Origin of the sequence: Pseudomonas spirodelae, from assembly GCF_034653255.1 — a bacterium.
Classification (GTDB): Bacteria; Pseudomonadota; Gammaproteobacteria; order Pseudomonadales; family Pseudomonadaceae; genus Aquipseudomonas; species Aquipseudomonas spirodelae.
In genome coordinates this window covers 114,447-169,447 of the sequence record NZ_JAYEET010000013.1, presented here as the reverse complement: position 1 = coordinate 169,447, position 55,001 = coordinate 114,447, and the positions used below count along the sequence as shown (strand labels likewise).

57 protein-coding genes (3 of these 57 running past the window's edge) are annotated in these 55,001 nt (G+C 59.3%); 25 read left to right on the top strand and 32 right to left on the bottom strand.

Features of this window, described 5'->3' with window-relative positions:
- The 3 genes in view from flgD to flgB are tightly spaced (at most 25 nt apart) and all read right to left on the bottom strand, a layout consistent with a single transcriptional unit that may run on beyond the window.
- A protein-coding gene (gene flgD, locus SOP97_RS05785) for a flagellar hook assembly protein FlgD (RefSeq protein ID WP_322948550.1) crosses the window boundary here: on the bottom strand, positions 1-181 show its beginning. 488 nt of this gene lie to the left of the window's left edge; 181 of the gene's 669 nt are visible here — the first part of the coding sequence; it begins with the start codon at positions 179-181; the stop codon falls past the left edge of the window.
- Positions 182-206: 25 nt separating this feature from the next.
- Positions 207-650 (bottom strand): flagellar basal body rod protein FlgC, encoded by a 444-nt coding sequence (flgC, locus tag SOP97_RS05780; RefSeq protein WP_274088294.1) that lies wholly within the window; start codon positions 648-650, stop codon positions 207-209.
- Positions 651-665: 15 nt separating this feature from the next.
- The gene (gene flgB / locus SOP97_RS05775; RefSeq protein WP_322948549.1) at positions 666-1,073 is read right to left on the bottom strand and encodes a flagellar basal body rod protein FlgB; all 408 of its coding nucleotides are present in this window, start codon (positions 1,071-1,073) and stop codon (positions 666-668) included.
- Positions 1,074-1,533: 460 nt separating this feature from the next.
- Between flgB and SOP97_RS05770 the strand changes: the two genes are divergently transcribed.
- Both SOP97_RS05770 and bfr read left to right on the top strand, forming a co-directional pair.
- Positions 1,534-1,752, top strand: a complete 219-nt coding sequence (locus tag SOP97_RS05770; protein WP_322948548.1) for a bacterioferritin-associated ferredoxin — start codon at positions 1,534-1,536, stop codon at positions 1,750-1,752.
- Positions 1,753-1,948: 196 nt separating this feature from the next.
- A complete protein-coding gene (gene bfr / locus SOP97_RS05765) occupies positions 1,949-2,419 on the top strand; it encodes a bacterioferritin (protein ID WP_274088291.1) in 471 nt (156 codons plus the stop codon).
- A 63-nt stretch (positions 2,420-2,482) separates the two neighbouring features.
- Here the strand turns inward: bfr and grxD are convergent, their stop codons facing one another.
- Entirely contained in the window at positions 2,483-2,809 is a 327-nt protein-coding gene (gene grxD / locus SOP97_RS05760) for a Grx4 family monothiol glutaredoxin (RefSeq protein WP_274088290.1), read from the bottom strand.
- A 116-nt stretch (positions 2,810-2,925) separates the two neighbouring features.
- Positions 2,926-5,034, bottom strand: a complete 2,109-nt coding sequence (locus SOP97_RS05755; RefSeq protein ID WP_322948547.1) for a molybdopterin oxidoreductase family protein — start codon at positions 5,032-5,034, stop codon at positions 2,926-2,928.
- A 322-nt stretch (positions 5,035-5,356) separates the two neighbouring features.
- On the opposite strand from SOP97_RS05755, the gene argF reads away from it, so the two are divergent.
- A complete protein-coding gene (gene argF, locus SOP97_RS05750) occupies positions 5,357-6,277 on the top strand; it encodes an ornithine carbamoyltransferase (RefSeq protein ID WP_322948546.1) in 921 nt (306 codons plus the stop codon).
- Positions 6,274-7,380: an ABC transporter ATP-binding protein gene (locus tag SOP97_RS05745; RefSeq protein ID WP_322948545.1), complete on the top strand. Its 1,107-nt coding sequence runs from the start codon at positions 6,274-6,276 to the stop codon at positions 7,378-7,380. Before argF ends, SOP97_RS05745 begins: the two co-directional genes overlap by 4 nt.
- Positions 7,381-7,385: 5 nt before the next feature.
- On the opposite strand, the gene SOP97_RS05740 is transcribed toward SOP97_RS05745, so the two are convergent.
- The 3 genes from SOP97_RS05740 to ybaK form a co-directional block, all read right to left on the bottom strand.
- Positions 7,386-8,186, bottom strand: coding sequence for a PhzF family phenazine biosynthesis protein (locus SOP97_RS05740; RefSeq protein WP_322948544.1), 801 nt, complete (start codon positions 8,184-8,186; stop codon positions 7,386-7,388).
- Between the two features lie 154 nt (positions 8,187-8,340).
- Entirely contained in the window at positions 8,341-9,828 is a 1,488-nt protein-coding gene (gene glpK, locus SOP97_RS05735) for a glycerol kinase GlpK (RefSeq protein ID WP_322948543.1), read from the bottom strand.
- Positions 9,829-9,867: 39 nt separating this feature from the next.
- Positions 9,868-10,338 (bottom strand): Cys-tRNA(Pro) deacylase, encoded by a 471-nt coding sequence (gene ybaK, locus SOP97_RS05730; RefSeq protein ID WP_322948542.1) that lies wholly within the window; start codon positions 10,336-10,338, stop codon positions 9,868-9,870.
- Positions 10,339-10,582: 244 nt separating this feature from the next.
- Between ybaK and SOP97_RS05725 the strand changes: the two genes are divergently transcribed.
- Entirely contained in the window at positions 10,583-11,341 is a 759-nt protein-coding gene (locus SOP97_RS05725; RefSeq protein WP_274088282.1) for a DeoR/GlpR family DNA-binding transcription regulator, read from the top strand.
- A 135-nt stretch (positions 11,342-11,476) separates the two neighbouring features.
- Positions 11,477-13,018 carry a glycerol-3-phosphate dehydrogenase gene (gene glpD / locus SOP97_RS05720; RefSeq protein ID WP_274088281.1) on the top strand — a complete coding sequence of 514 codons (1,542 nt, stop codon included), beginning with the start codon at positions 11,477-11,479 and terminating at the stop codon, positions 13,016-13,018.
- A gap of 95 nt (positions 13,019-13,113) precedes the next feature.
- On the opposite strand, the gene ltrA is transcribed toward glpD, so the two are convergent.
- The 5 genes from ltrA to SOP97_RS05695 all read right to left on the bottom strand — a co-directional run bounded on the left by ltrA (position 13,114) and on the right by SOP97_RS05695 (position 16,395).
- The gene (ltrA, locus tag SOP97_RS05715) at positions 13,114-14,535 is read right to left on the bottom strand and encodes a group II intron reverse transcriptase/maturase (protein WP_322948541.1); all 1,422 of its coding nucleotides are present in this window, start codon (positions 14,533-14,535) and stop codon (positions 13,114-13,116) included.
- Between the two features lie 486 nt (positions 14,536-15,021).
- Complete coding sequence (ccoM, locus tag SOP97_RS05710) at positions 15,022-15,138, bottom strand: cytochrome c oxidase subunit CcoM (RefSeq protein ID WP_276605876.1); 117 nt, start codon at positions 15,136-15,138, stop codon at positions 15,022-15,024.
- A 155-nt stretch (positions 15,139-15,293) separates the two neighbouring features.
- On the bottom strand, positions 15,294-15,455 hold the full coding sequence (locus tag SOP97_RS05705; protein ID WP_322948540.1) for a hypothetical protein: 162 nt from the start codon (positions 15,453-15,455) through the stop codon (positions 15,294-15,296).
- A complete protein-coding gene (locus SOP97_RS05700; RefSeq protein WP_322948539.1) occupies positions 15,452-16,054 on the bottom strand; it encodes an alpha-ketoglutarate-dependent dioxygenase AlkB family protein in 603 nt (200 codons plus the stop codon). The genes SOP97_RS05705 and SOP97_RS05700 overlap by 4 nt, the downstream gene beginning before the upstream one ends.
- Positions 16,055-16,095: 41 nt before the next feature.
- Complete coding sequence (locus tag SOP97_RS05695) at positions 16,096-16,395, bottom strand: aspartate-semialdehyde dehydrogenase (protein WP_274086740.1); 300 nt, start codon at positions 16,393-16,395, stop codon at positions 16,096-16,098.
- Between the two features lie 172 nt (positions 16,396-16,567).
- Between SOP97_RS05695 and rapA the strand changes: the two genes are divergently transcribed.
- On the top strand, positions 16,568-19,411 hold the full coding sequence (gene rapA, locus SOP97_RS05690; RefSeq protein ID WP_322948538.1) for an RNA polymerase-associated protein RapA: 2,844 nt from the start codon (positions 16,568-16,570) through the stop codon (positions 19,409-19,411).
- A gap of 66 nt (positions 19,412-19,477) precedes the next feature.
- Here rapA and SOP97_RS05685 read toward each other — a convergent pair whose 3' ends face one another.
- The 5 genes from SOP97_RS05685 to SOP97_RS05665 all read right to left on the bottom strand — a co-directional run bounded on the left by SOP97_RS05685 (position 19,478) and on the right by SOP97_RS05665 (position 23,667).
- Positions 19,478-20,809, bottom strand: a complete 1,332-nt coding sequence (locus SOP97_RS05685; protein WP_322948537.1) for a spinster family MFS transporter — start codon at positions 20,807-20,809, stop codon at positions 19,478-19,480.
- Between the two features lie 227 nt (positions 20,810-21,036).
- Positions 21,037-21,840 (bottom strand): hydroxypyruvate isomerase family protein, encoded by an 804-nt coding sequence (locus SOP97_RS05680; protein ID WP_274086743.1) that lies wholly within the window; start codon positions 21,838-21,840, stop codon positions 21,037-21,039.
- A complete protein-coding gene (locus SOP97_RS05675; RefSeq protein ID WP_322948536.1) occupies positions 21,837-22,742 on the bottom strand; it encodes an NAD(P)-dependent oxidoreductase in 906 nt (301 codons plus the stop codon). The genes SOP97_RS05680 and SOP97_RS05675 overlap by 4 nt, the downstream gene beginning before the upstream one ends.
- A 164-nt stretch (positions 22,743-22,906) precedes the next feature.
- Entirely contained in the window at positions 22,907-23,275 is a 369-nt protein-coding gene (locus SOP97_RS05670; protein ID WP_322948535.1) for a DUF5064 family protein, read from the bottom strand.
- A gap of 74 nt (positions 23,276-23,349) precedes the next feature.
- Positions 23,350-23,667, bottom strand: coding sequence for a DUF2288 family protein (locus tag SOP97_RS05665; RefSeq protein ID WP_274086746.1), 318 nt, complete (start codon positions 23,665-23,667; stop codon positions 23,350-23,352).
- 312 nt (positions 23,668-23,979) lie between these two features.
- On the opposite strand from SOP97_RS05665, the gene SOP97_RS05660 reads away from it, so the two are divergent.
- From SOP97_RS05660 to SOP97_RS05610, 11 genes are all read left to right on the top strand, one after another.
- Positions 23,980-25,101 carry a branched-chain amino acid ABC transporter substrate-binding protein gene (locus SOP97_RS05660; RefSeq protein ID WP_274086747.1) on the top strand — a complete coding sequence of 374 codons (1,122 nt, stop codon included), beginning with the start codon at positions 23,980-23,982 and terminating at the stop codon, positions 25,099-25,101.
- 117 nt (positions 25,102-25,218) lie between these two features.
- The gene (gene livH / locus SOP97_RS05655) at positions 25,219-26,142 is read left to right on the top strand and encodes a high-affinity branched-chain amino acid ABC transporter permease LivH (protein ID WP_274086748.1); all 924 of its coding nucleotides are present in this window, start codon (positions 25,219-25,221) and stop codon (positions 26,140-26,142) included.
- Positions 26,139-27,407, top strand: a complete 1,269-nt coding sequence (locus SOP97_RS05650; RefSeq protein WP_411912027.1) for a high-affinity branched-chain amino acid ABC transporter permease LivM — start codon at positions 26,139-26,141, stop codon at positions 27,405-27,407. The genes livH and SOP97_RS05650 overlap by 4 nt, the downstream gene beginning before the upstream one ends.
- Positions 27,404-28,171, top strand: a complete 768-nt coding sequence (livG, locus tag SOP97_RS05645) for a high-affinity branched-chain amino acid ABC transporter ATP-binding protein LivG (protein WP_274086749.1) — start codon at positions 27,404-27,406, stop codon at positions 28,169-28,171. Before SOP97_RS05650 ends, livG begins: the two co-directional genes overlap by 4 nt.
- Positions 28,171-28,872: an ABC transporter ATP-binding protein gene (locus SOP97_RS05640; RefSeq protein WP_274086750.1), complete on the top strand. Its 702-nt coding sequence runs from the start codon at positions 28,171-28,173 to the stop codon at positions 28,870-28,872. Before livG ends, SOP97_RS05640 begins: the two co-directional genes overlap by 1 nt.
- A gap of 177 nt (positions 28,873-29,049) precedes the next feature.
- Positions 29,050-29,760 carry an rRNA pseudouridine synthase gene (locus tag SOP97_RS05635; RefSeq protein ID WP_322948534.1) on the top strand — a complete coding sequence of 237 codons (711 nt, stop codon included), beginning with the start codon at positions 29,050-29,052 and terminating at the stop codon, positions 29,758-29,760.
- Between the two features lie 48 nt (positions 29,761-29,808).
- Positions 29,809-30,273: a YehS family protein gene (locus SOP97_RS05630; protein ID WP_274086752.1), complete on the top strand. Its 465-nt coding sequence runs from the start codon at positions 29,809-29,811 to the stop codon at positions 30,271-30,273.
- Positions 30,274-30,386: 113 nt separating this feature from the next.
- Positions 30,387-31,157 carry an SDR family oxidoreductase gene (locus SOP97_RS05625; protein ID WP_322948533.1) on the top strand — a complete coding sequence of 257 codons (771 nt, stop codon included), beginning with the start codon at positions 30,387-30,389 and terminating at the stop codon, positions 31,155-31,157.
- Positions 31,158-31,196: 39 nt separating this feature from the next.
- On the top strand, positions 31,197-31,892 hold the full coding sequence (gene tsaA, locus SOP97_RS05620; protein ID WP_322948532.1) for a tRNA (N6-threonylcarbamoyladenosine(37)-N6)-methyltransferase TrmO: 696 nt from the start codon (positions 31,197-31,199) through the stop codon (positions 31,890-31,892).
- 111 nt (positions 31,893-32,003) lie between these two features.
- Positions 32,004-32,417, top strand: coding sequence for a VOC family protein (locus SOP97_RS05615; RefSeq protein ID WP_322948531.1), 414 nt, complete (start codon positions 32,004-32,006; stop codon positions 32,415-32,417).
- A 200-nt stretch (positions 32,418-32,617) separates the two neighbouring features.
- Positions 32,618-33,976 (top strand): diguanylate cyclase domain-containing protein, encoded by a 1,359-nt coding sequence (locus SOP97_RS05610; RefSeq protein ID WP_322948530.1) that lies wholly within the window; start codon positions 32,618-32,620, stop codon positions 33,974-33,976.
- Positions 33,977-34,001: 25 nt separating this feature from the next.
- Here the strand turns inward: SOP97_RS05610 and fpr are convergent, their stop codons facing one another.
- A complete protein-coding gene (gene fpr, locus SOP97_RS05605) occupies positions 34,002-34,781 on the bottom strand; it encodes a ferredoxin-NADP reductase (RefSeq protein ID WP_322948529.1) in 780 nt (259 codons plus the stop codon).
- A 122-nt stretch (positions 34,782-34,903) separates the two neighbouring features.
- Here fpr and SOP97_RS05600 point away from each other — a divergent pair, with 122 nt between their 5' ends.
- A complete protein-coding gene (locus SOP97_RS05600) occupies positions 34,904-35,830 on the top strand; it encodes a LysR family transcriptional regulator (RefSeq protein WP_274086758.1) in 927 nt (308 codons plus the stop codon).
- 8 nt (positions 35,831-35,838) lie between these two features.
- Here SOP97_RS05600 and SOP97_RS05595 read toward each other — a convergent pair whose 3' ends face one another.
- Both SOP97_RS05595 and erdR read right to left on the bottom strand, forming a co-directional pair.
- Positions 35,839-36,210, bottom strand: a complete 372-nt coding sequence (locus SOP97_RS05595; protein WP_322948620.1) for a diacylglycerol kinase — start codon at positions 36,208-36,210, stop codon at positions 35,839-35,841.
- A 53-nt stretch (positions 36,211-36,263) separates the two neighbouring features.
- Entirely contained in the window at positions 36,264-36,914 is a 651-nt protein-coding gene (gene erdR / locus SOP97_RS05590) for a response regulator transcription factor ErdR (RefSeq protein ID WP_322948528.1), read from the bottom strand.
- 197 nt (positions 36,915-37,111) lie between these two features.
- Here erdR and SOP97_RS05585 point away from each other — a divergent pair, with 197 nt between their 5' ends.
- Entirely contained in the window at positions 37,112-38,014 is a 903-nt protein-coding gene (locus tag SOP97_RS05585) for a DMT family transporter (RefSeq protein WP_322948527.1), read from the top strand.
- Between the two features lie 63 nt (positions 38,015-38,077).
- On the opposite strand, the gene SOP97_RS05580 is transcribed toward SOP97_RS05585, so the two are convergent.
- On the bottom strand, positions 38,078-38,788 hold the full coding sequence (locus tag SOP97_RS05580) for a tRNA-uridine aminocarboxypropyltransferase (protein WP_322948526.1): 711 nt from the start codon (positions 38,786-38,788) through the stop codon (positions 38,078-38,080).
- Between the two features lie 217 nt (positions 38,789-39,005).
- Between SOP97_RS05580 and SOP97_RS05575 the strand changes: the two genes are divergently transcribed.
- A complete protein-coding gene (locus SOP97_RS05575; RefSeq protein ID WP_274086762.1) occupies positions 39,006-39,404 on the top strand; it encodes a quorum-sensing-regulated virulence factor family protein in 399 nt (132 codons plus the stop codon).
- 60 nt (positions 39,405-39,464) lie between these two features.
- On the opposite strand, the gene SOP97_RS05570 is transcribed toward SOP97_RS05575, so the two are convergent.
- Positions 39,465-41,867, bottom strand: a complete 2,403-nt coding sequence (locus tag SOP97_RS05570; RefSeq protein ID WP_322948525.1) for a phosphoketolase family protein — start codon at positions 41,865-41,867, stop codon at positions 39,465-39,467.
- A gap of 202 nt (positions 41,868-42,069) precedes the next feature.
- Between SOP97_RS05570 and SOP97_RS05565 the strand changes: the two genes are divergently transcribed.
- Positions 42,070-43,473, top strand: coding sequence for an MBL fold metallo-hydrolase (locus SOP97_RS05565; RefSeq protein ID WP_322948524.1), 1,404 nt, complete (start codon positions 42,070-42,072; stop codon positions 43,471-43,473).
- 122 nt (positions 43,474-43,595) lie between these two features.
- Positions 43,596-44,675 (top strand): LOG family protein, encoded by a 1,080-nt coding sequence (locus tag SOP97_RS05560; protein WP_322948523.1) that lies wholly within the window; start codon positions 43,596-43,598, stop codon positions 44,673-44,675.
- Between the two features lie 196 nt (positions 44,676-44,871).
- On the opposite strand, the gene recX is transcribed toward SOP97_RS05560, so the two are convergent.
- From recX to SOP97_RS05545, 3 genes are all read right to left on the bottom strand, one after another.
- Positions 44,872-45,336, bottom strand: coding sequence for a recombination regulator RecX (gene recX, locus SOP97_RS05555; RefSeq protein ID WP_322948522.1), 465 nt, complete (start codon positions 45,334-45,336; stop codon positions 44,872-44,874).
- A gap of 11 nt (positions 45,337-45,347) precedes the next feature.
- On the bottom strand, positions 45,348-46,391 hold the full coding sequence (gene recA, locus SOP97_RS05550; protein ID WP_322948521.1) for a recombinase RecA: 1,044 nt from the start codon (positions 46,389-46,391) through the stop codon (positions 45,348-45,350).
- A gap of 90 nt (positions 46,392-46,481) precedes the next feature.
- Positions 46,482-46,994 (bottom strand): CinA family protein, encoded by a 513-nt coding sequence (locus SOP97_RS05545; RefSeq protein WP_322948520.1) that lies wholly within the window; start codon positions 46,992-46,994, stop codon positions 46,482-46,484.
- A 78-nt stretch (positions 46,995-47,072) separates the two neighbouring features.
- Between SOP97_RS05545 and mutS the strand changes: the two genes are divergently transcribed.
- Positions 47,073-49,646, top strand: coding sequence for a DNA mismatch repair protein MutS (mutS, locus tag SOP97_RS05540; protein WP_274086770.1), 2,574 nt, complete (start codon positions 47,073-47,075; stop codon positions 49,644-49,646).
- Positions 49,647-49,784: 138 nt separating this feature from the next.
- Positions 49,785-50,108, top strand: a complete 324-nt coding sequence (gene fdxA / locus SOP97_RS05535) for a ferredoxin FdxA (protein ID WP_274086771.1) — start codon at positions 49,785-49,787, stop codon at positions 50,106-50,108.
- 499 nt (positions 50,109-50,607) lie between these two features.
- Here fdxA and rpoS read toward each other — a convergent pair whose 3' ends face one another.
- Entirely contained in the window at positions 50,608-51,615 is a 1,008-nt protein-coding gene (gene rpoS / locus SOP97_RS05530; RefSeq protein ID WP_322948519.1) for an RNA polymerase sigma factor RpoS, read from the bottom strand.
- 101 nt (positions 51,616-51,716) lie between these two features.
- Complete coding sequence (locus SOP97_RS05525; protein ID WP_322948518.1) at positions 51,717-52,568, bottom strand: peptidoglycan DD-metalloendopeptidase family protein; 852 nt, start codon at positions 52,566-52,568, stop codon at positions 51,717-51,719.
- A gap of 50 nt (positions 52,569-52,618) precedes the next feature.
- Positions 52,619-53,557, bottom strand: a complete 939-nt coding sequence (locus SOP97_RS05520) for a polyprenyl-phosphate transporter (protein ID WP_322948517.1) — start codon at positions 53,555-53,557, stop codon at positions 52,619-52,621.
- A 24-nt stretch (positions 53,558-53,581) separates the two neighbouring features.
- Positions 53,582-54,217: a protein-L-isoaspartate(D-aspartate) O-methyltransferase gene (locus SOP97_RS05515; RefSeq protein ID WP_274086992.1), complete on the bottom strand. Its 636-nt coding sequence runs from the start codon at positions 54,215-54,217 to the stop codon at positions 53,582-53,584.
- Between the two features lie 38 nt (positions 54,218-54,255).
- Positions 54,256-55,001, bottom strand: the 3' portion of a protein-coding gene (gene surE, locus SOP97_RS05510; RefSeq protein ID WP_274086775.1) for a 5'/3'-nucleotidase SurE. It continues 4 nt past the right edge of the window; the window shows 746 of its 750 coding nt (coding positions 5-750); its start codon lies beyond the right edge, outside the window; the stop codon is at positions 54,256-54,258.
- Positions 54,993-55,001, bottom strand: partial view of a tRNA pseudouridine(13) synthase TruD gene (gene truD, locus SOP97_RS05505; RefSeq protein ID WP_322948516.1) — the 3' portion only. The gene runs 1,050 nt beyond the window's last position; 9 of the gene's 1,059 nt are visible here — the last part of the coding sequence; the start codon falls outside the window, past its right edge — the gene reads right to left on this strand; the stop codon is at positions 54,993-54,995. Before truD ends, surE begins: the two co-directional genes overlap by 13 nt.

The window sequence follows — 55,001 nt, the reverse complement described above, 5'->3', positions numbered from 1 at the left end:
ACTGCGCCAGCTGGGCGATAAACTCGCCGTTACCTTGCGGCTCCAGCGGGTTCTGGTTGTTCAATTGCGCAACGAGCAAATTGAGGAACTCATTTTTACCAAGTTCTTTTTTGCCGCCCGTTTCAGGTTTGATCTGGTACTGATCCAGCCCACTCGCGCTAACGCCACCAACAGTACTCATAAGTTCGTGCTCCTAATCCGGTGGCTTACTGACCCAGGGTCAATACGCGCTGCATCATCTGCTTGGCGGTGTTCATCATTTCAGTGTTGGTCTGAAAGGCCCGGCTGGCGGAAATCATGTCGGCCATCTCTTCCACCACGTTGACGTTGGGGTAGTAAACGTAGCCGCCCTCATCGGCCGCCGGATGGTTCGGCTCATAGCGCGGCATCAGGCTGCTTTGATCCTCGACTACGCCCAATACCTGTACGCCGGCACCGGCATTGTCCTGCTCGGCAAACAACGAACCACGGTCACCGCCCTGCGCCGACTGGTACACGGTGGCGAACACCGGATGCCGTGCGCGATACGTCTGATCAATGCTCGAGGAGACCGTCTCGGCGTTGGCGATGTTGCTGGAAATGGTGTTCAGGCGAGTGCTCTGAGCACTCATACCCATTCCGGCGATGTTGAAAACACTGGTAAGTGACATAGCTTCAGGCTCCTATTAATCGCCGCGCAGGGCGCTGACCAGCCCTTTGAATTTGCTGTTGAGCAGAGTGAAACTGGCTTGGAACTGCACCGAGTTCTCTGCGTAGTTGGATTGCTCGATTTGCAGGTCAACGGTGTTCTGATCAATCGATGCCTGCATCGGCATGCGGTACGCCAGGCTGGCATCGCTGAGCGTCACACCGTCAGCCGGGATATGCTGACTATTGGTTCGATTCAGGCTGGTCGCGCCGCGCTGGCTCTGGGCACTTTGTTCCGCCAACACGCTGGCGAATTGCAGATCACGCGCCTTGAAGTTAGGCGTGTCGGCGTTGGCGATGTTATTGGCCAGCACCTCGGCACGCTGGGTGCGAAAGCCGAGTGCCTTTTCGTGTATGCCGAGTGCCCGATCGAAACTGATGCTCATGGTCAGAAACCTTTGCCAATTGGCGTAGTTGTTTTCCGTGCATGACCATATGCAAAGGCTGTGCCACTTAACCTTTCACTTATTTATCAATGATTTAATCAATAAACCGGTCGTTATAGGCGGCAAAGCGGCAAAGGCTTTCCGCCCATAGGCATGCCAGCGGCAATCACGCCCCGCCCTTTGCCCCCACCCGGCAAATACAAACGGCGCGGGCCGATAAACGTCAGGAACGATGTTTGATCGTTAGATCTCGGGCAGCGCTTTCTCCCAGACCAATGCCACGATGCAGCGATATGAAGGGCTCAGAACCCTCAGCCCAGCAAGGTCCGTACAGCGCGAGAAGAGAAGCAGGCCTGTCGACGACCACCGTTTGTCAGTCAACTACACACACTTTTGACAAGCATTCTCATTATCATTAGTATCCTTCACACGAACCACTGCCCCACCACGAGCCTTAACTATGTACGTCTGTCTCTGCGAAGGTGTAACTGACGGTCAGATCCGTGAAGCCATCTATGAGGGCTGCTGCAGCTACCGTGATGTCCGTGCGGCACTCGGCGTTGCCAGCCAGTGTGGCAAGTGCGCCTGCCTTGCCAAGCAAGTGGTACGCGAAACGTTAAGCGACGTGCAAAGCAGCCAGGCAGTCATGGCCTATACAGCCAGCTTTAGTGCCGCCTGATCGACCGCGCGAAAAAGAACCGGACCTTGCGTCCGGTTTTTTTATGACTGTAATTCAATGCCTTAGCAGCAAGATGCAGAACTTAAGCATTCTTACTCAGATTGGATTTAACTTTGAATTCAGGCACTTAGGTTTGACAGCCTAAAACCCTCAGCCCAGAATCAAACGCTAACTCCCCTGCAAGGCAGACGCAGACATGAAAGGCGACAAGAAAGTCATTCAGCATCTGAACAAGATCCTCGGCAACGAGCTGGTCGCGATCAATCAGTACTTCCTGCATGCACGCATGTATGAGGACTGGGGCCTGAAGAAACTCGGTGAGCATGAGTACCACGAGTCTATCGACGAGATGAAGCATGCGGACAAGCTGATCAAGCGCATCCTCTTCCTCGAAGGCCTGCCTAATCTGCAAGACCTCGGCAAAATCCTGATCGGTGAGAACACTCAGGAAATGCTCGAGTGTGACCTGAAGATCGAACACAAGGCACACGTCGACCTGAAAGCGGCGATTGCCTACTGCGAAAGCATCGGCGACTACGCCAGCCGCGAATTACTGGAAGACATCCTCTGCTCCGAAGAAGAGCACATCGACTGGCTAGAAACTCAACTCAGCCTGATCCAGTCGGTAGGCCTGCAGAATTATCTGCAGTCGCAAATGGACGAATAAACATCCGCGCAATAAACAACAAACCCCGCCAAGTGCGGGGTTTGTTGTTTATGCAATGCCGGCTTACGCGTCGGCTTTTTGCACAGCGTCTTTGATCAGGGTCTGCAGCTCACCCTTGTCGAACATTTCCGCCATGATGTCGCTACCGCCGACCAGCTCACCGCCGACCCACAGTTGCGGGAAAGTTGGCCAGTTAGCGTATTTCGGCAGGTTGGCGCGAATTTCCGGGTTTTGCAGGATGTCGACATAGGCGAATTTTTCACCACACGCCATTACAGCCTGTGCAGCCTTGGAGGAAAAGCCGCACTGCGGAGCGTTCGGCGAGCCTTTCATGTACAGCAGAACGGTATTGGCGGCGATCTGCTCTTTGATGGTTTCGATGATATCCATTGGGCACCTCAGGACTTAACTTTCCGACTCTCGGGTCGGCGCGGTGGCGCATTGTAGCGAAAAGCCGAGCGCAATGCTCGGCCTTCCCTACCGCGCCCATGGCCAACTAAACCCTATCAGGCGGCTTCCACCTGCACCGGAACACCGTTGAGCGCGGCATTACCGGATAGGCTGTCGAGCTGCCGTTCATCGGTCAGGTCGTTGGCACTGGCGCCCGGTTGTGCACTGGCAATTGCCATCTGCACGCCAGGCCGCGCATGCCCCCAGCCATGTGGCAGGCTGACTACACCAGCCATCATTTCGTCGCTGGCGGCGACTTCGACCTCAATCTCTCCAACCCGCGAGCGCACCCGCACTCGCTGGCCATCGCTTAGCCCGCGCTGTTGCAAGTCCGCGGGGTGCATCAACAGCTGATGGCGCGGCTTACCTTTCACCAACCGGTGGTAGTTGTGCATCCAGGAGTTATTGCTGCGTACATGACGACGGCCTATCAACAGCAACTCGTCAGTCTTGGCCACCGGCTGCGCGGCAAAACGTAGCAGGTCGGCCATGATCACCGCCGGCGCGGCCTGCACCTGCTGATTAACGGTTTTCAGCCGTGCGCCCAGGTTTGGCTTGAGTGCACCCAAGTCGAGGCCATGCGGGTGCTCACGCAATCTCGCCAGGGACAGCTTATGGGCTGACTGGTCACCGTAAGCCCCCATACGCAGGCCCATGTCGATCATCTGCTCAGGCGCCATGGTCGGCTTGAGTTCCAGGCCATTCTTGCCGGCAAACGCCTTAGCCAGGCCAATGAAAATTTCCCAGTCGTGCAATGCATTGGCGGGTTTGGCCAGAACAGCCTCGTTAAACCGGGTGACGTTGCGCACGGCGAACATATTAAAGGTGGTGTCGTAGTGGTCGTGCTCCAACGGCCCGGTCGGCGGTAGGATCAAGTCGGCATAGCGGGTGGTTTCGTTGATATAGAAGTCGATGCTGAGCATAAACTCCAACCCCTCCAGCGCTTGCTCCAACTGACGACCATTGGGCGTGGACAGCACCGGATTACCGGCTACCGTCACCAGTGCGCGGACCTGCCCTTCGCCGGCGGTAAGCATTTCCTCAGCGAGGGCAGACACCGGTAATTCACCGCCGTACTCCGGCAAACCAGATACCCGGCTCTGCCAGCGATTGAAATGCCCGCCCGAAGTCGAGGCCACCAGGTCCACAGCCGGTTCAGTGCAGAGCACCCCGCCCACCCGGTCGACGTTGCCTGTCACCAAGTTAATCAGTTGCACCAGCCACTGGCACAAGGTGCCAAAGGCTTGGGTCGATAAGCCCATACGGCCGTAGCACACCGCCGACTCAGCGGCGGCAAAGTCGCGGGCTAACTGGCGAATCGTCGCCGCAGGGACGCCGCAGCGTGCGCTCATGGCTTCGGCGCTAAAACCGGCAATGGCCTGGCGCACCTCTTCCAGCCCTTGCACCACCAAGTGGCTACTGCGCCCCAGATTTTCTTCGAACAAGGTATTGAGCAGGCCGAACAACAGCGCGGCATCCTGCCCCGGGCGCACGAATACGTGCTGATCGGCAATCGCGGCAGTTTCACTGCGTCGCGGATCGACCACAACCAATTTGCCACCCCGCGTCTGGATGGCTTTCAGGCGCTTTTCCACATCGGGCACGGTCATGATGCTGCCGTTAGAGGCCAGCGGGTTACCGCCCAGGATCAGCATAAAATCGGTGTGATCGATGTCCGGAATCGGAATCAGCAAGCCATGGCCATACATCAAATGACTGGTCAGGTGATGCGGCAGTTGATCAACCGAGGTGGCAGAGTAGCGGTTGCGGGTTTTCAACAAGCCGAGGAAATAATTGCTGTGGGTCATCAGGCCGTAGTTATGCACGCTCGGGTTGCCCTGATACACCGCTACGGCGTTTTTCCCGTGTGCGGCCTGGACCGCGCTGAAGCGCTCGGCTACCAGCTCGAAGGCTGCGTCCCAGTCAATTGCCTGCCACTCGCTACCCACGCGACGCATCGGCTGACGCAGGCGGTCGGGATCACTCTGGATATCTTGTAGGGCCACCGCTTTGGGGCAGATATGACCGCGACTGAAGGTGTCTTGAGGGTCACCCTTGATCGAGCGGATCAGCGTGGAGCCATCAAGCTGGGTTTCAGTTTCAATGGTCAGGCCGCAAATAGCCTCGCAGAGATGACATGCACGGTGGTGGAGGGACTTGCTCATGGCCTGGCCTCTTGTTCTGATTCGATACCGCAAGGCATCGGTAAGCCAAGACTATGACAATAGGTCGTAGCCTGTGCCAGCAGGGTTCGCCGCATGAATTGCCCTGCATCAGGTCAGCCGATAGACGCTCACTCGCCCAAATTAACGGCTGCGCACCTTAGCTGCAGGGCCAGTTGGCTATTTGCGCCTGCTCGCCATTTGCTTATAAGATCGCGCCTTCCCCGTTTCGTCGCATGGTGCGGCCCTAAGCCGTAGGTTCTGCCGTTTCTTCTATTTCACTCGGCCCTTGAACCTGCGCCTCGCTGTCAAAAGGTAGTTAACGATGAGCGCAAGACACTTTCTCTCGCTGATGGATTGCACCCCCGATGAGCTGGTGGGGCTGATCCGCCGAGGCATGGAGCTCAAGGACTTGCGTAACCGCGGCGTGCTGTTCGAGCCGCTGAAAAATCGCGTGCTGGGTATGATTTTTGAGAAAGCCTCGACCCGTACCCGCCTATCGTTCGAAGCCGGGATGATTCAGCTCGGTGGCCAAGCGATTTTTCTGTCGCCGCGCGACACCCAACTGGGCCGCGGTGAGCCGATTGGCGACGCGGCTATTGTCATGTCGCGCATGCTCGATGCGGTGATGATCCGCACCTTTGCCCACAGCACCCTGACCGAATTTGCGGCCAACTCGCGGGTACCCGTGATCAACGGCCTGTCCGATGACCTGCACCCCTGCCAGTTGCTGGCCGACATGCAAACCTACCAGGAGCAGCGCGGCAGCATCAAAGGCAAAAGCGTGGTGTGGATCGGCGACGGCAACAACATGTGCAACTCCTATATAGAAGCGGCCATCCAATTCGATTTCCAATTGCGCGTAGCGTGTCCTGCAGGTTACGAGCCGAGCGCCCGCTTGTTGGCACTGGCTGGCGAGCGCGTACAGGTGCTGCGTGACCCTGCGCAGGCTGTTGTCGGCGCCCACTTGGTCAGCACCGATGTCTGGGCCTCCATGGGCCAGGAAGAAGAAGCCGCCGAACGCATGCGCCAGTTCAAACCCTACCAGGTCACACGCGCCCTGCTCGATGCTGCGGCCGATGACGTGCTGTTCCTGCACTGCCTGCCGGCGCACCGCGGCGAAGAAATCAGCGAAGATTTGCTCGATGACCCACGCTCAGCGGCCTGGGATCAGGCAGAGAACCGCCTGCATGCGCAAAAAGCGCTGCTCGAATTTTTGGTTGAACCGGCGTACCACCACGCATGAATCCAGCCCTGCTAACCCTGCGCGAACTGAGCTGCGGCTACCCTGAACATAAAGTGGTGCAGCACCTTAATCTGCACCTGAATGCGGGTGATATCGGTTGCCTGCTCGGCCCTTCGGGCTGCGGCAAGACCACGACGCTGCGCGCTATTGCCGGCTTCGAGCCCGTGCTGGAAGGCGAGATTCAGCTGGCCGATCAAATCATCTCCAAAACGGGCTACACCCTAGCGCCGGAAAAACGTCGGATCGGCATGGTCTTTCAGGATTACGCCTTGTTCCCGCACCTCAGCGTGGCGGAGAACATCACCTTCGGCATCCGTAAGCAGCCGAACTGTGAGCGCATTACCGGTGAGCTGCTGGAGATGGTCAAGCTCAGTCATCTGGCGAAACGCTACCCACATGAACTCTCCGGCGGCCAGCAACAGCGCGTCGCCCTGGCCCGTGCACTGGCACCGGAGCCGCAGCTACTGCTGCTCGACGAGCCCTTCTCCAACCTTGACGGTGAATTGCGTCGGCGCTTGAGCCATGAAGTGCGCGACATCCTCAAGGCCCGCGGCACCAGCGCGATTCTGGTCACCCATGACCAGGAAGAGGCCTTTGCCGTCAGCGATCAGGTCGGCGTATTCAAGGAAGGCAAACTGGAGCAGTGGGACACCCCGTTCAACCTTTACCACGAACCGCTCACCCCCTTCGTCGCCAGCTTCATCGGCCAGGGCTATTTCATTCGCGGGCAGATGCTCAGCCCAGAAGCCGTGCAAACGGAAATGGGGTTAATTCGTGGTAACCGCGCCTACACCTGGCCCGTCGGCAGCGCCGTGGATGTTTTGCTGCGCCCGGATGACATCATTTACGACCCAGATAGCACGCAAAAAGCGTTAATTGTCGGCAAAACCTTCCTCGGCGCAGCCACCCTGTATCGCCTGCAACTGCCAACAGGCAGCCAGCTGGAAGCGATTTTCCCCAGCCACGCCGACCACCAACCGGGGCAGCAGGTTGGTATTCGCGTGGAAGCTGATCACCTGGTGGCGTTTGCGGTGCCCGGCAGTATTGCCACGCAGGCCAGCCTGGGCGAATCGGGTGTACGCCGCTACAGCAGCGACAGCTAATCAGCTCACGGCAACAAGAGCCGGCCACTGGCGACCATCACCGCCTGGCCGGCAATCTTTACCCGCTCCCCCGCCAGCTCACAATGCAACTCGCCACCGCGCGCAGAACATTGGTAAGCACTCAGGGCATTCTTGCCGAGGTGCTCGGCCCAATAAGGCGTGAGGATGCAGTGGGTCGAGCCGGTGACCGGGTCCTCATTAATGCCGATGGCAGGCGCAAAGTAGCGCGAGACGAAATCGTGCTGCTCACCGGGCGCGCTGATCAACAGGCCCAGCCCCGGCAATTTCGCCAGCACGGCCATGTCGGGCTGACAGGCCCGCACAGCCGCCTCACTGGGCAATATCGCCAGGAGCTCCTGAATACCCGGCCCTTCGTGCAACGCCAGCACACGCTGCACAGGCAGACCCAGGGCCTGCTCCACCTCTGCGCGCAGCTCACATGGCTGGGCCCGCCGCACGGGGAAATCCAGCACCAGCCTGGCGCCTGCGCGACTGACCCGCAACGCGCCGGACAAGCAGGTGAAGTTGATCACCTCACCCGGCTCGTCATATTGCTCAAACAGCACATGGGCCGCCGCCAGGGTGGCATGACCGCACAGCGGCACTTCAGCAGATGGGGTAAACCAGCGGATATGCCAGACCGCGCCCTCCTTCACCACAAAAGCGGTTTCCGCCAGGTTATGCTCGGCGGCAATCTGCTGCATCAGGGCATCATCAAGCCAACTGTCTAAGCGATAGACCATCGCCGGGTTGCCGCTGAAGGCGTGCTGGGCGAAGGCATCAATCTGGTAAAAGTCGAGCTGCATAAAACCACCCTCATCATTTAGTCATGCCCAAGCATGCCGCAAACCGGCACGCGAACGCCGCTACAGCCGAGCAGGAAATGGGCCGTACAGCACAACCAAGGGGTCAATCGTTTCGACACAGGCCCGGCGGCGAACCGCGCCTGCATAAGGGGAGTTAGCTCTCGCTGCGCACCCGGGTCACTGCATCCAGCCAACCGTCATACAGCTTGCTGCGATGGCTATCGGCCATGCGCGGTTCGAAACGCTGCTGACGGTGCCAGTGACGGGCGATGCTTGCCAGGTCCGTATAAATCCCGGCCTGCAGGCCGGCCAAATAGGCGACGCCCAGCGCGGTGGTTTCAGTGACTTCAGGGCGCTCAACTGGCACACCCAGGATGTCGGCCAAGAACTGCATAACCCAATTGTTCTCCACCATGCCGCCATCCACCCGCAGTGCGCTGGGCTCTACAGCGCCGTCCTGGCGCATGGCTTCGAGCAGATCACGGGTCTGGTAGCACACCGATTGCAGCCCAGCAGTGACGATCTCCTTAATCCCGGTGTCGCGGGTCAGGCCGAATATCGCGCCACGGGCTTTCGGGTCCCAGTACGGCGCACCGAGGCCGGTAAAGGCCGGCACCAAATAGACCCCACAGGCATCGCCAGTCTGCTCGGCCAGCGCTTCAGTATCGCGGGCGTGACTAATTAGCTTGATGCCGTCACGCAGCCACTGCACGGCGGCACCGGCGACGAAGATACTGCCCTCCACCGCATAGGTGACCTGGCCATTCAAGCGATAGCCAACCGTGGTGAGCAGGCGATTCTTCGAGGTCACCGGCGTGCTGCCTGTGTTCTGGATCATGAAACAACCCGTGCCATAGGTGCTTTTCACCATGCCTGGCTCAAAGCACGCCTGACCGATCAGCGCGGCCTGCTGATCACCGGCCATGCCTAACACCGGAATAGAGGCGCCGAGCAGGCTGGCGTCGGTAGTGCCGAAATCAGCGGCGCAGTCGAGCACTTCAGGCAACAGACTGGCGGGGATTTCAAACAGCTTGAGCAGCTCTTCATCCCACTGTTGGGTATGGATGTTGAACAGCAAGGTGCGCGAGGCGTTGCTGGCATCGGTCTTGTGCGACTTGCCACCAGTCAAACGCCACAGCAGGAAAGAATCCACAGTGCCAAAGCGCAACTCACCGCGCTCGGCCCGCTCACGGGCACCCGGAACTTTGTGCAGTATCCAGCGCAGCTTGGTGGCTGAGAAATATGGGTCGATCAACAGGCCGGTTTTGGCCGACACCGCCGCTTCATGACCGGCGTCCTTAAGCTCAGCGCAGTAATCAGCAGTGCGTCGATCCTGCCAGACAATCGCCGGGTGGATCGGCGTGCCGGTCTGCGCATCCCACACCAACGTAGTTTCACGCTGGTTGGTGATACCGATCGCGGCCACATCACTGGCGCATAAACCACTCTGGTTGAGCGCCTCGCGGCAAACCTTAAGGGTGCTCAGCCACAGCTCTTCACCGTCATGTTCAACCCAGCCATCCTGAGGAAAATACTGTTTGAACTCCTGCTGCGCGCGCGCCACGGGTAGCCCCTGGGCACTGAACACAATGGCACGACTGCTGGTAGTGCCTTGGTCGATAGCAAGCAGGTAATGAGACATGCGAATTTCCTTGTTCTTATTAGGTGGTAGAGCGGGATGCTAGGCGCGGCCAATGGGCGCAAACAGCGCCTGCGTCAGTTGCGCCAGCACGGCGGGCTCCAGCTGCACTTCCAGTCCGCGTCGCCCGGCACTGACGTAAAGGCTGGGCAGCTGTTGAGCAGACTCATCGATAAAGGTACGCAGCCGCTTCTTCTGCCCCAGCGGACTGATACCGCCGAGTAAGTAACCGGTGGCCCGCTGCGCCGCAACCGGGTCCGCCATATCGGCTTTCTTCACGCCTGCGGCCTGGGCCAGCGCTTTCAAGTCTAGCGTGCCCACTACGGGCACCACCGCGACCAACAACTCACCCTTCTCGCTGGCGGCCAGCAAGGTTTTGAACACCTGAGCAGGTGGCAGGTTGAGCTTTTCCGCCGCTTCCAACCCGTAGGAAGCGGCCTTGGGGTCGTGGTGATAGCTGTGCACCTGATGCACCGCTTTAGCTTTTTTCAGCAGATCAATGGCTGGAGTCATGTTCGAATGTGAAAACAATCTGAAAAATTTGGCGTACCTTAGCCGAAAAAGCGGTCTATGGCAGTTATTAACGTCGCACAGCAAAGGCCTGCAAGGTAACCGCTGTGGATGCATGGCCATAAAAAAGGATCGGGAATCATTTTTAACGTCGCGCAGCGACGGCCCGTAGGGTGGCCGCCATGGATGGTGGCCATAACATTCACCCGAGCCAGTCTATAATGCTGCGCACTCTCAAGGAGCCCTTATGACCCTGCCGCCCCGCCAACACGATATTCTCGAGCTTGCCCGCGAGCGCGGCTATGTCAGCATTGACGAGTTGGCTCAGGCCTTTGCCGTGACGCCACAAACCATTCGTCGCGACATCAACCAGCTCGCCGAACAGGGTTTACTGCGCCGTACCCACGGCGGCGCCGCGAGTGAAAGCTCAAGCATCCAAAACACCGCTTACAGCATGCGGGCCGGCCTGATGCGCGATGAGAAGCAACGCATCGCCGCCGCCGTCGCCGCACAGATCCCCGACCACGCCTCGCTGTTTATCAACATCGGCACTACTACAGAGGCAATTGCCCGTGAGTTGCTGGGGCACAAAGGCCTGAAAATCATCACCAACAACCTGCACGTAGCGGCTCAACTCAGCACCAAGGCCGACTTCGAAGTGCTGCTGGCCGGCGGCACAGTGCGCAGCGATGGCGGTGTGGTGGGTCAGGCGGCGGTGGATTTTATCCAGCAGTTCAAAGTCGATTTCGCCCTGGTCGGCATCAGCGGCATCGATGAAGACGGTAGCCTGCTCGACTTCGACTATCAGGAGGTGAGGGTCTCCCAGGCCATCATCAGTAACGCCCGCCAGGTGTTTTTAGCCGTCGACTCGAGCAAGTTCGGCCGTAATGCTGTGGTGCGTTTAGGCTCAATCGCGCTGGTCGATCGGCTGTTCACCGATGCAGCCCCCTCTATTGCAGTCAACCGTCTGCTGGCCGAACACAAGGTGCAGCTCGACCTGGTGTAAGCCAACACTCCTACGTTGAACATCGACGACCACTGGGCGCGAAAGCGCATTGCGGGGTGGCGAAGCTGTGCATATTCGACTAGCATATTTTCGAAAGTGAACATTAAAAGTTCAATACTGACTTTCGGTGCCCTTATGCCTACTCGTCTCGCCAGCCACACGCCACTCGCTGAAGTCTATGACCTTGCCGTGATCGGCGGAGGCATCAATGGTGTCGGGATCGCCGCCGATGCAGCTGGGCGCGGTTTGTCCGTGTTCCTTTGTGAAAAAGACGACCTGGCGCAGCACACCTCATCGGCCAGCAGCAAGCTGATCCATGGCGGCCTGCGCTACCTTGAACACTACGAGTTTCGCCTGGTACGCGAAGCATTGGCCGAGCGCGAAGTACTGCTGAACATGGCGCCACACATCGTCAAACCCATGCGCTTTATCCTGCCGCATCGCCCCCACTTGCGGCCGGCCTGGATGATCCGTGCAGGGCTGTTCCTCTACGACCACCTGGGCAAACGCGAGCAACTGGCAGGATCACGTAGCTTGCGCTTCGGCGCGGGCAGCCCACTGAAAGCTGAGATTAGCCGCGGTTTTGAATATTCCGACTGCTGGGTCGACGATGCCCGCCTGGTGGTACTCAATGCCATGGCCGCCCGCGAAAAAGGCGCGCATGTGCATAGCCGTACCCGTTGCGTTAGCGCCCGACGCAGCAAAGGCCTGTGGCATATCCACCTGGAGCGCAGCGACGGCAGCCTGTTTTCGATTCGCGCACGCGCACTGGTCAACGCCGCCGGCCCTTGGGTGGCGCGCTTTATCCGTGAAGACCTCAAGCAGGAATCGCCGTACGGCATTCGCCTGATCCAGGGCAGCCATATCGTCGTGCCGCGCCTGTTCGAGGGCGAGCAGGCGTACATCCTGCAGAACGAAGACCGCCGTATTGTCTTCGCCATTCCGTATCAGGAGCGCTTCACCCTGATCGGCACCACGGACCGCGAATACCAAGGCGACCCAGCCAAGGTGGCGATCAGCACAGAAGAAACCGATTACCTGTTGAACGTGGTCAACGCCCACTTCAAAAAGCAGTTAACCCACGACGACATCCTGCACACCTATGCTGGCGTGCGCCCATTGTGTGACGACGAATCAGATGACCCGTCGGCGGTCACCCGCGACTACACCTTGTCACTCTCCGGCCACCCTGGCGAAGCGCCGCTGCTGTCAGTGTTCGGCGGCAAGCTCACCACCTACCGCAAGCTGGCTGAGTCGGCACTGGCGCAACTGGCGCCCTTCTTCCCGAAGATGGGCCCACGCTGGACGGCCAGCAGCCTGCTGCCTGGAGCCGAACAACTGGACAGCCAAAGCGGTTTGATCGAAGCGCTGTGCGCCCGTTTTGACTGGCTGCCCACCTCGCTGGCGCGGCGCTGGGCCAGCAGCTACGGCAGCCGCAGCTGGATAATGCTCAAGGGCGTGAGCAGCCTCGACGATCTAGGTGAGCACCTCGGCGGCAGCCTCTACACCCGTGAAGTCGATTATTTGTGCCAAGAAGAATGGGCCGTGCAGGCCGAGGATATTCTCTGGCGACGCAGCAAGCTGGGCCTGTTCACCACGGCGTCGCAGCAAGCCAAACTCGACAGCTACCTGCAGGTCGAGTCCGCCCGCAGCCCCCAAGCGGCACCCGTGCTCTGAGCCGTTTGAGGGATAAATTACAGCATCGAGTAGGAGGCAGATTCACATCTGCCGTCCTCTCACACCACCGTACGTACGGTTCCGTATACGGCGGTTCAGGTTATACGGCTAAGCCGATTAATCGTATCCAGTATTGAGACCAGTCCAAGGCCATCCCAAAGCTTCTTCGGTAGCGCATGATTTACATGTGGCGCTCCCGAGTTCCACCAAGCGCCCATACCATTGGTTGCTGATTTCCAGGCACGAGCCTCGTCAAGCCCCAGAAGTATCAGGTTGCGAGCCCTCGTAAGAGGTCTCTTCCATTGCCGCCACAAGACACAACGAAGCTTATGGCGCACCCAACCATCAATCGTTTCCAAGGCCCGCTTGCCTTGGGTGAGCTTGAAGTAACCCGCCCAGCCACGCAGAACTGGGTTTATTCGCTCGATAACATTACTAATCTTGCGACCCCGCGCTCCGCGTAACAACTCTTTGAGTCGGTCACGCAGGCGACGCAGGCTCAGCGTGGCTATCCGAAGCCTCGGTTGTTGATGCCAGCTCATCCCATACCCCAAGTAGTCACAGATCCACGCCCCTGCTACTCGACTCTTTCCCCGGTTCAACGTCAGTTTCAAACGTTGATTCAGGAAGCGCTCAACGCTGTTCATCGTTCGCGTGCCCGCACGGGGACTGCGCACATAAATGTTCGCATCGTCGGCGTAGCGCACGAAATGATGGCCCCGTCGTTCCAATTCGCGATCGAGTTCGTTGAGCAGGATGTTCGACAGCAACGGGGAGAGAGGACCGCCTTGCGGCGTCCCCTCCCGATTTTGGCTGACGACACCGCCCGACATCACGCCCGCTTCGAGGTAGCGGCGAATCAGTTTGAGTACACGCTTATCTTCAACATGACGCTGCACATGGGCCATCAGAATGTCGTGATTAACTCGATCAAAGAATTTCTCCAAATCAAGCTCCACGCACCAACGGTGCCCCGCCGCTACATGAGCGCGGGCCATTTCAACAGCTTGGTGAGCACTGCGGCCCGGACGAAAGCCGTAGCTGTAGTCCGAGAACAGAGGGTCAAAGATCGGCGTGAGCTGTTGCAGCAAAGCCTGCTGGATCAGGCGATCAACGACACTGGGGATACCCAGCTGCCTTGTTCCGCCTTGCGGTTTAGGAATTACAACTGCACGCACCGCTTGGGGATGGTACTCGCCGGTCAGCAATCTGGCTTTGAGAGTCGGCCAATACTGTTTCACGTAGCCTGCCAAGTCGTCGACCGTCATGCCATCGGCACCCGGCGCCCCCTTGTTGCTGACTACACGCTGATACGCACGCTTGAGATTGAGCGGCGCAAGCACCCGCTCCATCAGCGTGTCCGGCTCCGCTTTCGTCCACGCCACAGACGCCGCCAATACCTCTGCGCTATCAGCCGTCATCCTCGGATACCGTCCGGGACCTGGGGTGACAGTTTCTCTTCGAGAAATTTCTGCATTTTCGGTATTCAACGAGACTCTGACGCCTACTGACGGCATAACCTGTTCGGCCCTTGGTGGCACGGTTATTCACCACTTACTACGGCCTCGGCTGACTTCTGCACACTCATCCCGTCGCCTCTCGACGCCCAGTAGCACAATGGCAAACGTGCAGATCTCCCAGGGTAATTCGCGTGACCTTCCTGCTTATGCCTGTCGGATCTACGTCATAGCGTTCCGTGCAAGTATCGGGCTTTGACGATAATGGCCGTCTTGCCCCGCTACGCCGCCTCATCCGTTTCCTGTTCGTCAGGCCAGCATTTTGCCTTCGGCTTCCTTCAGATCCGCAGTCACCCGCGACACCCTTGCCGTTCAGCTAACACTTCCCCTTGCCGGGCGTGTAGAGGACTTTCACCTCCAAGTCACCAGCGTGGCCACCACAGCCAGCTGGTTGCGCTTACGCGCAACGCGCCATGCCTGGCGCACCATAAAAAAGGGCGACCGAAGTCGCCCAAATTGCCTTGCGTGCCCTTTGCTCTAACGGATTCAGCCCTGCTTGCGCTTGTGCGAATCCTGCCAGATGAAATAACCAACACCGACGAAGAAGGCGACCATCAGACCGACGGTGCCGATACCCGCGAGAACTACGACATCGATAAACATGGTTGCCTCCTGCTTGAAGCCTGTGTGGGAATGGCTTCAAGGTAACAGGGGGACGTTGGCTGCAATTGATCCAGATCAACAATGGGCCGGCGCTGTCCGCATGGCCTCGTGATTAACTGACCCAGATCAACGAATCAGCCTGCCGCCGAGTCAAATCAACGCTTTTTCGGTTTGCTGCCCGGCTTCTTCTTGCCCTTGGGCAATGGCAGGGCCTGCTCGAATGCGTCGCGCATTTCATTGAGCTTTTTATCCCGCAGGTCGTGGATGCGCTTATCGCGTTCGGCCGCGAAATCAATCAGCTTGTCGTCTTGGCTCATGGGCTCGGCTTGATCAAACGAAAGGTCAGGTTCAGGCGTGGCGCACAGACACTGCGCGTTTTCGCCACTTGGTGCTGCCAATGATGCTGGGTTGGCCCGCGCATGACCAGCAGTGATCCATGCGACAACGGCAAGGAGTGCTCAATACGCCCCTGCCCCTTGCGGCGCAGATCAAAACGCCGGGTGCCGCCCAGATTAAGCGAGGCGATCAGCGGATTAACGCCTAGCTCGGCTTCATCATCACTGTGCCAGCCCATGGAGTCCTGGCCGTCGCGGTAATAGTTGAGCAGCACACCATTGAGTGGCTGCCCTACCGCGGCGATTACCTGGGCGCGAATCTGCTCCAGCAAGGGTGTCCAGGGCAACGGTTGATGGCTCAAGCCCGAGTAGCGATAAGCGGCCTCGGCATCGCCATACCAAGCCACCAGCCTTGGCACCGGCAGATGCCGTCCGTAAATCTGCACCTGCGGTTGCTGCCAGGGGGTTTGTGCACTCAGCTCGGCCAGCCAATGGTCGGCGGTTGAGCGGTCCAACCACTGCGCGTGCAGCTCCAGCTCAGCATCGGGTAGCGTTAAGGGGTTGTCGTCAAATAGATCCACTGGACCACACTCGCTGGACGTGACAACCCAGTGTGCACACCTCAGACCTCCACATCCACCCATAGCCCCTGGCGCGGCAGCTCCTCAATGGCAGCTTCATCCTCGGCGTCCACCTCGCCTTCGGCCAGTTCCTCGGGCGTATAGCCATGGCGACGCTGGCGCCGGCGCTGTTCTTCGCGCAGCAGCATCTCGGCCTCCTGAGGATGCCGTTTGTCCAGGCTCACAGCACTTTCCTTGGCGCTTTCGGCGGCAGCCGTAACCGGCGGGATTTCCGGGCGCGGTTTGACCACATCGTTCTGCACGGTCACGGGAGCAAGGCTATGGGGGATCGGTGGCAGCATTTTTCAGCCCTCCTTTGGTCAGACTGTCGGCCAGCGAGGCCGCGACTTGAGCGCGGCCTCGCTACACTTTTGAGCAACCAAACCACACAAAGTGCCCGACGTGCAGTATTGCGCCTTTGGTCAGGCCCGACGCTGCGTTAACATAGTCGGCTTTTTTACGCGGGAGACAAGCATGGCGCAGTATGAACCGGGGCAACGCTGGATTAGTGACAGCGAAGCGGAGCTGGGTTTGGGAACCGTTCTGATGCAGGACGGCCGCATGCTCACCGTGCTCTACCCGGCCACCGGCGAAACCCGCCAGTACGCCATGCGCAGTGCGCCGTTGACCCGCGTACGCTTCTCGCCGGGCGATGAAATCACCCACTTCGAAGGCTGGAAGCTGACCGTACAGGAAGTCGACGACATCGATGGCCTGCTGGTCTATCACGGCCTGAATGCGCAACACGAAAGCGTCACCCTGCCGGAAACCCAGCTGTCGAACTTTATCCAGTTCCGACTGGCCAGTGACCGCCTGTTTGCCGGGCAAATCGACCCGCTGCCGTGGTTCGCCCTGCGCTATCACACCCTGGATTACACCAGCCGCCAGTTGCAGTCCAGCCTTTGGGGCCTGGGCGGCGTGCGTGCGCAACCGATTGCGCACCAGCTGCATATAGCCCGCGAAGTCGCCGACCGTATCGCCCCGCGCGTATTGCTGGCCGACGAAGTGGGCCTGGGTAAAACCATCGAAGCCGGCCTGGTAATCCATCGCCAGCTGCTCTCCGGACGCGCCAATCGTGTACTGATCTTGGTGCCGGAAAACCTCCAGCACCAGTGGCTGGTCGAAATGCGCCGGCGCTTCAACCTGGATGTCGCGCTGTTCGACGAAGAGCGCTTTATCGAGAGCGATGCCAGCAATCCGTTCGAAGACTGCCAACTGGCGCTGGTCGCACTGGAATGGCTGTGTGAAGACGAAAAGGCCCAGGACGCGCTGTTTGCTGCCGGCTGGGACCTGCTGGTGGTCGACGAAGCCCACCACCTGGTCTGGCACCCAGAGCACGCCAGCGCCGAGTACGCGCTGGTCGAACAACTCGCCGAGATAATCCCCGGCGTGCTGCTGCTCACCGCTACCCCCGAGCAACTGGGCCAGGACAGCCACTTCGCGCGCCTGCGCCTGCTCGACCCGAATCGCTTCCATGACCTCGAAGCCTTCCGCGCTGAGAGCGAGCATTACAAGCCAATTGCCGAAGCCGTACAGGAGCTGCTGGATAAAGGGCACTTGTCCGACGCCGCGCACAAAACCATCCACGACTTCCTCGGTGACAGCGGTGAAGAACTGCTCAACGCGGTGAATGCCGGCGACAGCGACGCGTCGGCGCGCCTGGTACGTGAGCTGCTCGATCGCCACGGCACCGGCCGCCTGCTGTTCCGCAACACCCGCGCCGCCGTGCAGGGCTTCCCGGACCGCGAACTGCACCCCTACCCGCTGGCCAGCCCTGACGAGTACATGGAGCTGCCGATTGGCGAGCATGCGGACCTCTATCCAGAAGTCAGCTACCAGGCGCAGACCGATGTCGATGAAGACCAGCGCTGGTGGAAGTTTGACCCGCGCGTCGAATGGTTGATCGACACGCTGAAGATGCTCAAAAAATTCAAAGTCCTGGTGATCTGCGCCCACGCCGAAACCGCCATGGACCTGGAAGACGCCCTGCGCGTGCGCAAAGGCATTCCCGCCACCGTGTTCCACGAAGGCATGAGCATCCTTGAGCGTGACCGCGCCGCGGCCTACTTCGCCGATGAAGAATTTGGCGCCCAGGTGCTGATCTGCTCTGAAATCGGCTCCGAGGGTCGCAACTTCCAGTTCGCTCATCACCTGGTACTGTTCGATCTGCCGGCACACCCAGACCTGCTCGAACAGCGTATCGGCCGCCTCGACCGGATCGGCCAGAAGCACCGCATCCAGCTGCACTTGCCGTACATGGAAAATAGCCCGCAAGAGCGTCTTTTCCAGTGGTATCACCAGGCACTGAATGCCTTCCTCGCCACCTGCCCGACCGGTAATGCTCTGCAGCACCAGTTTGGTAGCCGCCTGCTGCCCATGTTGGAAAGCGGCGACGATGGCGAATGGCAAGCACTGGTTGATGAAGCCACAGCCGAGCGCCTGCGCCTGGAAGACGAACTGCATGCCGGCCGTGACCGCCTGTTGGAACTCAATTCCGGCGGTGCCGGTGAGGGCGAGGCGCTGGTCGAAGCGATTCTTGAGCAAGACGACCAATTCGCCCTGCCGATCTATATGGAGCAGCTGTTCGACGCCTTTGGCATCGACAGCGAAGACCATTCCGATAACGCCCTGATCCTGCGCCCTAGCGAAAAAATGCTGGACGCCAGCTTCCCGCTCGGCGATGACGAAGGCGTAACAATCACCTACGACCGCGACATGGCACTGGTACGTGAAGACATGCAGTTCCTCACCTGGGAGCACCCCATGGTCCAGGGCGGCATGGACCTGGTGCGCTCCGGTTCGATGGGCAACACCGGCGTTGCGCTGATCAAAAACAAGGCGCTGAAACCCGGCACTGTGCTGCTGGAAATGCTCTACGTCAGTGAAGTGGTGGCGCCGCGCGCGCTGCAACTGGGCCGTTATCTGCCGCCAATTGCCCTGCGCTGCCTGCTCGATGCCAATGGCAACGACCTGGCGCACAAGGTGGCCTTTGAAACCCTCAACGATCAGTTGGAAAGCGTGCCGCGCGCCAGCGCCAACAAGTTCGTCCAAGCCCAACGCGACAGCCTCAACCCGCTGATTAATGCGGGCGAAAGCAAGGTCGCGCCGCGCCATAACGAACGCGTGGAAGAAGCCAAACGGCGCCTGGCTGCCGAGACTGACGAGGAACTGGCCCGTCTGATCGCCCTGCAAGCGGTCAACCCCAGCGTGCGTGACAGTGAACTCGACGCCCTGCGCCAGCTGCGTGAGCAAGGCCTGGCCATGCTCGACAAAGCCGCCCTGCGCCTGGAAGCCATCCGCGTGTTGGTCGCCGGATAAGCCCAAGGGTTACCCCAGGCAGCAAAAGGCCCGCAATTGCGGGCCTTTTGCTGCCTGGATCAAGCGTCAGGCTGGTACAGCTTCAGCCATGCCTCGCTGCATCTGCGCAGCATCGCTGACAAAGCACCGCGAGGCCTGCACCAGCGCCAGCATGGTCATAAACAAGGCCACCGGAATCAGGAACATAGCGTTGTGCAGACCCACAGCTTTAAAGGACTCATTCATCTCACTCGCCCCCGCTGCGAGCATCGCCGCTTGCGAATAATGATCCGACAGCACCCCAACTGCCACGGGCCCCAGGCCACCGCCGAGCAGATACAGGCCGGCAAAGAACAGCGCCATGGCCGTCGCACGCAGGCGCGGTTCGATCACATCCTGAATCGCGGTGTAGACACAGGTGTAAAAATTGTAGGAAAACAACCAGCCGATGCTGAACAACGCCACAAAGACGGCGACCTCAACCCGCCCAGCAAACAGAGCGCAGCCCGTCGCCACAGCGGCAATCAACATACTCAGCGCAGCAAACAGCAGACGCCCGGTTTGCCAGCGCTGGTGAATCTTATCGGCTAGCCAGCCGCCCAAGGTCAGCCCCAACAAGCCCGTCAAACCGACAATAACGCCGGTAGCCATCGCCGCTTGCTCCAACGGCAGCAGGAAATAGCGCTGCAGCATCGGCACCATAAATGAGTTGCACGCATAGGTGGCGAAGTTGAACGTCAGCCCGGCGACCACCAGCCACCAGAAGGTGCGAATCGCCAGCACCTTGCGTACCGGCTTATCCACCGGCGTTGTCAGTGACTTCACCTGTTCAGCCGCGCCGCGCGTAGGCTCTTTAATGAAGAACATAAACAGCGCCAGGATCAGCCCCGGTACTGCCGCAATAAAGAACGGCGCACGCCAGCTGTCGAAGGCCGCCACCATCGCCCCGATGGTGAAAAACGCCAACAGCAAACCAAGTGGCAACCCGAGCATAAAGATGCCCATGGCGCGAGCGCGCTTGTGTGCCGGGAACAAATCACCGATCAGCGAGTTCGCAGCCGGCGCATAGCTGGCCTCGCCAATCCCAACCCCCATGCGGATCAGCAGAAAACTCCAGAAATTCCAGGCCAGCCCATTGAGGGCGGTCAGGCCACTCCAGGCAGCTAAGCCCCAGCCCATGATCTTGCGCCGCGCACCCGTATCAGCCATGCGCCCCAGCGGTACACCGGCAATCGCATAGACGATGGTAAAGGCAGTGCCTATCAACCCCAGCTGCAGGTCGCTGAGGTCCCACTCCATGCGGATTGGCTCGATGATGATCGCCGGAATGGTGCGGTCGAAGAAGTTGAACAGGTTGGCAAGAAAAAGCAGGCACAAAATGCGCCAGGCATTCGTCGCTTGAAGGGACTGCTGCTGCATGGGATCCATCTCTAATTATTGTTATCGAAGCACGTCAGCCGCGTTTAGCCAGCTGCCGTGTCCAGCACCTACAAGGCCAATCTAGAGCCTTGCACCTAGGCTGTCTGTGACTATTTGCGCTGTGTATGCCGGGTAATGACCGCCCCGGCAAACAGCTCACGCATGGCATGTTTCAGCTAGCCCGATACGCGAAGCGCGACGGCGACCTGAAGAGCCATTGAGCGCAATTACGACAACCTTTCATCACGCAACAGCTCGCGCCACTCGCTAAGCCAGCCCAAGCCGGCACCAGTACCCGCTTCACCCGGCCGATACTCAGCCGCTAGCCAACCCCGATACCCCTGCTCACGCAAGGCTGCTAGCACTGGCACGAATTGCAGCTCACCCGTGCCCGGCGCGCCGCGCCCTGGATAATCGGCAAACTGCACATGGCCAATACGCCCGGCCAGCAGAGCAAGCCCCGCGGCGATATCCAAGCCCTGACGGGCCATGTGATAAAGGTCGTACTGCGCGCTCAGATTAGAGTGCGCAACGGCTTTGAGCAGCGCATCGAGCTGCTCCGGGGTATTGATCAGAAACCCTGGCATATCCAGTGGGTTGATTGCCTCGACCACCACAGCAATGCCCAATAACTGAAAGGCCTCGGCGGTCTTGCGCAGGTTGCTGACCAGGCAGGCCAGCGCCTGCTCAGGCTCAAGCCCCGCGGCCAGGCGCCCGGGCAACACGTTGACCAGCGCCGGGCGGACCATAGCGGCATAGCTCAGCGCCTCCTGCAACGCCGCCTCAAACTCGGCCTGACGTGCAGGCACCGCCGCCAAGCCCGCACCGCCGCTCATCAGATCACCCACCGGCAGGTTGATCAGCCGCAACGGCATACCTGCGGCCTCCAGCGCCTCCTTCAAAAGAATGGCCGGCAGCTCGTAAGGAAACTGAATTTCCACGCCATCAAAGCCGGCCGCCGCCGCAGCCACTACCCGCTCGATCAGCGGTAATTCCGTAAACAGCAGCGACAGGTTAGCGGCGATTTTCATGACTGAGACTCTTGATGCTTTGGCGCCCGGTACAGCTGCACCAGAGTTGCGGGGTCGCGTTCCAGATTGCCCTGGCTGCCGTGCTGACGCATCAGTTGCGCGGCTAAACCACTGAGCGGCGTGGCCGAGCCGATTTGCTGCGACAGCTTCACCGCTGTATCCAGGTCCTTCAGCAGGGTGCGCACATGCCATTTGACGGGCTCGAACTGACTCTCGGCCATTTGCGGCGCGAGAATCTGCAGCGGTTTGGAGTCGGCAAAACCGCCGGCCAGCGCCGGGGCGATCAGGCTGGCATCGACACCTGCTTGCTCGGCCAGGGCCACCACTTCGGCGATCACCAGCGCATTACAGGCGACAATCATCTGGTTGCACACCTTGGTGACCTGGCCTGCGCCTACATCGCCCATGCGCGTCAGGCGTTGCCCAAGATGCGCAAGAATCGGCCGCACGCGCTCAACATCCTCGACCCGGCCACCGGCCATGATCGCCAAGGTGCCATTGGCCGCCCCTGGGGTACCGCCGGACACCGGCGCATCGACCCAATGCATGCCACAGCGAGCATGCAGCTCGGCAGCCATCGCACGGGTGGCTGCCGGCTCCAGGCTGGAAAAGTCCACCAGCAGCTGCCCTGGTTTGGCCGTTTCAACAATGCCCCCCGGGCCGAACACCACCTCGCGCACCACCTCAGTGTTGGCCAAGCAAAGCATCACGATATCGGCTTGGGCGCAGAGCTGCGCCGGGCTCGCCACCGCGTGCGCGCCCAGCGCCTGCAGAGGGGCGCACTTCTCACTCGAACGGTTCCAGACCGTCAGCGCAAAACCAGCGGCCAGCAGGCGCTGGGTCATGGGCAGGCCCATCAGGCCAATACCCGCAAAGGCCAAAGCAGGAAGGGCTGTAGACATAAGCAGACTCCAATTCAATCAAGGCCGCTATCTTAGCCTAGGTTGCACCGGCATCCGCCTTGCTCCGTCAACGCCCGCATAATGGCGTACGGTTTTGCACGCCAACACAGAATTGACTGAAAACCGGTTGGCACAGACCTGCTGCACTGGCCGACATGAGCGGCTTACAAGCCGTCCTTTTGCAGGTGATCGAGATTAACCGGCTCGCCACTGTGCGCGCCGAGCTTGGCACGAATGTCCTCGAACATCTGATCGAACTCGCTATGGCTACGCATAATCAGGCTGCTGTTGGTGGGCAAACCATGTTTATGCGCCAGACGGCTGGCCACACTGGCGAAGTTGTAGGCGGTGTCACGGTGCAACTCGAAGACTTCTTCAAAAGCCTTGCCGTCCACCTGCCCTTGCATACGCATGTGTAGCATCGGACCTTCACTCGGGTCCTGGCGCACCTCGTAATAGAGGTCGACGCTGAAGAGCGGCATTTCAGCCGTAGCAATGCTGTTGGCGCGATGCAAATGACCGGGTTCAAACATGCTGATGGTTCCCCTTATCAGTCCGTGGTGCTGCCAGCATAGTTGCTCAGCTTGTGCATGGCGTACGCGCCAACTCAGTGCAGCGGTGCGCGCGCGAGTCGTTCTTGCGCCAGCACCCAGGGCGCGACGACCACCGCCCACAGCTCTGGATCGCGCTTTTGCAGGTCTTCAGCCTGGCTGTCATCAACCCGGCTCAGCTGCCCTGCCGCCAGCCAGGCGGAAACCTTGGCCTGGTCGTTCTGCGCCACCGCCTGCGCGACATCGATCAGGTCCAGCGCAGCGTCTACCAGCAACAACGCACCGCGGGCGAAGGTCGGTTGCAGCTCCTGCCAGGTAATCGGCGCCGTTTCGCCAAGCAGCTTGGCATAGAGGGTGCTAGGTTGTTCTGTCATGGGTAGCTCAGACATGGGGTGCCCTGTTAGTGATGGCTGTATTAGAAATCGGCCGCCATGATAGCGTCGACCCGCCTGCTGGCAAATTCGCGACGTCGCCAGCGACGAGAAAGACACGCCGTTTTTCTATACATTTGTTGTGTTAAAGCGACACCCCAAGGTTTTGCCCCCAGCAAGCTGCTTTCCAAGCCGCGAAGCCGCGCTCTACACTGCACCGGTACAGTTGCCGGGGGGATGGCCGGGGAAACAACCCGGTTCTGCAGCTTTGGCCGCCAGAACTACAACAATCAAAACCAATAAGAGTGGAGCACTATGAACAAGGCTACTAAGCAGATTTCCAAACTGTTTGCCGCCATGGCCATGGCTGGCGTTGCCAGCTACTCGGTAGCAGCAGACACCATCAAAATTGGCCTGGCAGGCCCCGTCACCGGCGCCGTCGCGCAATACGGTGAGATGCAGTTCATCGGTGCCAAAATGGCCATCGAGCAGATCAACAAAGCCGGCGGCGTAAACGGTGCCATGCTCGAAGGCGTGGTTTATGACGACGCCTGCGACCCGAAACAAGCGGTTGCCGTGGCCAACAAGATCGTCAACGACGAAGTTAAATTCGTGGTTGGCCACCTGTGCTCCAGCTCTACTCAGCCCGCGTCCGATATTTACGAAGACGAAGGCATCCTGATGATTACCGCGGCCTCCACCAGCCCGGACATCACCTCGCGCGGTTATGAACTGATTTTCCGCACCATCGGCCTGGACAGCCTGCAGGGCCCAACCGCGGGTAACTTCATCGCTGACCACGTTAAGCCCAAAGCTGTTGCCGTGATCCATGACAAGCAGCAGTACGGCGAAGGCATTGCCACCGCGGTCAAGCAGACACTGGAAAGCAAAGGCACCAAGGTTGTTCTGTTCGAAGGCATCAACGCCGGCGACAAGGACTTCTCCTCGATGATCTCCAAGCTTAAGCAAGCCGGTGTCGACTTCGTTTACTACGGTGGCTACCACCCAGAGCTGGGTCTGCTGCTGCGCCAAGCGTCCGAGAAAGGCCTGAGCGTCAAGTTCATGGGTCCTGAAGGCGTGGGCAACAAGGAAATCTCGGCCATCGCAGGCCCGGCTTCCGAAGGCATGCTAGTCACCCTGCCGAAGTCGTTCGACCAGGACCCACGCAACCAGGCGCTGGTTGATGCGTTCAAAGCCAAGAACGAAGACCCAAGCGGCCCGTTCGTATTCCCTGCCTATGCCGCTGTTCAGGTAATCGCTGAAGGCATCACTAAAGCAGGTGGTACCGACACCGCGAAAGTGGCCGCAGCCCTGCGCGCCAACAGCTTTGATACCCCGACTGGCAGCCTGAGCTTCGATGAGAAGGGTGACCTGAAGGACTTCAGCTTCGTGGTGTACGAGTGGCACCAGGACGGCACCAAGTCCGAAGCCAAGTAAGCCTCCCCGCCTGAACCCAAAGCCCACTGCACATGCCGTGGGCTTTGCTTATTAGAAGAATTCCGGTTGCATGCTGCGCCTTAAGCGCTGCCTTGCGTGCCACCCAGGAGTTAGGCAATGCCTGATCTGTATCACTACCTGCAACAGCTGGTTAACGGCCTGACCGTTGGCAGCACCTACGCCCTGATAGCCATCGGCTACACCATGGTTTACGGCATCATCGGCATGATCAACTTCGCCCACGGCGAGGTGTACATGATTGGCTCGTATGTCGCGTTTATCGCGATTGCCGGCCTGACCATGCTGGGGCTCGACAGCCTGCCACTGCTGATGATCGCCGCCTTTGCCGGCAGCATTATTATTGCCAGTGCTTACGGCTATAGCATCGAACGGGTCGCCTACCGGCCACTGCGCGGCGGTAACCGTCTCATCCCGCTGATTTCCGCCATCGGCATGTCGATTTTCCTGCAAAACGAAGTGCTGCTGGCCCAGGATTCAAAAGACAAAGCCATCCCTAACCTGCTGCCCGGCAACTTCGTGTTTGGTGAAAGCGCGATGAATGGCGTGGTGATTTCCTACATGCAGGTGCTGGTTTTCGTCGTCACCTTCTTCGTGATGCTCGGCCTGACCCTGTTCATCTCACGCTCCCGCCTGGGCCGCGCCTGCCGCGCCTGTGCAGAAGACCTGAAGATGGCCAACCTGCTGGGCATCAACACCAACAACATCATTGCCCTGACCTTCGTCATCGGCGCAGCCCTGGCCGGTGTCGCCGCGGTGCTGCTGGGCATGCAATACGGCGTGATCAACCCCCACTTGGGCTTCCTCGCCGGGATCAAGGCCTTCACCGCCGCGGTACTGGGCGGCATCGGCAGCATTCCGGGCGCGGTTCTCGGCGGCCTGTTACTCGGTCTGGCCGAGGCGTTTGGTGCCGACATTTTCGGCGACCAATACAAGGATGTGGTGGCCTTCAGCCTATTGGTGCTGGTGTTGCTGTTCCGTCCTACGGGCATCCTCGGTCGTCCGGAGGTTGAAAAAGTATGAGTACTGCCATCACCAAAAACCTCAAGACCGCGATTTTCAGCGCCCTGCTGGTGCTGGCCGTGGCCTATCCGGTACTCGGCCTGAAGCTGACGACTGTCGGCATCAAGCTCGAAGTGCAAGGCGCCAGCCCGGCGATTATCTGGACCATCGCCGGCTGCGCCATCGCCATGTTCTTTTGGCAATTGTTCCGTAGCCAACTGAGTGCGGCCTGGAACCAGGTACCGAGCCTGCCGAGCGTGCCGAGCAAGGCGAGCAACTTCCTCACCCTGCCCTCGACCCAGCGCTGGATCATCCTTGGCCTGATCATGGTCGCCCTGGCCTGGCCGTTCTTTGGTTCGCGCGGCGCGGTGGATATCGCCACCCTGATCCTGATCTACGTAATGCTCGGCCTCGGCTTGAACATCGTGGTGGGTTTGGCCGGCTTGCTCGACCTGGGTTACGTCGGGTTCTACGCGGTCGGTGCCTACAGCTATGCACTGCTGTCGCACTACTACGGCTTGGGCTTCTGGGTGTGCCTGCCGATTGCCGGCCTGATGGCGGCATTCTTCGGCTTTATCCTCGGCTTCCCGGTGCTGCGTCTGCGCGGTGACTATTTGGCCATCGTCACCCTCGGTTTCGGCGAGATCATCCGCATCCTGCTGCGTAACATGACCGAGCTGACCGGCGGCCCCAACGGCATCAGCAACATCGACAAACCGACGCTGTTCGGCCTGTCGTTCGAGCGCCGCGCGGCCGAAGGGATGCAAACCTTCCACGAGTATTTCGGCGTCGCCTACAACTCGATCAACAAGGTGATCTTCCTCTACCTGATCGCTCTGCTGCTGGTGTTGCTGACCCTGTTCGTGATCAATCGCCTGCTGCGTATGCCGATTGGCCGGGCCTGGGAAGCCCTGCGTGAGGACGAAATCGCCTGCCGCGCGCTGGGCATGAACCCGACCATCATCAAGCTCTCGGCGTTCACCCTGGGCGCGACCTTCGCTGGTTTCGCCGGCAGTTTCTTCGCCGCGCGCCAAGGGCTGGTGACTCCGGAATCGTTCACCTTTATCGAGTCGGCGATCATTCTGGCCATCGTCGTGCTGGGCGGCATGGGATCGCAACTCGGCATCATCCTCGCTGCCGTGGTGATGATTCTGCTGCCCGAACTGATGCGTGAGTTCAGCGAGTACCGCATGCTGATGTTCGGTGCGCTGATGGTATTCATGATGATCTGGCGTCCGCAGGGCTTGCTGCCCATGCAACGTCCACACCTGGAGCTGAAACGATGAGCCGCCCGATTCTAGAAGTAAGCGGCCTGTCCATGCGCTTCGGCGGCCTGCTGGCCGTCAACGGCGTCGGTTTGTCCGTGAAAGAGAAGCAAGTGGTGTCGATGATCGGCCCCAATGGTGCCGGCAAGACCACCGTGTTCAACTGCCTGACCGGCTTCTACCAGCCCACCGCGGGCAGCATCAGCCTGGATGGCGAGCGCATCGAGGGCCTACCGGGCCACAAGATCGCCCGCAAAGGTGTAGTCCGCACCTTCCAAAACGTGCGCCTGTTCAAAGACATGACCGCAGTGGAAAACCTGCTGGTGGCGCAACATCGCCACCTCAACACCAACTTCCTCTCCGGACTGTTCAAGACCCCGGCGTTTCGCAAAAGCGAGCGCGAGGCTATGGATTACGCCGCGCATTGGCTGGATCAGGTCAACCTGACCGAGTTCGCCAACCGCCCGGCAGGCACCCTGGCCTACGGTCAGCAACGCCGCCTGGAAATCGCCCGCTGCATGATGACCCGCCCGCGCATCCTGATGCTCGACGAACCCGCTGCAGGCCTCAACCCGCGCGAAACCGACGACCTCAAAGCGCTGATTGGCATGCTGCGCGATAAGCACAACGTGACCGTGCTGCTGATTGAGCACGACATGAAACTGGTCATGAGCATTTCCGACCACATCTATGTGATCAACCAGGGCACGCCCCTGGCGGACGGTACGCCGGAGCAAATCCGCGAGAACCCGGACGTGATCAAAGCCTACCTGGGGGAAGCGTGATGCTGTATTTCGAGAACGTTTCCACCTTCTACGGCAAGATCCAGGCACTGCACGACGTCAACGTTGAAGTCCGTCAAGGTGAGATCGTCACCCTGATCGGCGCCAACGGGGCGGGCAAGTCGACCCTGCTGATGACCCTGTGCGGCAACCCACAGGCCAGCAGCGGCAGTATTCGCTACCAAGGCGAAGAACTGATCGGCATGGACACCCCCGAGATCATGCGCAAGAGCATTGCCGTGGTCCCAGAAGGTCGCCGCGTGTTCGCCCGCCTGACCGTGGAGGAAAACCTGGAAATGGGCGGGTTCTTCGGCAGCAAAGCCGATAACCAGGAGCAGATGGACAAGGTCTTGCTGCTCTTCCCGCGCCTGAAGGAACGCTTTGCCCAGCGCGCTGGCACCATGTCCGGTGGTGAACAGCAAATGCTCGCCATCGGCCGTGCGCTGATGAGCAAGCCAACCCTGCTGCTGCTCGATGAGCCGTCGCTGGGCTTGGCACCGATCATCATCCAGCAGATTTTCGACATCATCGAACAGCTGCGCAAAGATGGCGTGACGGTGTTCCTGGTCGAGCAAAACGCCAACCAGGCGCTCAAGCTCGCGGACCGTGGCTACGTGCTGGAAAACGGCCGAATCGTTATGCAGGGCAGCGGTGAAGAATTGCTAACCAACCCTAAAGTACGCGATGCGTACCTAGGCGGCTAACCACCCGCGCAATAAAAAACCGCCCCCTCGGGCGGTTTTTTATTGCCGCGTAAAAAGTCAGACCCGGAGCATTTCCACTAGGCAGCAGATTTATCGTCGCCATCCGCCTGATCTTCCGTGCATAGCCGCTACGGACAGTTACAATAGCGACCCTTTGTTTTTTGATGACTGCTTTTTATGACCGAGCCTGTTCGCCTGTCCAAACGCCTGATTGAAGTGATCGGCTGTTCGCGCCGCGAGGCCGAGCTGTATATCGAGGGCGGCTGGGTCACGGTGGACGGCGTGGTCGTCGAAGAGCCGCAATTCAAAGTCAGCGAGCAACGCGTCGAGTTACTCGCCGATGCCGTGCTCACCCCCAGCGAGCCGGTTACCCTGCTGCTCAACGTACCTGCCGGGCACTACCCCGATCGCGCCATCGAGAGCATCGGCGCAGCTAACCATTGGGCAGACGACGCCAGCGGCATCCGCCCACTGAAAAGTCATTTCGCCCGCCTGAATAGCTGCGCGCCGCTGCAAGCCGGTGCTGATGGCCTGCACGTGCTGACTCAGGACTGGCGCATCGAGCGCAAGCTCAAAGAAGACCTGAACAAGCTTGAGCAGGAATATGTGGTCGAGGTCATCGGCACCTTGAGCGCCAGCCAACTCAAGCGCCTGGCTCAGGGCCTGATTTTTAACGGCGTGGCCTTGCCGCCGTGCAAAGTCAGCTGGCAGAACGAAACGCGCCTACGCTTCGCCTTGAAGAATCCACTGCCCGGCCAGCTTGTCTTTATGTGCAACAGTGTCGACCTCAAGGTACTGAGCATGAAGCGCATCCGCATCGGCGGCGTGTCGATGGGCAAGGTGCCGCCTGGGCAGTGGCGCTACCTGGCCGGCAAAGAACGTTTCTAATTTTTTAGCTGATGCGTCTTGTGCATCAGCCCTTTTCAGGATCACCCCATGCTTAATAACGACATACTGCGCAGCCTGCGCTACACCCTCAACATCAGCGATGCGCAGATGGCCGAAATCTTCCAGCTGAGCGGCAAAAAAATCAGCGTAGCCGAGCTCAGCCCGCTGCTGAAAAAGGATGATGAAGAGGGTTTTACCGTTTGCGACGATGAGTTGATGGCGCACTTTCTCGATGGCCTGGTGTACTTCAAACGTGGCAAAGATGACAGCCGTCCGGGCCAACCTTTCGAGCTGCCAATCACCAACAACATCGTGCTGAAAAAATTGCGCGTGGCGTTCGAGTTGAAAGAAGACGACATGCATGCGGTCATGAACAGCGTCGACTGCCCGGTTTCCAAGCCGGAAATGAGCGCACTGTTCCGCAAAGTCGGCCATAGCAACTACCGCGCCTGCGGTGATCAATTCCTGCGTAACTTCCTCAAGGGCCTTACCCTGCGCGTACGCGGCGAATAACTCAGTCTTGTGCCATGCGCCCTGCATGGCCGAGTATTTCCAAGAGCAATAGTGCCTGCCGCACGGCAGGCGCACGATTAGGCTGGTGGCATTCATCCCCCTGAGGAATTGCCATGCACCCCTATTTCGATCTGCAAGGTCGCACCGCCCTGGTTACTGGCGGCACCCGCGGCATCGGCAAGATGATCGCCAAAGCCTTTGTTGAAGCGGGCGCAACCGTTTACGTGTGCGCCCGTGACGGCGAAGCCTGCGCACAAACCGCCACCGAGTTGTCAGCCTTTGGCACCTGCCATGGCATCGCCGCCAACCTGGCCAGCGAAATAGGCGTGCAGGTCTTGGCCGAGCAACTGGCAGAGAAGATCGCCAGCCTGGATATTCTGGTCAACAACGCTGGCACCACCTGGGGCGCGCCACTGGAGAGCTACCCAGCCAAGGGCTGGGAAAAGGTCATGCAACTCAACGTCACGTCGGTGTTCAGCTGCATACAGCAATTACTGCCCCTGCTGCGCAAGGCCGGTAGCGCGGCTAATCCGGCGCGGGTGATTAACATCGGTTCGGTCGCCGGTATCACCTCGCACGGCGAAAACGCTTACGCCTACGGCCCGAGCAAAGCCGCACTCCACCAGTTGTCACGGATGCTGGCACGCGAACTGGTGAGCGATCACATCAACGTGAACGTCATCGCGCCGGGACGCTTCCCCAGCAAGATGACCCAACACATTGCTGGCGATGAGGCGGCCATGGCTGAAGACACGGCATTAATTCCAATGCAGCGCTGGGGCCGTGAAGAAGAAATGGCCGCCCTGGCGATCAGCCTGGCCAGTACCGCTGGCGCCTATATGACTGGCGCAATCATCCCCATCGACGGTGGTTTTAGCCTCTAGTCGGGTACTATGGCGGCGTTTTCACTCGATCACGCCGCCATGTCTTATTCTGTTTCACCCATCGGTTTTGTCCGCTCCTGCTTCAAGGAGAAGTTCGCCATCCCGCGTCAGCCTCAGCTCGCCCCCGCCGCCCGCGGCGTGCTGGAACTGTGTGCACCTTTCGATAATGGCGATGCAGTACAAGGCCTGGAACAAGTCAGCCATGTCTGGCTGCTGTTCCTGTTTCACCAAGCCCTGGAAGATAAACCACGGCTCAAGGTGCGCCCGCCACGACTGGGCGGTAACCAATCGGTCGGGGTATTCAGCACCCGCGCCACCCATCGCCCTAACGGCATTGGCCAGTCCGTGGTCAAGCTGGACAAGGTCGAACCGGGCAAGCTCTGGCTCTCCGGTATTGATTTGCTCGACGGCACCCCGGTATTGGATATCAAACCCTACGTGCCCTATGCCGATAGCGTCGCTGGCGCCTACAACCGCATTGCCGACAGCGCACCAGCATTGATCGACGTCAGCTGGCAGGACAGTGCACTCACCCAGGCCCACACGCACGCCCAACGCCTGGCTGAGCCCCTGGTCGAGCTGATCGAACAATGCCTGGCCCAGGACCCGCGTCCGGCCTATCAGCAGCCTTCCCCCGAGCGCCGTTACGGCGTGCGCTTCTGGGATGTCGACGTGCACTGGCATTACCCGCAGCCTGGCTGCATCCGCGTGCTGGATGTGATGTTGGCCGGCTGACGGCGACAGAGAAGGCCTCACCTCTTTGCATCTGGAGGCGGAAGACTCGCAGCAGAAGCTTATTTTGTCTTATATTTTAAAGCTAAATGTATACAAAAAAAGGATTCCCAGATGCTCGAACGTCCCGGTCGCCTCAACGGCTTACGCCATATCGCCCTGCTCGTACCCAACCTGGAAGCCTGCGAACGCTTTTACGTGGACATCCTCGGCATGCAGGTGCTGCATCGCGCCAATCCGGACTTGGTTTACCTGACCTGCGGCAATGACAACCTCTCCCTTGGCCGCGCCTTTGTTCCCAGCAATGGCGAACAAGCTGTCGATCATTACGGTTTTATCGTCGACAGCATCGAGGAGCTCCATGCCTGGTACCACTACTTCAACGAACAGGGCGTGACCTTGCTCGACCGGCCATTCGCCCACGGTGATGGCGCGCACAGCTTCCACCTGCTCGATCCTGCCGGCAATAAGGTACAGCCGATCTACCATCCAGCCATCTCCGGGCAGCGTTTCAGCAACGCGCATTAACGCCGTAGTCGGTTGCTTGAACGATGCGCCCTTAGTTGAGTTGATGCTCAGCTAAGGGCAGACGGGCCAATGTGTAGCGACATTGCACTCCCGGATAAAAAAGCGTTTCCTGTTATGCAGTTGGACATGCCGGCTATACTGCCAAAAGGCCACTAGTCGACTTACCCCGCCTATACCACGCACCGACTTATTGTGAACGTATGCCACTCAGCCGCTACGCCCCCACCGAAAACCTTATAGACCTGCTCCTCGATGCCATCTGCGTCGTGGACAAAAGCGGGCGCTTTGTTTTCGTCAGCGCGGCCTGTCAGCGTATTTTTGGCTACCACGCAGACGAAATGATCGGCAAGCCCATGATCGACATGGTGCACCCTGATGATCGGGTAAAAACGTTGCAAGCCGCCGCGGAAATTATGCAGGGGGTACACAAACCGCATTTCGAGAATCGCTACCTGCGCAAGGATGGGCAAACGGTACACATTCTCTGGTCAGCACGCTGGTCGGAAGATGATCAGGTGCGCGTTGCAGTCGCCCATGACATCACGGCCCGAAAGCGCAGCGAAGCGATTCAGGCGGCGCTGTATGGCATCGCGGAGGTCGCGCACTCGGCAAAAGACTTACTTGCACTGTTTCAGCAGGTGCACTTAATCATCGACGAGCTACTGCCTGCCATTAACTTCTCAGTTGCACTCTACGATAAACAGCACGACGCTCTAACCTTTCCCTACCCCGCCCTCTCCCCTGAACAGCACCACGACGCCGCTCACGTGCATATCGCCACGCTGAGTGCTGACGTCATTCAGGCAGGTAAAACCCTGTTGCACACATCAGCCAGCGAAGCGCCTGCAAGCGACTCAGCGAGGCAATACTGGCTAGGCGTGCCGCTGCAATCGCATAAAGGCGTGATCGGCGCGTTAATCGTGCGCAATACTGCTCAAAACGACGACGAGCAAGAACTCCTGCAGTTCGTCTCGACTCAGGTTGCAACGGCCATAGAGCGCCAGCAAATGCTTAACCGCTTGCAGTTTATGGCGCAGTACGACGCGCTGACTCAGTTGCCTAATCGCGAACTGCTGCGCGACCGTTTACAGATCGCCCTGGCGCGTGCGCGCCGCGAGCAGTCGCAGGTGGCGGTGTTGTTTCTTGATCTGGACAAGTTCAAGCAGGTCAACGACACCCTCGGTCATGCTGCCGGTGACCTCTTGCTGCAAGGCGTGGCGCAGCGCATCCAGCAATGCCTGCGTGAGGTCGATACCGTGGCGCGTTTTGCCGGCGATGAATTTGTCATATTGCTTGAGGACTTTTCTTCAGCCGAGCATGCCAATGCGGTGGCCGAGAAAATTCGCCAGAGCCTCAACCAACCCTTCACGCTGCATGAGCAAAGCATGACCATCCTGCCGAGCATCGGCATTGCCCTGTACCCGCAGCACGCGTTGGATGAGCAGCAATTGCTGCAGCATGCCGACAACGCCATGTATATGGCCAAGCAGAACGGCGGCAACCGCTCTCAGAGCGCCCAGCAGATGAGTGGAACACACACTAAAAAGCCCGCTGATTAGCGGGCTTTTTAGTGTGGTTAAGCGCTTACTTTTCGACGAACGCCCGCTCAATCAAATAGTCGCCGGGCTCGCGCATGCGCGCAGAAACCTGCAAGCCGAACTCGTTCAGCACCTCGCTGGTTTCGTCGAGCATGCTCGGGCTGCCGCAGATCATCGCGCGGTCATCCTGCGGGTTGATCGGTGGCAGGCCGATGTCCTGAAACAGCTTACCGCTGCGCATCAGGTCAGTCAGACGGCCCTGATTCTCGAACGGCTCGCGGGTCACCGTTGGGTAGTAAATCAATTTATCTTTCAGCGCCTCACCAAAGAACTCGTTTTGCGGCAAGTGCTCGGTGATGAACTCACGGTAGGCCACTTCATTCACATAGCGTACGCCGTGAACCAGGATGACCTTTTCGAAGCGCTCGTAGGTTTCCGGGTCCTGAATCACGCTCATAAAAGGCGCCAGACCCGTGCCGGTGCTGAGCAGATACAGGTGCTTACCCGGCTTGAGGTCATCCAGCACCAGGGTGCCGGTGGGTTTCTTGCTGATGACGATCTCGTCGCCTTCCTTCAGATGCTGCAGCTGCGAGGTCAGCGGACCGTCCGGCACCTTGATGCTGAAAAACTCCAGATGCTCTTCCCAATTCGGGCTGGCAATCGAGTAAGCGCGCATTAGCGGGCGACCATTATCCTGCTGCAAGCCAATCATCACAAACTGACCATTCTCGAAACGCAGACCCGGATCGCGGGTGCACTTGAAGCTGAACAACGTATCGTTCCAGTGATGAACACTCAGAATACGCTCAGCGTTAAGGTTGCTCATGCTCGGGGCTCCGCAGAAGGTAATGTAGCCAGCGCGCTTTGGCGCAATTGCGGGGCATTGTAATGAGCGACTCAATATCTGTTAACTTGATTATCAAGATATAGGTTATCGGTTATATAGATATGCGATTTACGATCAGGCAACTGCAAATTTTCGTCGCCGTAGCCCAACAGGAAAGCGTCTCGCGAGCGGCGGATTCATTGGCCCTGTCGCAATCGGCGACCAGCACCTCACTGAGTGAACTGGAGCGTCAATCCGACTGCCAACTGTTCGACCGCGCTGGCAAACGTTTGCGCCTTAATGCCCTTGGTCTGCAGTTACTGCCCCAGGCCGTCGCCCTGCTCGACCAGGCCAAGGAGATCGAACGCCTGCTGGGCGGCAAGAGCGGCTTTGGCTCGCTAAATGTCGGCGCCACCCTGACCGTCGGTAACTATCTAGCCACGCTGCTGATCGGTAACTTCATGCAACGCCACCCCGAGTGCCGGGTCACGCTGCAGGTGCACAATACGGCTTATGTGGTGCAGCAGATTGCCCACTACGAGCTGGACATGGGCATGATCGAAGGGGATTGCCAGCACCCGGACATTGAGGTGCAGCCTTGGGTTGAAGACGAGCTGGTGGTGTTCTGTGCGCCGCAGCATGCGCTGGCACAACGCCGCGAGGCGAGTTTGGAAGAGCTGACCCACGAGGCATGGATACTGCGTGAGCAGGGCTCTGGCACCCGCCTGACCTTTGACCAGGCCATGCGTCATCACCGCAGCGGCCTGAATATCCGCCTGGAGCTGGAGCACACTGAAGCGATCAAACGGGCGGTGGAATCGGGCTTGGGGATTGGCTGTATTTCCCGCCTGGCGCTGCGTGATGCGTTTCGCCGCGGCAGCCTGGTGGCGGTGGAAACACCTGAGCTGGACCTGCGCCGGCAGTTCTACTTTATCTGGCACAAACAGAAGTACCAAACCGCCGCCATGCGTGAATTTATCGAGCTGTGCCGTGCCCTGACTGCCGGAGTCACGCGCAGTGATCAGATTGTTCTGCCAACCATCGCCTGAGCTGAGAATTAACCGAGCAGGATAATCGCCCACACCAGGGCAATCAGGCTGAGGGCAATAAACTGGGCGGCGCTGCCCATGTCCTTGGCGTTCTTCGACAGCGGGTGCAGTTCCAGCGAGATGCGATCAATCGCCGCTTCTACCGCCGAGTTGAGCAACTCAACGATCAGCGCCAGCAGGCACACAGCAACCATTAACGCGCGCTCGACGCGGCTGACATCCAGTAAAAACGCCACAGGCACCAGCGCTAGGTTGATCAACAGCAGCTGGCGGAATGCGGCTTCGCCAGTGAATGCAGCACGCAGGCCAGCCAACGAATAACCGGTGGCATTAAGAATACGTTTAAGGCCCGTTTGGCCTTTGAATGGCGACATCATCACGACCATGTGCAGAGAAGCCCGGCAGGCTACGCCAAGCCGTGGATAAAAGCACTTCAGTTAGAGGGTATCGATTCCAACTGCTGCAACAGCAACGCCGCCTGCGTGCGAGTTCGCACACCCAGCTTGCGGAAAATCGCCGTGACATGGGCTTTCACCGTGGCTTCAGACACGCTCAGCTCATAAGCGATCTGCTTGTTCAGCAAACCGTCGCACACCATGGTCAGCACGCGGAACTGCTGTGGCGTGAGGCTGGCCAAACCGGCACTGGCGGCCTTCGCCTCGGCCGACAAGGCAATCGCTTCCGGGCTCTGCTGCGGCCACCACACTTCACCGTCGAGTACCAGGCGCACAGCTTGCTGAATGGTTTCCAGCGGGCTGGACTTGGGAATAAAGCCGCTGGCCCCAAACTCCCGCGAACGCGCAACGATGGTCGGCTCTTCCTGGGCAGAAATCATCACCACCGGGATATGCGGGTATTGCCCACGCAGCAAGACCAAACCCGAAAACCCGTAGGCACCCGGCATATTGAGATCTAGCAGGACCAGATCCCAATCGGTTTTCTCTGCCAGGCAGGCCTCAAGCTCGGCAATGCTGGCCGCTTCAACCAGCTTTACATCCGGGCCCAGCCCCAGCGTCAGGGCCTGCTGCAAGGCGCTGCGGAACAAAGGGTGATCATCGGCAATAAGGATTTCAAATGCGGCCATGGTGAATCCTGTTTTTGTTATGTGGATACCCGCCAGGGGTAATGTCCAAGGCTCGGAACAGTACGTGCAGGGCGCAGGGTTGCCGCGCAAGCAAACCTGATATCGCAGAAAAGCGCACCAGCATGCCGAGCGCTGACGGGGTGGTCAAGCACGATGCTTTGCGGCACAGTTCGCAACTTTGCCGACGAGAGCCTGAAATGCGAAGCCACGCCCTGCGCGCTGACCTGTTGATGCTAGTGACCGCCATGATTTGGGGCTCATCCTTTGTCGCCCAGCGCTTGGGCATGGATTCGATCGGACCGTTCCTTTATACCGGCCTGCGCTTTGCGCTGGCCGCGGTGATTCTGCTGCCCGTGCTGCGCCTGCTGGAGAGCCGTACCCGCAGCACTGCTGCGGTCGTACCGTTAAACCGTCAGCTGCTGCGCGGCGGCGTACTCATGGGCCTGGCCCTGGCGCTGGGGATCAACCTGCAGCAGGTTGGCCTGCTGTTCACCAGCGTGACTAACTCCGGCTTTATCACCGGGCTGTACGTGATTGTCGTGCCGCTACTCGGACTGTTTATCGGCCACAAGACCGGCCTGGGTATCTGGCTGGGAGCTTGCCTGGCGGTAGTCGGGATGTTCTTGCTGAGCGTCGGTGAGGGTTTTCATGTGGCCTCCGGCGATTGGCTGCAACTGGCCGGCGCCTTCGTTTGGGGCGTGCATGTGCTGCTGGTGGGGTTCTTTGCCGGCCGTCATGATCCACTGCGCCTGGCCTTGGTGCAGTTCATCACGTGCGCAGTAATCAGCCTGGTGCTGGCGCTGATCTTTGAAGAAATTCAGCTGCACGCGATCATCGCAGCAGGCCCTGCACTTCTCTATGGCGGAGTGATTGGCGTGGCCGTCGGCTTTACCCTGCAAGTGGTGGCGCAGAAAGACGCCATCGCCTCCCACGCCGCCATTATTCTCTCGCTGGAGGCGGTATTCGCCGCCATCGCCGGGGCCTGGCTGCTAGGCGAATCACTGGAGCTGCGCGGCTACTTCGGCTGTGCATTGATGTTCGCCGGCATGCTATTGGCGCAGCTGTGGCCAAGAAAACTGGCCCCACATCAGGCCGCTTAAACCCTGCGCTGCCGAGCCTGTGGTTATCCGGGCTCGGCAAGACCGCTTGATGACGCCGGGCGACTAGAGAAACTCGCGCAGGCGATCGTGCAGAGGATCATCCAGCGTTACCGCCCGCGGCGCCTTGGCGGCCAGGTAGTGCTGGCTGAAAACATCCAGATAGGCATTCAAACCATCAGCGGCGCGCTGGTCACCCGCCAGTTCCAAGCACAGGGCCGCGACTTCCGCAGTACAGAAGTGATCGTCACGTTTGGAGCGGCGCAGCTTGTAGCGTGACAGCTGCTCGGCCTGCAGGCTCAGCACCGGCAGGCTATCGAGGTAAGGGCTTTTGCGAAACATCTTGCGCGCCTCGCTCCAGGTGGCATCCAGCAGCACAAACAGCGGCCGCTTGCCGCTCTCCGGGCGCACCTCGCTGACCACCCGCTCGGCGGCCACATATTCACCCGGAAACACCAGATAAGGCTGCCACTGCGGGTCGCGCAGCAATGCTGGCAGGTCAGCATCGACCTCCACCCGTGACCAGCCAAACGCCGAGGTATCGGCCAACACATCGGCAATCAGCCAACCGGTATTGCTCGGCTTGAGCGCTTCGACATCATGCATCAACAAGCACACCGCAGAGCGGGCTGCGATACGTGGCCGCCAGGCGCACAGACAATGGGTCACCGCCAAGCGGCAATTATCACAGCGCACCGAGCGGCTGCCACGGGCGAGAAAAGGTTTGGCACTGCGGGCAATCCGCGCAGCCCGCAAACGCGCGACAGCGTGGCTCATCAGGCATTCACCTGACAGAAGAAAAAGGACGGCATGGGTGATCCTGGGTCGACAAGCGCGGCAGTCTAACAAAGCCCGCCACGGCGTATTCAACCATACATCTTTCGCCGCCAGCGCCGGCAACAGCGCAAGAGCCTGCGGACGAGTAAGATAGGCGCCACTGAACCTCTACCGGCGACTGCCGGTCAGAGGAGTCGAGACGACTTTGGAGAATCCCATGCTGCGTTTGACCAGCCTGACCCTGGCCTTGAGCCTGCCGCTGTTTGCACAGGCGGCCACCCTTAAAGACTTTGAACTGAGTAAAGCCTTGGAACAAGTCGCGCGCGAAAGCAGCGTGGGTACACCACGGGCAATCAATGAAGACATTCTCGATCAAGGCTATACCGTTGACGGCAGTGAGCTGGTCAACCACCTCAGCGTGCGCAGCGAACATGCCGCCAAGATGCGCGGCAACCCCGATGTAGTGCGCGCGCAACTGGCCAACAGCGTGTGCCGCAATAACGGTTATCGCCAGCTGCTGGCACGCGGTGCGGTGCTGCGTTATGAGTTCAGCGAGTACAAAAGCAACCGCCCGGTGACCACCGAGCGCTTCAGTAAAGCCGACTGCGGCCTCTAAGTCGCAACCACTGGCTTCGCGCGACACGGCTTAATCGCCAGCGTCGCGCACGCCCCAGGGCTAAAGCAGGCAGCGCGGGTCACCATGCCCCTGCACCGCCGCGAGCTCCTCAGCATTGAGCAACTCGCCCAGTGGTTTATCCAGTAACCCTGCAGCAACCTCCAGCACATGCCCCCAGCTGGCCTGATTGGCGAACAACATGCCTGGCTCATCCAACGTGCCGCCGCGATTGCGGTAGCCCAACACGCGACTCTGACGACCCTCACCCAGCAGCGGCCAGAGATGCCCGCGCGCCACTTCCGGGCGCATATGGGTGAGCAGCACGCGCCGTGAACAGGCGGCGGGGAATAACTGCTCAACCCGCTCGGCAGCGGTCATCCCAGCCGCTTCCCAATGGTCACGCGGCTCACGGAAACGCCCGGGCTCCTGCAGATAAACCAAACGCCAGGCGCAACCGGCCTCACTGAGACGAACAGCCGCACGCTGCATTTCCGCCAGCTGATAACTGCCGGTGGCGATCAAGAGCACAGGTTGCGCGCCGGGTTTCTCGGCCACGAGTAGAGCGCCGTCTTGCGCCAACTGTTCGGCTTGCTCAGGGCTGAAGACATAAGGCCGCTCGCGTTTAGCAATCACCATGCATGCCAGCTGCCCCCGTGCCTGATAGATGCCCGGCAACAACGCCAATACCGAGTTATGGTCAGCCGGAAACACCACCCGGACCATGTCGCTCATTTCACCCAGTAAGGCCTCGCAGAAGGTGGTGTCCTGATGCGACTGCTGATTCTTACCGTTCTCCCAGGTGTGTGAGGTGGCCACCAGCGGCCAGCCCAGCCAACCGGCCGGACGCCCAGCTTCTTTCTGCTGCCGAGCAAAGATGATGCGCTGACGCACCGCGCCGAGCATCTTCACGCAGAAGGCCTCATAGCTCGCCACCAGGTTCAGGCCACCCTGATTGGCCAGGCAGGCAGATACCACCGCCTCTTCGTTGAGCGCAGTGATGATCGCGCCATCGAGCGCTTCCAGCGGGCTTTCCGGCGCGATAACACGATGCTTGAGCGCCTCGAGCACACCACCAAGACGGTTGCTGGCCAGCTCATCCGGGTTGCCGACCCGTGGGCGCAGCTGCGGGTTAGCACGCACCAGATCGACAAAGAATCGGTCCAGGGCCAGCATCGGCGAGCAGGCGCGCTGCTGATACTGCAGCGCAGGCAGCTGCGCCAATGACGGCTGGCGCTGCGCCAAGGGGTTGTCCCGCTCCAGCGCCCGCGTGCCTCGCGCCGCAAAAATCGCGCAGGCGGCACGCAGCTCATCTAGGGCGACCCACAGCGGCGCGGCATGTTGATTGAATAGCGCACGCGCGGCCTCATCGCTATGCGGGCTGGCGGGTAACGGCAGGTTATGCGCGGCATTGCTGCCGGCCCCATAGAAGCCGAAGCCTTTCAGCGTTTCAGCAATGCCATAGGGCATCGGCAGCGGGTAATTCAGCACACCGTCACGCAGTTCCTGCACCCGGTGGCTCGTGCGCTGCTCCATTTCCCACAGAGCGCACACAAAAGCCGCCGGGTCGCGCCCATCGAAGCTCACGGGGTCAAAGCTGCAATGACGCAGGTGCTCGCGGAAATTATCCAGCCCGGCAGGTGTCGCCAGCTCAGTGCGTTGTTCAATACGCCGGCCATTGGCGATCATCACTGGCAGCGCTAAGCCACAATCTTCAGCACGCCACCAACGTGGCATCCAATCACTGCCGCGCTGCTCCTCGGCCGCGCCATCGGAGAGAAACGCCACCAGCGTCTCGCCCGGCAATGGCAGATGAGCATATTGCAGCTCGGCAAAGCCCAGATAGCCGCCCTCGGCGATACCACCCGCCGTGTGCGGATTAACGTGACTGCCCAGCGGCGCGCTGACCTGACCGGCGGCGTTCTGCGCATAACTGTAGAAATCCGCTACCAGCTGGCTCATGCCGGCCTCATCACAGGGGTAACGTTCGGCCTGTTCTGGATGCTGATTAGCCGTCAGCAGATTGAGCGCCTCAATGGCCGCGACACAATGGCCCTGCCCCATCAACCAGCCGCGGGTTTCCCCGGTGAGATTATTCAGCGCCAGGTAGCCGGCATAGGCCGGCACCATATTCAGCGCTCCCCCGGTATGGCCCTCGGGTGAGGCCTTGAAGTCCTCTGCAACAAGCGCCACACCGTCGAGGCGTACGCGCTGGGCATAGGTCATATGCACCACCAACCACATCCCCGCCGCGCTCAGCCGATCCAGCGCGTGAAAGTGTCGGTAGACACTCGCCAGGTCCACCTGCAGCCCCGCCTGCACCAATTGGTGGGCCATGCGGTACACCGCCGCACACGTCTGCGGACTATGCTGTAACGGGCCATAACCGCGCTGCCAAGCGGCAAAGTCCGGCTCAAGGCGGGCATGCTCGGCCAACTCGCTGGCGCTGGGGAATAGCTGGGTCATAGAGGGCTCCAATGGTTTGACAACGTTCAGGCTTTTTTCCGTGACAGTCGCGGTCGGGCTGGAGCTGCAACGTGTTTCGCGATGAAACGGCAACAGACCCTAGCGCAAGGGATTTAGGCAGATGCTGACCTGTATCAACACCCTCGTCCGCTTATTAGGACAGCTTTAAGCACGACCCATTCAACTCCTTCAAGGATTAGCCATGGCCCTGCTCAACTTCCTCGGCGCGATTCAACAAGTCACCGGTTCCTGCTACCTGATTGAAAGCCGTGACGGTGCACGGGTTTTGCTCGATTGCGGCATGCGCCAGGGACGCCGCGAAGAGGAAGACGGCAACCGCGCGCCGTTTGCCTTTGACCCGCACACGCTAGACGCCGTGGTAATTTCCCACGCGCACATTGACCATACCGGCTTACTGCCCAAGCTGGCGGCAGAAGGTTACCGCGGACCGATCTTCGCGACGGATGCGACCTGCGAGCTGATGGAATTGATGCTGCTCGACGCCGCGTTTATCCAGGAGAAAGACGCTGAGTGGGAAAACAAGTGGCGGGCGCGCATGGGCAAACCTCCGATCCACCCGCTGTACACCACCGCTGACGCTGAGCAAGTCCTGAGCCAGCGCCGCCCGATGATCTGCGGCGAAAACCGCGAAGTGGCCAAGGGGGTCAATGTGACCTTCCACGATGCCGGGCATATTCTCGGCTCGGCGATTGTCGAAATAGAAGTGCAAGACCATCACCTGACTCGCCGCCTGGTGTTCTCTGGCGACTTGGGCAACACCTGCTCGCCGTTGATGCAAGACCCCAGCACGCTGACCCAAGCTGATGTGGTGCTGCTGGAATCAACCTACGGCGATCGCGATCACCGCTGCAGCGAAGACACCCTGGACGAGCTGGCGGAAATCCTCCAGCAAGCCCATCGCGATGGCGGCAACGTGCTGATCCCCTCCTTCGCCGTTGGCCGCACCCAAGACCTGATCTATTACCTGGGGCGCTTTTATCAAGAGGGGCGCCTGCCGCAGCAGGCGGTATTTCTCGACAGCCCCATGGCCATAAGGGCGAATGCCATCTACTCACGCTTCCAGGACCAGTTCGCCGCCGAAGACCGCGCGGCGCTGGCGGCCAAAAAGGTTAAGCGCATTGAAGACTGGCTGCCCATCCTGCATTGCACGCCAACCCCGGAAGACTCAATGGCAATCAACCGGATTAAAAGCGGCGCGATCATCATCGCAGGCAGCGGTATGTGCACCGGCGGGCGTATCGCCCACCACTTCAAGCACAACCTCTGGCGCGAAGACTGCCACCTTATTTTTCCAGGTTTCCAGGCCAAGGGCACCCTCGGGCGCAGCATTGTCGATGGTGCACAGAGCGTCAAAGTCCTCCATCAGCGCATCGCAGTAAAAGCCAAGGTGCACACCCTTGGCGGCTTCTCGGCGCATGCGGGGCAATCGCAACTCATTGATTGGGTCAGTCATTTTGAGCACCACCCGGAGCTGTATCTGGTGCACGGTGAGCTTGAGAAGACGCAGGCGTTGCAGCTAGCCTTGCGTGAGCGTCTGAACTGGATCGCGAATATTCCAGAGCCTGGCGAACAAATCGCCCTCTGATGCGAGCAGCCCCTGACAACCCACGCGGTGTTCGGCGCACAAACCGTTAGCTGCCAGGCATACTCGGGGCATGGCTGAAGCGGTAACGCGAGCCTCAGCCGGCAACCAAAAGGAGAAGTTGTATGCCCGATGAATCGGACGATTACCTGTCCCGGCATTTTCAGATCAGCGGCGTCGACCTGAACAGTAAAGTGCAAGAGCTGGCGAGCTTGGCCGCGCCCCCCAACAGCCCCAACATCAAGCTCTACCAGGCCATGCTCAGCACGGTTGTGCGCATGGCCCAAGCGGATCGCAACCGCTGGGATGCCAAGATCATGCAACAAACCCTGCGCGAAATGGAGCAGGCCTTCAGCGCGCTGGAGCAGTTCAAACGGCGGCGCAAGGTGACCGTATTCGGCTCGGCACGCACACCAACCGATCACCCGATTTACAGCCTGGCCCGCGACCTTGGCGCGACGCTCGCCAAGCACAACCTGATGGTCATCACCGGTGCAGGTGGCGGCATCATGGCGGCCGCCCATGAGGGCGCAGGCCTGGAAAACAGCCTGGGGTTTAATATCACCCTGCCCTTCGAGCAAAACGCCAACGCCACCGTGCAAGGCAGCAACAACCTGCTGTCCTTCCACTTCTTCTTTCTGCGCAAGCTGTTCTTCGTCAAGGAAGCCGATGGCCTGGTGCTTTGCCCCGGCGGCTTCGGCACGCTCGACGAAGCGCTGGAAGTGTTGACCCTGATCCAGACAGGTAAAAGCCCGCTGGTACCCGTGGTGTTACTCGACCAGCCTGGCGGCACCTTCTGGACCAGCGCCCTGACGTTTATCCGTGAACAACTGCAGGACAACGGCTACATCATGCCCAGTGATATGCATCTCGTGCGCCTGGCGCACAGCGCCGAAGAGGCGGCCGAAGAAATCGCTCAGTTTTACAGCAACTTCCACTCGAGCCGCTGGCTCGAGGAACGCTTTGTTATCCGCCTTAACCATGCGCTGAGTGAAGCCGCCATGCAGCAGCTCAATAAAGCGTTTCACGACCTGTGTACGGAGGGTGATTTCCAACAGCAGGCGTACTGTGAATCGGAGCAGGACGAACCCGAGCTTTGCCACATGACGCGCCTGGCCTTTGCCTTCAACGGCCGCAATCATGGGCGCCTGCGCGAATTGCTCGACCTGATCAATCAGCCACACAACTGGGCGGAAAACGCCTGATCTGTCGCCCAGCCGATAGCCTGCGTGCAGGCTATCGGTAATCGCGGCTCAGCCGGCTAACAGGAAAAATCAGCCACACGGGTTTCAGTCCAGAAAGCATTTGCCTCCAGTACTGCTGCATCATCGGCGTGTAGAAGTAGGTAATGGGAAAACGTAAGGATTGATACAGGCTGACCGAGCAAAAACTAGCTGCCGCTTAATCGTCCAGAGCCCCTCGCAGCAAACGCCCAATCAACTCGGGCGGATAACCTCGATAGCTGAGAAAACGCCCCTGCTTGGCACGCTCGCGCACATCACGCGGCAGTTCACCGGCAAACTTGCGCTGCCAGGTTTCCTGCAGGTGTTCACGCCAGTCGATACCACTGTCACGCAAGGCCTGCTCGACATCGCCGCGGCTCAAGCCGCGCTGCGTCAGTTCTTCACGGATACGCAGCGGCCCATAGCCGGCACGCGCCTTATAACTGACAAACGCTTCGAGGTAGCGCGCTTCAGACAACAAGCCCTCTTGCGCAAGACGGTCGAGGGCCGCGTCAATCAATTCGTCTGCTGCACCACGGCTGCGCAGCTTACGTGTCAGCTCGACGCGGCCATGTTCGCGCCGCGCCAGTAGATCCATGGCCGCCCGTCGCACTGCGACGGGGTTATCCAGAACAGTGGACATGGACAAACCAATCAGGCGTCAGCGTCAGCCAAGTCACCGGCTGTCGAGTTGGCCTTAACAGAAGGGCTTGCCACCAGCAATTTCTCGCGGATCAAGCCTTCAACGGTGCGAGCAATTTCCGGGTTGTCTTCCAGGTACTTGGCCGAGTTGGCCTTACCCTGACCAATCTTGCTGCCCTGATAGCTGTACCAGGCTCCGGATTTTTCGAGGAAACCGTGAAGCACACCCAGATCGATGATTTCGCCGTTACGGTAGATACCCTTACCGTAAAGAATCTGGAATTCCGCCTGACGGAAAGGCGGTGCGACTTTGTTCTTCACCACTTTGACGCGCGTTTCGCTGCCGACCACTTCGTCGCCTTCTTTCACCGCGCCAGTACGGCGGATGTCCAGACGAACCGAGGCGTAGAACTTCAGCGCGTTACCACCGGTGGTGGTTTCCGGGCTACCGAACATCACGCCGATCTTCATGCGGATCTGGTTGATGAAGATCACCAGGCAGTTGGCATTCTTGATGTTACCGGTGATCTTGCGCAGCGCCTGACTCATCAGACGAGCCTGCAGGCCGACGTGCATATCGCCCATCTCGCCTTCGATTTCGGCCTTCGGTACCAGTGCTGCCACGGAGTCGATAACGATTACGTCGATGGCGTTGGAACGCACCAGCATGTCGGTGATTTCCAGGGCCTGCTCACCGGTATCCGGCTGCGACACCAAGAGGTCGTCAACATTCACACCCAGCTTGCCGGCGTATTCGGGATCGAGCGCATGCTCAGCATCAACGAAGGCGCAGGTGGCACCGAGTTTCTGCGCTTCAGCGATAACCGACAGGGTCAGCGTCGTTTTACCCGAGGACTCAGGGCCGTAGATTTCGACAATACGGCCTTTCGGCAGACCGCCAATGCCCAGCGCGATATCCAGACCCAGCGAGCCAGTGGAGATGGCCGGAATGGCCTGGCGATCGTGATCGCCCATACGCATCACTGCGCCTTTACCGAATTGTTTTTCAATCTGGCCTAGGGCAGCCGCCAAGGCGCGCTTCTTATTCTCGTCCATTTAAGTCCTCACGTAATCAAGAAGGGCCAGCTAGCGGCCACCAACAACTGTATAAGTAGACAGTATTATTCCACAGGGCAAGTCGCCCGCCTACCCCGGGCTTGGATTTTCTTGCGCCAACAGGCGCAACAGCCCAGCCAGAGCGGCCTCAACCGTTTGTCGGCGAACTTCACCACGGTCACCGGAAAACTGCCGGCGCACGCTGAAGAGCTGCTCGCCATCGCCCCAAGCCAACCATACAGTCCCAACCGGCTTCTGCGGCGTGCCGCCATCGGGTCCGGCTACACCGCTGACCGCCACGGCAAAACGCGCCCCGCTATTGGCCTGAGCCCCGCGCACCATGGCTTCGACAACCTCCTGACTCACCGCGCCAACGGTGGTGAACAGACTTTCAGGCACCTCGAGCTGTCGGCTCTTCTGCTTATTCGAATAGGTTACGAAGCCAGCCTCAAACCAGGCCGAACTGCCCGGAACCCGGGTAATGGCTTCAGCAATGCCGCCGCCGGTGCAAGACTCCGCCGTCGTAACCTGAGCCTTAGCAGCCAGCAGTTGCTCGCCCAACTCGGTCGCCAGGCGGGTCAGGGTTTGCTCATTCACAGTCATCTGCACTCCGGGGTTAAAGCCAGCCAGGCCGATACCGTACACTAGGCGCTTTTGCGATTCAGCCGGACAGTTAAAACGATGAGCCAAAGCGACCTCAGTTCTCACACGCCCATGATGCAACAGTACTGGAGACTGAAAAATCAGCACCCAGATCAACTGATGTTCTACCGCATGGGCGACTTCTACGAGATTTTCTACGAGGACGCAAAAAAGGCCGCCAAACTGCTGGATATTACCCTGACGGCCCGCGGCCAATCCGCGGGGCAGGCCATCCCCATGTGCGGGATTCCCTTCCACTCACTGGAGGGCTACCTGGCCAAGCTAGTCAAACTTGGCGAGTCCGTGGTGATCTGCGAGCAGGTAGGCGACCCGGCCACCAGCAAGGGGCCGGTAGAACGCCAGGTGGTGCGCATTATCACCCCCGGCACCATCAGTGATGAGGCACTGCTCGATGAGCGGCGCGATAACCTGCTGGCCGCCGTACTGGGCGATGAGCGTCTGTTCGGTTTGGCCGTGCTGGACATCACCAGTGGCCGCTTTAGCGTGCTGGAGATCAAAGGCTGGGAGAACCTGCTGGCCGAACTTGAGCGCCTCAATCCGGTTGAGCTGCTGATCCCCGATGATTGGCCACAAAACCTGCCCGCCGAAAAGCGCCGGGGCGCAAAACGCCGTGCGCCGTGGGATTTCGAACGCGACACCGCGCACAAAAGCCTCTGCCAACAATTCGCCACCCAGGACCTCAAGGGCTTTGGTTGTGAAAACCTGACGCTGGCCATCGGCGCAGCGGGCTGTCTGCTGGCGTACGCCAAGGAAACTCAACGCACTGCCCTGCCGCACCTGCGCAGCCTGCGTCATGAGCGCCTGGACGATACAGTGATTCTCGACGGCGCAAGCCGGCGCAATCTTGAGCTAGATATCAACTTGGCCGGCGGGCGTGAAAACACCCTGCAGTCGGTCGTTGACCGCTGCCAGACCGCCATGGGCAGCCGCCTGCTGAGCCGCTGGCTAAACCGCCCGCTGCGCGACCAATCCATTCTCGAAGCGCGGCAGGAGTCGATCGCCTGCTTGCTGGAGCGCTATCGCTTCGAAACCCTGCAGCCGCAGCTCAAAGAAATCGGTGATCTAGAGCGTATTCTGGCGCGAATCGGCCTACGCAACGCCCGTCCACGTGACCTGGCGCGCCTGCGTGATGCCCTGGCCGCGTTACCGACCCTGCAAATGGCCATGGCCAATCTAGAAGCGCCTCATTTGACCAGTCTGGCGACGAGCGTCAGCACCTACCCGGAACTGGCCGAGCTGCTAGCAAAAGCGATTATCGACAATCCGCCGGCGGTGATTCGCGATGGCGGCGTGCTGAAAACCGGCTACGACGCCGAACTGGACGAATTGCAGTCGCTCAGCGAAAACGCCGGCCAGTACCTGATGGACCTGGAAACCCGCGAAAAAGCCCGCACCGGGTTGGCCAACCTCAAGGTCGGCTACAACCGTGTACACGGCTATTTTATCGAGCTACCGAGCAAACAGGCTGAATCTGCTCCGGCAGACTATATCCGCCGCCAGACCCTGAAAGGCGCTGAGCGCTTTATCACCCCCGAACTCAAAGAGTTCGAGGACAAAGCGCTATCGGCCAAGAGCCGCGCCCTGGCTCGCGAGAAATTACTCTACGACGAGTTGCTGGAGCGCCTGATCAGCCACCTCGGCCCGCTACAGGACAGTGCTGCCGCTCTGGCCGAACTGGACGTACTGAGCAACCTGGCTGAGCGCGCGCTGAATCTGGATCTGAACCGCCCGCGCTTTGTCGATGAGCCGTGCATGCGCATCGATCAAGGTCGTCACCCGGTGGTTGAGCAAGTATTGACCACGCCGTTTGTGGCCAACGACCTGAGCCTGGACGATGACACGCGCATGCTGATCATCACCGGACCGAACATGGGTGGTAAATCCACCTACATGCGCCAGACCGCACTGATCGTTTTGCTTGCGCACATCGGCAGCTTCGTCCCGGCAAAAAGCTGCGAGCTATCGCTGGTTGACCGTATCTTTACCCGTATCGGTTCGAGCGATGACCTGGCCGGTGGCCGCTCGACTTTTATGGTGGAAATGAGCGAAACCGCCAATATTCTGCATAACGCTACAGAGCGCAGCCTGGTATTGATGGACGAAGTCGGCCGCGGCACCAGCACCTTCGACGGCCTATCACTGGCCTGGGCGGCAGCTGAACAGCTGGCCAAGCTGCGCGCTTACACCCTGTTTGCCACCCATTACTTTGAACTAACCGTGCTGCCGGAAAGCCAGCCCATCGTGGCTAACGTGCACCTCAACGCCACCGAGCATAATGAGCGCATCGTATTCCTCCACCATGTACTGCCTGGCCCAGCCAGTCAGAGCTACGGCTTGGCCGTGGCACAACTGGCGGGCGTACCGAATGAGGTCATCCTGCGCGCCCGCGAGCATCTGGCACGCTTGGAAACCACTAGTCTGCCGCATGAGTTACCCGCCACACAGCCAGGTCAGACTGCGGCACCGTTGCAGAGTGATATGTTCGCCAGCCTGCCGCATCCACTGCAGGAAGAATTGCGCAAGATCAATCCCGATGATCTGACTCCGCGCAAAGCGCTGGAACTGTTATATACATGGAAGACACGCTTCTAACGCTATTGCGCGCGAACTGTTAGAATCGCGCGCATTTTTACGACTGCCCGACTTAAAGCCTGAGCCGTGGCCACCACCCCCTAGCCGCTAAAGCCCGCATAGAACGGGGCAGGCTGGCGCCCGAGGAGAGAATCAGACATGACCTTCGTCGTTACCGACAACTGCGTCAAATGCAAATACACCGACTGCGTAGAAGTCTGCCCGGTGGACTGCTTCTACGAAGGCCCGAACTTCCTGGTGATTCACCCGGATGAGTGCATCGACTGCGCACTGTGTGAGCCTGAGTGCCCCGCACAAGCGATTTTCTCTGAAGATGAAGTGCCGGAAGATCAGCAGGAGTACATCGAGCTGAACGCCGATCTGGCGGAAATCTGGCCGAATATCACCGAGAAGAAAGAGTCCCTGCCGGACGCCGAAGAGTGGGATGGCGTGAAGGACAAGCTGCAATACCTAGAGCGCTAGTACAGGCTCCTCGATTGCACAAAAACCCGCCTTGCGCGGGTTTTTACTTTTCTACAGGCAAAAAAAGGGGCGGTATTAACCGCCCACTCTTTTGTCCCTAGTCCCTGTATTTCCCAGCCCATCATCCTGATGAATCGCGCCTTGCGATGTCCTGATTGCCATCCTGACAACCTGTGCTTATCCGTCTGCACAGGTGTAATACTAGCGATCTTTACCGAGCTAACAAGCGCCTGAAATGTAGCCGGCATCACCTGAACCTGCCAAATAAAAATATATAATTTATATAAATCATATAGTTATATTTTTAACAGGCATCTGACCGACCAAGCCACGCACCAAACGCTTACGCAACCTGTAAGCAATGGCTTACAGATGCTCTCGTATAAGTGATCAAGAACACCATCCAGTACGGCGCAAATACACCGTAACTTGATGACTGCCCAGGATAGCGGCTCATAAAAAACCCGGCAGAAGCCGGGTTGGATGTTCGTCATCACGCTCACTGGAACAATGAGTCACTCGACAGGCCGTTCTTTTCCAAGATCTCGCGCAAGCGCTTAAGGGCTTCGACCTGAATCTGCCGAACGCGCTCGCGGGTCAAGCCGATCTCCTGCCCCACCTCCTCCAGCGTACAGCTTTCATGACCACGCAGACCGAAGCGGCGAATCACCACTTCACGCTGCTTATCGGTCAGATCCGAGAGCCATTGATCGATGCTCTGTGACAGGTCTTCAACTTGCAATAACTCGCAAGGGTCGGTCGGACGATCATCCGTTAGGGTATCGAGTAGGGTTTTGTCCGAATCCTGGCCCAGCGACACATCCACCGAGGACACACGCTCGTTCAAGCCGAGCATGCGTTTGACTTCACCCACCGGCTTCTCCAGTAGGCTGGCAATTTCTTCTGCAGAAGGCTCGTGATCGAGTTTTTGGGTCAGTTCACGCGCAGCTCGCAGGTATACGTTGAGCTCTTTAACCACATGAATGGGTAACCGAATAGTACGGGTTTGATTCATGATCGCCCGCTCGATGGTCTGGCGGATCCACCAGGTGGCATAGGTCGAAAAACGGAAACCGCGCTCTGGATCGAATTTCTCTACCGCGCGGATCAGACCGAGGTTGCCCTCTTCAATAAGGTCCAACAGGGACAGGCCACGGTTAACGTAACGGCGAGCAATCTTCACCACCAGGCGCAGGTTACTTTCGATCATGCGCTTGCGACCCGCGGGGTCGTCCTTCTGCGCCAAGCGCGCAAAGAACACTTCTTCTTCGGGCGTCAGCAGAGGCGAGAAGCCAATTTCGTTGAGGTACAGCTGAGTGGCGTCGAGCGCGCGGGTGTAATCAATATATTTGTGCTGTTTGCTGCTGGCGGTGGACGCCTTAGCGGTGCTGCGGGAAAGTGGCGCTAGCGCCTCGTTTGAGTCGTCGTCAAGGACAATAGCCGGCTCCATAAGGAGCACTTCATCATCAACATCAAACTCCGGCGCTTCTTTTTTATTGAGAGCCATTTTTGTTATTCCTTGCTGAGTTCGACAGCAAGCCCTAGCGCACCAACTCCCTGGTTGCACCGGGCCCGTCCTCCTACGAGTGGGGACAGGCTAGCGCAAGGTCAACGTTTAGGCAGATATTGCAGCGGATCTACAGGTTTACCTTGGCGGCGCACTTCAAAGTGAAGTTTGACCCGGTCGGTTCCTGTGGAACCCATTTCGGCAATTTTCTGCCCGGCCTTGACCTGTTGCCCCTCCTGCACCAACAGCCTGCGGTTATGACCGTAGGCGCTTACATAGGTATCGCTATGTTTGATGATTATCAACTCGCCGTAGCCCCGTAAACCACTCCCGGCGTAGACCACTGAACCATCAGACGCGGCCAAAACAGGCTGGCCTAATTCACCACCTATATCAATGCCTTTATTCAAACTGCCGTTTGAGGAAAAACGTCCGATAACCGCACCATTCGATGGCCACAACCAACCCGATGCAGAGCGCTGCGTAGGCGGTAACGCACTGATGCTTGGCGCAGTCTTGACCGGGGCTGGCGCCTGGATTGGCGCAGGGTTGCTGCTAATCGGCGTGCTCGGCCGGCGGGCCGGCGCCACAACCACGGGCGTACTGGCCACCACTGGCGGGCGACTGGCAGGCTGCCCGTCAAAGCGAATAATCTGGCCAACTCGAATCAAATACGGCTGCGCAATAGCATTACGCGCGGCCAGCGCCCTCCAGTCCCAGCCAAAACGGAAGGCAATGGAATACAGCGTATCGCCGCGCTTCACCTGGTATTGACCACTGCGAACCGGCTGACGCTGCGGAGCCTGACTGGCTGTACGGTCAACCACTTTGACGCCACCGGGTGGCGGACTCGCACAGGCACTCAAAAGCACGCCCAGGACAAGGCCACTCAACAGGTGACGAGCACTGCTGGCGCGAATCGGCAATTGAATGGCTGTGAAACTCACCTGCATCTCCCTCGGGTAAAACTGACTGCATTTAACAGGCGAGCATTGTGCCGCAATTATGGGTTATCGCCAGCGCTTTGCGGGCTGCGCCCGGCCAACCACTCCAGCGCCAGCACCAGCATGATGCCGGCAATAGCCAAGGTAATGGCTAGAAGAAGCTGAGGGTCCTGCCCGCTAATTTCAGCGAAGCGCTCAGGCCAGAGGTTCGTTTGCAGCAGCGGCACCTGCTCGCCATGGCTGTCGGTGCGCCACGTCAGGGTTTCCTTCCAGGGCCAGATTTTGTTCAGTGAACCGACCATCAGCCCGGTGAGAAAAGCCAGGGTCAGGTCGCGCCAGCGCGTCAGCAGCCAGCGCAGAATCCCGGCAAAGCTGACAATACCGACCAGGCAGCCACTGGCAAAAATCAGTAATACGGTGACATCCAGCCCTTTCACCGCCGTCAGCACGAAGCTGTACAAGCCCAGCAGAACCAGAATAAAACTGCCGGAAACGCCAGGCAGAATCATTGCGCAAATAGCGATAGCGCCGGCAAAGAACAGGCTCAGCGGGTCATGCCCCAACTGCAGCGGCGCCGCCACGGTAATCCAGTAGGCGAATGCCGCCCCCAACGCCAGACTGACAATCCGCGTCCAGTTCCAGTGCTGAATCTCGCGCACGACCAGGTGAGTGGAAACCAGAATCAAGCCAAAGAAAAACGACCAAACGGGGATCGGCTGCTCGGCCAACAGATAGGTAATCAACCGCGCAAGACTGAGGACGCTTGTCATGACGCCCAGCAGCAATACCAACAGAAAAGTCGCATTGGCGGCCTTCCAAGCCTCGGCAATGCGCCCGCGCAGGAACAGGCCGAGCGCCACCGGCATGCTCGAAATCGAACGCAGCAACTCGTCATAGATACCGGTAATAAAAGCTACGGTGCCGCCTGAAACACCGGGCACTACGTCGGCCGCGCCCATGGCAATGCCTTTGGCGTAAAGCAGGAAATACTTCTTCATGGGTCCATCCGCGAACAATCTAAGTCAGGCCAGGGGCCCGTTAAGCAAAGGCACAAAACGCACAGCATCGAGTACGTGCCGCGAGAAACCGTCTTCTTCACGGATGATCAGCATGAGTTCCTGCTCATCACCTGCACCAACTGGAATGACCAAGCGTCCGCCCGGAGCCAGCTGATCGAGCAAGGCTTGCGGCACATTGGCCGCCGCCGCCGTGACGATGATGCCGTTGTAGGGCCCTAAGGCATTCCAACCTTCCCAGCCGTCACCCCAGCGAAACACCACGTTGCGTAGGTTTAACTGAAGCAGACGTTCCTTGGCCTTATCCTGCAGATTCTGGATACGCTCGACACTGAACACCCGCTCGACCAACTGAGCCAGAATCGCCGTCTGGTAGCCTGAGCCCGTGCCGATTTCCAGCACCTTGTCCAAGGGGCCTGCGGCCAGCAGTAGCTCACTCATACGTGCAACCATATACGGCTGCGAGATGGTCTGATTGCTGCCAATCGGCAGCGCCGTGTCCTCATACGCGCGATGCGCCAGGGCTTCGTCTACAAACAGGTGACGCGGTGTGCGGCGAATAGCCTCCAGCACATGGGCGTTGGACAACCCCTCCTCGTAAAGACGCTGAATAAGGCGCTCGCGGGTGCGCTGCGAGGTCATGCCAATACCGCGGTGCAAGTCATCCTGTTCACGGAAGATCACAACAGCCCCTCCAACCAGGGTTGCAGGCTGCTGAACCCTTCTTGAAACGTACGATCCAGCTGTAACGGCGTGACCGAGACGTAGCCCTGCATCACCGCATGGAAATCCGTGCCAGGGCCACCGTCTTCAGCGTCACCGGCCACCGAAATCCAGTAGCCCTCTTTACCACGCGGGTTGACCACCTTAACCGGCGCAGCAGCCCGCGCACGGTGCCCCAGACGCGTCAGCTGGATACCACGGATGTGCTCCAGCGGCAGGTTGGGGATATTCACGTTAAGCACAGTGCGCGGCGGCAGGTCGAGCTGCTCGTGCGCCTCAACCAACTTGCGGGCGAAATACGCAGCCGTCGGCAGGTTATCCGGCAAACGTGAGAGCAAAGAAAAGGCAAACGCCGGACGCGCCAGGAAGCGCCCCTCCAGGGCAGCCGCTACCGTGCCGGAATACAGCACGTCATCGCCCAGATTAGCCCCTAGGTTGATACCCGACACCACCAGATCCGCCACATGCGGCAGCAAGCCATTAAGGCCCAGGTGCACGCAATCGGTGGGGGTACCGTTAAGGCTGATGTAGCCGTTGGGCAAGGTCGTCGGATGCAAAGGACGATCAAGGGTCAGCGAGCTGCTGGCACCGCTTTTGTCCTGATCGGGAGCAATCACTGCGCACTCGGCGTAGTCCGCTAACGCTGCATGCAGCGCAGACAGGCCTGGCGCAGCAACGCCATCATCATTGGAAATCAGAATAC

What these genes read in the sequence shown, in the direction of transcription:
- flgC (WP_274088294.1), bottom strand. Translation starts at nt 650, where the DNA reads ATGTCACTTACCAGTGTTTTCAACATCGCCGGAATGGGTATGAGTGCT.
- flgB (WP_322948549.1), bottom strand. Translation starts at nt 1,073, where the DNA reads ATGAGCATCAGTTTCGATCGGGCACTCGGCATACACGAAAAGGCACTC.
- SOP97_RS05770 (WP_322948548.1), top strand. Translation starts at nt 1,534, where the DNA reads ATGTACGTCTGTCTCTGCGAAGGTGTAACTGACGGTCAGATCCGTGAA.
- bfr (WP_274088291.1), top strand. Translation starts at nt 1,949, where the DNA reads ATGAAAGGCGACAAGAAAGTCATTCAGCATCTGAACAAGATCCTCGGC.
- grxD (WP_274088290.1), bottom strand. Translation starts at nt 2,809, where the DNA reads ATGGATATCATCGAAACCATCAAAGAGCAGATCGCCGCCAATACCGTT.
- SOP97_RS05755 (WP_322948547.1), bottom strand. Translation starts at nt 5,034, where the DNA reads ATGAGCAAGTCCCTCCACCACCGTGCATGTCATCTCTGCGAGGCTATT.
- argF (WP_322948546.1), top strand. Translation starts at nt 5,357, where the DNA reads ATGAGCGCAAGACACTTTCTCTCGCTGATGGATTGCACCCCCGATGAG.
- SOP97_RS05745 (WP_322948545.1), top strand. Translation starts at nt 6,274, where the DNA reads ATGAATCCAGCCCTGCTAACCCTGCGCGAACTGAGCTGCGGCTACCCT.
- SOP97_RS05740 (WP_322948544.1), bottom strand. Translation starts at nt 8,186, where the DNA reads ATGCAGCTCGACTTTTACCAGATTGATGCCTTCGCCCAGCACGCCTTC.
- glpK (WP_322948543.1), bottom strand. Translation starts at nt 9,828, where the DNA reads ATGTCTCATTACCTGCTTGCTATCGACCAAGGCACTACCAGCAGTCGT.
- ybaK (WP_322948542.1), bottom strand. Translation starts at nt 10,338, where the DNA reads ATGACTCCAGCCATTGATCTGCTGAAAAAAGCTAAAGCGGTGCATCAG.
- SOP97_RS05725 (WP_274088282.1), top strand. Translation starts at nt 10,583, where the DNA reads ATGACCCTGCCGCCCCGCCAACACGATATTCTCGAGCTTGCCCGCGAG.
- glpD (WP_274088281.1), top strand. Translation starts at nt 11,477, where the DNA reads ATGCCTACTCGTCTCGCCAGCCACACGCCACTCGCTGAAGTCTATGAC.
- ltrA (WP_322948541.1), bottom strand. Translation starts at nt 14,535, where the DNA reads ATGCCGTCAGTAGGCGTCAGAGTCTCGTTGAATACCGAAAATGCAGAA.
- ccoM (WP_276605876.1), bottom strand. Translation starts at nt 15,138, where the DNA reads ATGTTTATCGATGTCGTAGTTCTCGCGGGTATCGGCACCGTCGGTCTG.
- SOP97_RS05705 (WP_322948540.1), bottom strand. Translation starts at nt 15,455, where the DNA reads ATGAGCCAAGACGACAAGCTGATTGATTTCGCGGCCGAACGCGATAAG.
- SOP97_RS05695 (WP_274086740.1), bottom strand. Translation starts at nt 16,395, where the DNA reads ATGCTGCCACCGATCCCCCATAGCCTTGCTCCCGTGACCGTGCAGAAC.
- rapA (WP_322948538.1), top strand. Translation starts at nt 16,568, where the DNA reads ATGGCGCAGTATGAACCGGGGCAACGCTGGATTAGTGACAGCGAAGCG.
- SOP97_RS05685 (WP_322948537.1), bottom strand. Translation starts at nt 20,809, where the DNA reads ATGCAGCAGCAGTCCCTTCAAGCGACGAATGCCTGGCGCATTTTGTGC.
- SOP97_RS05680 (WP_274086743.1), bottom strand. Translation starts at nt 21,840, where the DNA reads ATGAAAATCGCCGCTAACCTGTCGCTGCTGTTTACGGAATTACCGCTG.
- SOP97_RS05675 (WP_322948536.1), bottom strand. Translation starts at nt 22,742, where the DNA reads ATGTCTACAGCCCTTCCTGCTTTGGCCTTTGCGGGTATTGGCCTGATG.
- SOP97_RS05670 (WP_322948535.1), bottom strand. Translation starts at nt 23,275, where the DNA reads ATGTTTGAACCCGGTCATTTGCATCGCGCCAACAGCATTGCTACGGCT.
- SOP97_RS05665 (WP_274086746.1), bottom strand. Translation starts at nt 23,667, where the DNA reads ATGACAGAACAACCTAGCACCCTCTATGCCAAGCTGCTTGGCGAAACG.
- SOP97_RS05660 (WP_274086747.1), top strand. Translation starts at nt 23,980, where the DNA reads ATGAACAAGGCTACTAAGCAGATTTCCAAACTGTTTGCCGCCATGGCC.
- livH (WP_274086748.1), top strand. Translation starts at nt 25,219, where the DNA reads ATGCCTGATCTGTATCACTACCTGCAACAGCTGGTTAACGGCCTGACC.
- SOP97_RS05650 (WP_411912027.1), top strand. Translation starts at nt 26,139, where the DNA reads ATGAGTACTGCCATCACCAAAAACCTCAAGACCGCGATTTTCAGCGCC.
- livG (WP_274086749.1), top strand. Translation starts at nt 27,404, where the DNA reads ATGAGCCGCCCGATTCTAGAAGTAAGCGGCCTGTCCATGCGCTTCGGC.
- SOP97_RS05640 (WP_274086750.1), top strand. Translation starts at nt 28,171, where the DNA reads ATGCTGTATTTCGAGAACGTTTCCACCTTCTACGGCAAGATCCAGGCA.
- SOP97_RS05635 (WP_322948534.1), top strand. Translation starts at nt 29,050, where the DNA reads ATGACCGAGCCTGTTCGCCTGTCCAAACGCCTGATTGAAGTGATCGGC.
- SOP97_RS05630 (WP_274086752.1), top strand. Translation starts at nt 29,809, where the DNA reads ATGCTTAATAACGACATACTGCGCAGCCTGCGCTACACCCTCAACATC.
- SOP97_RS05625 (WP_322948533.1), top strand. Translation starts at nt 30,387, where the DNA reads ATGCACCCCTATTTCGATCTGCAAGGTCGCACCGCCCTGGTTACTGGC.
- tsaA (WP_322948532.1), top strand. Translation starts at nt 31,197, where the DNA reads ATGTCTTATTCTGTTTCACCCATCGGTTTTGTCCGCTCCTGCTTCAAG.
- SOP97_RS05615 (WP_322948531.1), top strand. Translation starts at nt 32,004, where the DNA reads ATGCTCGAACGTCCCGGTCGCCTCAACGGCTTACGCCATATCGCCCTG.
- SOP97_RS05610 (WP_322948530.1), top strand. Translation starts at nt 32,618, where the DNA reads ATGCCACTCAGCCGCTACGCCCCCACCGAAAACCTTATAGACCTGCTC.
- fpr (WP_322948529.1), bottom strand. Translation starts at nt 34,781, where the DNA reads ATGAGCAACCTTAACGCTGAGCGTATTCTGAGTGTTCATCACTGGAAC.
- SOP97_RS05600 (WP_274086758.1), top strand. Translation starts at nt 34,904, where the DNA reads ATGCGATTTACGATCAGGCAACTGCAAATTTTCGTCGCCGTAGCCCAA.
- erdR (WP_322948528.1), bottom strand. Translation starts at nt 36,914, where the DNA reads ATGGCCGCATTTGAAATCCTTATTGCCGATGATCACCCTTTGTTCCGC.
- SOP97_RS05585 (WP_322948527.1), top strand. Translation starts at nt 37,112, where the DNA reads ATGCGAAGCCACGCCCTGCGCGCTGACCTGTTGATGCTAGTGACCGCC.
- SOP97_RS05580 (WP_322948526.1), bottom strand. Translation starts at nt 38,788, where the DNA reads ATGAGCCACGCTGTCGCGCGTTTGCGGGCTGCGCGGATTGCCCGCAGT.
- SOP97_RS05575 (WP_274086762.1), top strand. Translation starts at nt 39,006, where the DNA reads ATGCTGCGTTTGACCAGCCTGACCCTGGCCTTGAGCCTGCCGCTGTTT.
- SOP97_RS05570 (WP_322948525.1), bottom strand. Translation starts at nt 41,867, where the DNA reads ATGACCCAGCTATTCCCCAGCGCCAGCGAGTTGGCCGAGCATGCCCGC.
- SOP97_RS05565 (WP_322948524.1), top strand. Translation starts at nt 42,070, where the DNA reads ATGGCCCTGCTCAACTTCCTCGGCGCGATTCAACAAGTCACCGGTTCC.
- SOP97_RS05560 (WP_322948523.1), top strand. Translation starts at nt 43,596, where the DNA reads ATGCCCGATGAATCGGACGATTACCTGTCCCGGCATTTTCAGATCAGC.
- recX (WP_322948522.1), bottom strand. Translation starts at nt 45,336, where the DNA reads ATGTCCACTGTTCTGGATAACCCCGTCGCAGTGCGACGGGCGGCCATG.
- recA (WP_322948521.1), bottom strand. Translation starts at nt 46,391, where the DNA reads ATGGACGAGAATAAGAAGCGCGCCTTGGCGGCTGCCCTAGGCCAGATT.
- SOP97_RS05545 (WP_322948520.1), bottom strand. Translation starts at nt 46,994, where the DNA reads ATGACTGTGAATGAGCAAACCCTGACCCGCCTGGCGACCGAGTTGGGC.
- mutS (WP_274086770.1), top strand. Translation starts at nt 47,073, where the DNA reads ATGAGCCAAAGCGACCTCAGTTCTCACACGCCCATGATGCAACAGTAC.
- fdxA (WP_274086771.1), top strand. Translation starts at nt 49,785, where the DNA reads ATGACCTTCGTCGTTACCGACAACTGCGTCAAATGCAAATACACCGAC.
- rpoS (WP_322948519.1), bottom strand. Translation starts at nt 51,615, where the DNA reads ATGGCTCTCAATAAAAAAGAAGCGCCGGAGTTTGATGTTGATGATGAA.
- SOP97_RS05525 (WP_322948518.1), bottom strand. Translation starts at nt 52,568, where the DNA reads ATGCAGGTGAGTTTCACAGCCATTCAATTGCCGATTCGCGCCAGCAGT.
- SOP97_RS05520 (WP_322948517.1), bottom strand. Translation starts at nt 53,557, where the DNA reads ATGAAGAAGTATTTCCTGCTTTACGCCAAAGGCATTGCCATGGGCGCG.
- SOP97_RS05515 (WP_274086992.1), bottom strand. Translation starts at nt 54,217, where the DNA reads ATGACCTCGCAGCGCACCCGCGAGCGCCTTATTCAGCGTCTTTACGAG.